The 56635-nt window shown below is 63.3% G+C and carries 58 protein-coding genes (2 of these 58 only partly in view); 30 read left to right on the plus strand and 28 right to left on the minus strand.

Annotated features, from left to right (window positions below):
* The 6 genes from AC56PL_RS24540 to AC56PL_RS24565 all read right to left on the minus strand — a co-directional run.
* Positions 1-487: the start of an MCE family protein gene (locus tag AC56PL_RS24540; RefSeq protein WP_495517478.1), read on the minus strand. The gene continues 809 nt to the left of window position 1, outside the view; 487 of the gene's 1296 nt are visible here — the first part of the coding sequence; the start codon lies at positions 485-487; the stop codon falls past the left edge of the window.
* Positions 488-498: 11 nt separating this feature from the next.
* Positions 499-1353 carry an ABC transporter permease gene (locus tag AC56PL_RS24545; protein ID WP_495517477.1) on the minus strand — a complete coding sequence of 285 codons (855 nt, stop codon included), beginning with the start codon at positions 1351-1353 and terminating at the stop codon, positions 499-501.
* Positions 1354-2229: an ABC transporter permease gene (locus AC56PL_RS24550; protein ID WP_495517683.1), complete on the minus strand. Its 876-nt coding sequence runs from the start codon at positions 2227-2229 to the stop codon at positions 1354-1356.
* Between the two features lie 259 nt (positions 2230-2488).
* Complete coding sequence (locus AC56PL_RS24555) at positions 2489-3259, minus strand: SDR family oxidoreductase (RefSeq protein ID WP_495517476.1); 771 nt, start codon at positions 3257-3259, stop codon at positions 2489-2491.
* Between the two features lie 7 nt (positions 3260-3266).
* Entirely contained in the window at positions 3267-4544 is a 1278-nt protein-coding gene (locus tag AC56PL_RS24560; protein ID WP_495517475.1) for a cytochrome P450, read from the minus strand.
* A 298-nt stretch (positions 4545-4842) separates the two neighbouring features.
* A complete protein-coding gene (locus tag AC56PL_RS24565; RefSeq protein WP_497155436.1) occupies positions 4843-5457 on the minus strand; it encodes a TetR/AcrR family transcriptional regulator in 615 nt (204 codons plus the stop codon).
* 126 nt (positions 5458-5583) lie between these two features.
* Between AC56PL_RS24565 and AC56PL_RS24570 the strand changes: the two genes are divergently transcribed.
* Positions 5584-7002, plus strand: a complete 1419-nt coding sequence (locus AC56PL_RS24570) for an MFS transporter (RefSeq protein ID WP_497155437.1) — start codon at positions 5584-5586, stop codon at positions 7000-7002.
* Positions 6999-7700, plus strand: coding sequence for an SGNH/GDSL hydrolase family protein (locus AC56PL_RS24575; RefSeq protein WP_497155438.1), 702 nt, complete (start codon positions 6999-7001; stop codon positions 7698-7700). Before AC56PL_RS24570 ends, AC56PL_RS24575 begins: the two co-directional genes overlap by 4 nt.
* 72 nt (positions 7701-7772) lie before the next feature.
* On the opposite strand, the gene AC56PL_RS24580 is transcribed toward AC56PL_RS24575, so the two are convergent.
* The 5 genes from AC56PL_RS24580 to AC56PL_RS24600 form a co-directional block, all read right to left on the minus strand.
* Positions 7773-8846, minus strand: coding sequence for a dioxygenase family protein (locus AC56PL_RS24580; protein ID WP_497155439.1), 1074 nt, complete (start codon positions 8844-8846; stop codon positions 7773-7775).
* Between the two features lie 126 nt (positions 8847-8972).
* Entirely contained in the window at positions 8973-9878 is a 906-nt protein-coding gene (locus AC56PL_RS24585) for a YhjD/YihY/BrkB family envelope integrity protein (protein WP_495517470.1), read from the minus strand.
* A 2-nt stretch (positions 9879-9880) separates the two neighbouring features.
* A complete protein-coding gene (locus tag AC56PL_RS24590; protein WP_497155440.1) occupies positions 9881-10543 on the minus strand; it encodes a helix-turn-helix domain-containing protein in 663 nt (220 codons plus the stop codon).
* Positions 10544-10822: 279 nt separating this feature from the next.
* Positions 10823-11188, minus strand: a complete 366-nt coding sequence (locus AC56PL_RS24595; protein WP_495517468.1) for a TraR/DksA C4-type zinc finger protein — start codon at positions 11186-11188, stop codon at positions 10823-10825.
* A 4-nt stretch (positions 11189-11192) separates the two neighbouring features.
* Positions 11193-12023 (minus strand): TIGR03619 family F420-dependent LLM class oxidoreductase, encoded by an 831-nt coding sequence (locus tag AC56PL_RS24600; protein ID WP_495517467.1) that lies wholly within the window; start codon positions 12021-12023, stop codon positions 11193-11195.
* A 69-nt stretch (positions 12024-12092) separates the two neighbouring features.
* Here AC56PL_RS24600 and AC56PL_RS24605 point away from each other — a divergent pair, with 69 nt between their 5' ends.
* Positions 12093-13277, plus strand: coding sequence for an alpha/beta fold hydrolase (locus tag AC56PL_RS24605; RefSeq protein ID WP_497155441.1), 1185 nt, complete (start codon positions 12093-12095; stop codon positions 13275-13277).
* Positions 13278-13287: 10 nt separating this feature from the next.
* Here the strand turns inward: AC56PL_RS24605 and AC56PL_RS24610 are convergent, their stop codons facing one another.
* From AC56PL_RS24610 to AC56PL_RS24620, 3 genes are all read right to left on the minus strand, one after another.
* Positions 13288-13989, minus strand: coding sequence for a VTT domain-containing protein (locus AC56PL_RS24610; protein WP_495517465.1), 702 nt, complete (start codon positions 13987-13989; stop codon positions 13288-13290).
* Positions 13990-14087: 98 nt separating this feature from the next.
* Positions 14088-15173 carry a pyrimidine utilization protein A gene (gene rutA, locus AC56PL_RS24615; RefSeq protein ID WP_497155442.1) on the minus strand — a complete coding sequence of 362 codons (1086 nt, stop codon included), beginning with the start codon at positions 15171-15173 and terminating at the stop codon, positions 14088-14090.
* A gap of 124 nt (positions 15174-15297) precedes the next feature.
* Positions 15298-16770, minus strand: coding sequence for a DHA2 family efflux MFS transporter permease subunit (locus tag AC56PL_RS24620; protein ID WP_495517682.1), 1473 nt, complete (start codon positions 16768-16770; stop codon positions 15298-15300).
* A 95-nt stretch (positions 16771-16865) separates the two neighbouring features.
* Between AC56PL_RS24620 and AC56PL_RS24625 the strand changes: the two genes are divergently transcribed.
* From AC56PL_RS24625 to AC56PL_RS24660, 8 genes are all read left to right on the plus strand, one after another.
* A complete protein-coding gene (locus tag AC56PL_RS24625; protein ID WP_497155443.1) occupies positions 16866-17501 on the plus strand; it encodes a TetR family transcriptional regulator in 636 nt (211 codons plus the stop codon).
* Positions 17502-17597: 96 nt separating this feature from the next.
* Positions 17598-17996 (plus strand): IclR family transcriptional regulator, encoded by a 399-nt coding sequence (locus tag AC56PL_RS24630; protein ID WP_497155444.1) that lies wholly within the window; start codon positions 17598-17600, stop codon positions 17994-17996.
* A 36-nt stretch (positions 17997-18032) separates the two neighbouring features.
* Positions 18033-18881 carry an SDR family oxidoreductase gene (locus tag AC56PL_RS24635; RefSeq protein WP_497155445.1) on the plus strand — a complete coding sequence of 283 codons (849 nt, stop codon included), beginning with the start codon at positions 18033-18035 and terminating at the stop codon, positions 18879-18881.
* A 46-nt stretch (positions 18882-18927) separates the two neighbouring features.
* Positions 18928-19362, plus strand: a complete 435-nt coding sequence (locus tag AC56PL_RS24640) for an SRPBCC family protein (RefSeq protein WP_495517460.1) — start codon at positions 18928-18930, stop codon at positions 19360-19362.
* A 6-nt stretch (positions 19363-19368) separates the two neighbouring features.
* Positions 19369-19878, plus strand: coding sequence for a CinA family protein (locus tag AC56PL_RS24645; RefSeq protein ID WP_497155446.1), 510 nt, complete (start codon positions 19369-19371; stop codon positions 19876-19878).
* Between the two features lie 31 nt (positions 19879-19909).
* Positions 19910-20755 carry an NAD(+) synthase gene (gene nadE / locus AC56PL_RS24650; protein ID WP_497155447.1) on the plus strand — a complete coding sequence of 282 codons (846 nt, stop codon included), beginning with the start codon at positions 19910-19912 and terminating at the stop codon, positions 20753-20755.
* 94 nt (positions 20756-20849) lie between these two features.
* Entirely contained in the window at positions 20850-21347 is a 498-nt protein-coding gene (locus AC56PL_RS24655) for an anti-sigma factor antagonist (RefSeq protein ID WP_495517457.1), read from the plus strand.
* A 25-nt stretch (positions 21348-21372) separates the two neighbouring features.
* Positions 21373-21852: a hypothetical protein gene (locus tag AC56PL_RS24660; RefSeq protein ID WP_495517456.1), complete on the plus strand. Its 480-nt coding sequence runs from the start codon at positions 21373-21375 to the stop codon at positions 21850-21852.
* Positions 21853-21854: 2 nt separating this feature from the next.
* Here the strand turns inward: AC56PL_RS24660 and fabG are convergent, their stop codons facing one another.
* From fabG to AC56PL_RS24675, 3 genes are read right to left on the minus strand one after another with little or no spacing between them, the layout of a single operon-like run.
* Complete coding sequence (fabG, locus tag AC56PL_RS24665) at positions 21855-22583, minus strand: 3-oxoacyl-ACP reductase FabG (RefSeq protein ID WP_495517455.1); 729 nt, start codon at positions 22581-22583, stop codon at positions 21855-21857.
* 42 nt (positions 22584-22625) lie between these two features.
* Positions 22626-23852 (minus strand): CaiB/BaiF CoA transferase family protein, encoded by a 1227-nt coding sequence (locus AC56PL_RS24670; protein ID WP_497155448.1) that lies wholly within the window; start codon positions 23850-23852, stop codon positions 22626-22628.
* Positions 23849-25027, minus strand: a complete 1179-nt coding sequence (locus tag AC56PL_RS24675; RefSeq protein WP_497155449.1) for an acyl-CoA dehydrogenase family protein — start codon at positions 25025-25027, stop codon at positions 23849-23851. The genes AC56PL_RS24670 and AC56PL_RS24675 overlap by 4 nt, the downstream gene beginning before the upstream one ends.
* A gap of 95 nt (positions 25028-25122) precedes the next feature.
* Here AC56PL_RS24675 and AC56PL_RS24680 point away from each other — a divergent pair, with 95 nt between their 5' ends.
* Positions 25123-26019 carry a LysR substrate-binding domain-containing protein gene (locus AC56PL_RS24680; protein WP_495517452.1) on the plus strand — a complete coding sequence of 299 codons (897 nt, stop codon included), beginning with the start codon at positions 25123-25125 and terminating at the stop codon, positions 26017-26019.
* Between the two features lie 21 nt (positions 26020-26040).
* Here the strand turns inward: AC56PL_RS24680 and AC56PL_RS24685 are convergent, their stop codons facing one another.
* Positions 26041-26598, minus strand: a complete 558-nt coding sequence (locus AC56PL_RS24685) for a TetR/AcrR family transcriptional regulator (RefSeq protein WP_497155643.1) — start codon at positions 26596-26598, stop codon at positions 26041-26043.
* A gap of 189 nt (positions 26599-26787) precedes the next feature.
* On the opposite strand from AC56PL_RS24685, the gene AC56PL_RS24690 reads away from it, so the two are divergent.
* The 4 genes from AC56PL_RS24690 to AC56PL_RS24705 all read left to right on the plus strand — a co-directional run bounded on the left by AC56PL_RS24690 (position 26788) and on the right by AC56PL_RS24705 (position 31796).
* The gene (locus AC56PL_RS24690) at positions 26788-27783 is read left to right on the plus strand and encodes a Rieske 2Fe-2S domain-containing protein (RefSeq protein WP_495517451.1); all 996 of its coding nucleotides are present in this window, start codon (positions 26788-26790) and stop codon (positions 27781-27783) included.
* Positions 27780-28871 carry an NAD(P)H-dependent amine dehydrogenase family protein gene (locus AC56PL_RS24695; protein ID WP_497155450.1) on the plus strand — a complete coding sequence of 364 codons (1092 nt, stop codon included), beginning with the start codon at positions 27780-27782 and terminating at the stop codon, positions 28869-28871. Before AC56PL_RS24690 ends, AC56PL_RS24695 begins: the two co-directional genes overlap by 4 nt.
* A gap of 168 nt (positions 28872-29039) precedes the next feature.
* Positions 29040-30479: a basic amino acid/polyamine antiporter gene (locus AC56PL_RS24700; RefSeq protein ID WP_495517449.1), complete on the plus strand. Its 1440-nt coding sequence runs from the start codon at positions 29040-29042 to the stop codon at positions 30477-30479.
* Positions 30480-30530: 51 nt separating this feature from the next.
* Positions 30531-31796 (plus strand): arginine deiminase, encoded by a 1266-nt coding sequence (locus tag AC56PL_RS24705; RefSeq protein ID WP_495517448.1) that lies wholly within the window; start codon positions 30531-30533, stop codon positions 31794-31796.
* A 27-nt stretch (positions 31797-31823) separates the two neighbouring features.
* Here AC56PL_RS24705 and AC56PL_RS24710 read toward each other — a convergent pair whose 3' ends face one another.
* The 3 genes from AC56PL_RS24710 to AC56PL_RS24720 all read right to left on the minus strand — a co-directional run bounded on the left by AC56PL_RS24710 (position 31824) and on the right by AC56PL_RS24720 (position 34906).
* On the minus strand, positions 31824-32717 hold the full coding sequence (locus AC56PL_RS24710; RefSeq protein WP_497155451.1) for a cyclase family protein: 894 nt from the start codon (positions 32715-32717) through the stop codon (positions 31824-31826).
* Between the two features lie 59 nt (positions 32718-32776).
* On the minus strand, positions 32777-34261 hold the full coding sequence (locus AC56PL_RS24715) for an aldehyde dehydrogenase family protein (protein ID WP_497155452.1): 1485 nt from the start codon (positions 34259-34261) through the stop codon (positions 32777-32779).
* Between the two features lie 78 nt (positions 34262-34339).
* Positions 34340-34906 (minus strand): nuclear transport factor 2 family protein, encoded by a 567-nt coding sequence (locus tag AC56PL_RS24720; protein ID WP_495517445.1) that lies wholly within the window; start codon positions 34904-34906, stop codon positions 34340-34342.
* A 153-nt stretch (positions 34907-35059) separates the two neighbouring features.
* Here AC56PL_RS24720 and AC56PL_RS24725 point away from each other — a divergent pair, with 153 nt between their 5' ends.
* The gene (locus tag AC56PL_RS24725; protein WP_495517444.1) at positions 35060-35692 is read left to right on the plus strand and encodes a TetR/AcrR family transcriptional regulator; all 633 of its coding nucleotides are present in this window, start codon (positions 35060-35062) and stop codon (positions 35690-35692) included.
* A gap of 43 nt (positions 35693-35735) precedes the next feature.
* On the opposite strand, the gene AC56PL_RS24730 is transcribed toward AC56PL_RS24725, so the two are convergent.
* The gene (locus tag AC56PL_RS24730) at positions 35736-36506 is read right to left on the minus strand and encodes an SDR family NAD(P)-dependent oxidoreductase (protein WP_495517443.1); all 771 of its coding nucleotides are present in this window, start codon (positions 36504-36506) and stop codon (positions 35736-35738) included.
* A gap of 177 nt (positions 36507-36683) precedes the next feature.
* Between AC56PL_RS24730 and AC56PL_RS24735 the strand changes: the two genes are divergently transcribed.
* Positions 36684-37871: a cytochrome P450 gene (locus AC56PL_RS24735; RefSeq protein WP_495517442.1), complete on the plus strand. Its 1188-nt coding sequence runs from the start codon at positions 36684-36686 to the stop codon at positions 37869-37871.
* A 148-nt stretch (positions 37872-38019) separates the two neighbouring features.
* On the opposite strand, the gene AC56PL_RS24740 is transcribed toward AC56PL_RS24735, so the two are convergent.
* Complete coding sequence (locus tag AC56PL_RS24740) at positions 38020-39687, minus strand: thiamine pyrophosphate-binding protein (RefSeq protein ID WP_497155453.1); 1668 nt, start codon at positions 39685-39687, stop codon at positions 38020-38022.
* Positions 39684-40496, minus strand: a complete 813-nt coding sequence (locus AC56PL_RS24745) for a cyclase family protein (protein WP_497155454.1) — start codon at positions 40494-40496, stop codon at positions 39684-39686. Before AC56PL_RS24745 ends, AC56PL_RS24740 begins: the two co-directional genes overlap by 4 nt.
* Positions 40497-40664: 168 nt before the next feature.
* Between AC56PL_RS24745 and AC56PL_RS24750 the strand changes: the two genes are divergently transcribed.
* The 3 genes from AC56PL_RS24750 to AC56PL_RS24760 all read left to right on the plus strand — a co-directional run bounded on the left by AC56PL_RS24750 (position 40665) and on the right by AC56PL_RS24760 (position 43786).
* Complete coding sequence (locus AC56PL_RS24750) at positions 40665-41444, plus strand: 3-oxoacyl-ACP reductase FabG (RefSeq protein ID WP_495517439.1); 780 nt, start codon at positions 40665-40667, stop codon at positions 41442-41444.
* 79 nt (positions 41445-41523) lie between these two features.
* On the plus strand, positions 41524-42384 hold the full coding sequence (locus AC56PL_RS24755; RefSeq protein ID WP_482140407.1) for a mycofactocin-coupled SDR family oxidoreductase: 861 nt from the start codon (positions 41524-41526) through the stop codon (positions 42382-42384).
* 40 nt (positions 42385-42424) lie between these two features.
* Positions 42425-43786 carry a cytochrome P450 gene (locus AC56PL_RS24760; protein WP_495517438.1) on the plus strand — a complete coding sequence of 454 codons (1362 nt, stop codon included), beginning with the start codon at positions 42425-42427 and terminating at the stop codon, positions 43784-43786.
* A gap of 17 nt (positions 43787-43803) precedes the next feature.
* Here the strand turns inward: AC56PL_RS24760 and AC56PL_RS24765 are convergent, their stop codons facing one another.
* On the minus strand, positions 43804-44622 hold the full coding sequence (locus AC56PL_RS24765) for an NAD(P)-dependent oxidoreductase (RefSeq protein ID WP_497155455.1): 819 nt from the start codon (positions 44620-44622) through the stop codon (positions 43804-43806).
* A gap of 263 nt (positions 44623-44885) precedes the next feature.
* Between AC56PL_RS24765 and AC56PL_RS24770 the strand changes: the two genes are divergently transcribed.
* From AC56PL_RS24770 to AC56PL_RS24805, 8 genes are all read left to right on the plus strand, one after another.
* On the plus strand, positions 44886-46178 hold the full coding sequence (locus tag AC56PL_RS24770; RefSeq protein WP_495517436.1) for an amidohydrolase family protein: 1293 nt from the start codon (positions 44886-44888) through the stop codon (positions 46176-46178).
* Positions 46179-46448: 270 nt separating this feature from the next.
* Positions 46449-47288 carry an SDR family NAD(P)-dependent oxidoreductase gene (locus tag AC56PL_RS24775; protein ID WP_497155644.1) on the plus strand — a complete coding sequence of 280 codons (840 nt, stop codon included), beginning with the start codon at positions 46449-46451 and terminating at the stop codon, positions 47286-47288.
* Between the two features lie 55 nt (positions 47289-47343).
* Positions 47344-48489 (plus strand): sulfotransferase, encoded by a 1146-nt coding sequence (locus AC56PL_RS24780; RefSeq protein WP_495517435.1) that lies wholly within the window; start codon positions 47344-47346, stop codon positions 48487-48489.
* 8 nt (positions 48490-48497) lie between these two features.
* Complete coding sequence (locus AC56PL_RS24785; RefSeq protein WP_495517434.1) at positions 48498-49568, plus strand: DUF7064 domain-containing protein; 1071 nt, start codon at positions 48498-48500, stop codon at positions 49566-49568.
* Between the two features lie 38 nt (positions 49569-49606).
* Positions 49607-50521 carry a sulfate adenylyltransferase subunit CysD gene (cysD, locus tag AC56PL_RS24790; RefSeq protein WP_497155456.1) on the plus strand — a complete coding sequence of 305 codons (915 nt, stop codon included), beginning with the start codon at positions 49607-49609 and terminating at the stop codon, positions 50519-50521.
* Complete coding sequence (gene cysC, locus AC56PL_RS24795; RefSeq protein WP_497155457.1) at positions 50521-52419, plus strand: adenylyl-sulfate kinase; 1899 nt, start codon at positions 50521-50523, stop codon at positions 52417-52419. The genes cysD and cysC overlap by 1 nt, the downstream gene beginning before the upstream one ends.
* Positions 52420-52422: 3 nt before the next feature.
* Entirely contained in the window at positions 52423-53244 is an 822-nt protein-coding gene (locus AC56PL_RS24800; protein ID WP_497155458.1) for a 3'(2'),5'-bisphosphate nucleotidase CysQ, read from the plus strand.
* A gap of 19 nt (positions 53245-53263) precedes the next feature.
* On the plus strand, positions 53264-54229 hold the full coding sequence (locus tag AC56PL_RS24805) for a LysR family transcriptional regulator (protein WP_497155459.1): 966 nt from the start codon (positions 53264-53266) through the stop codon (positions 54227-54229).
* Here AC56PL_RS24805 and AC56PL_RS24810 read toward each other — a convergent pair.
* The 3 genes from AC56PL_RS24810 to AC56PL_RS24820 are packed head-to-tail and all read right to left on the minus strand — an operon-like array spanning position 54226 to position 56365.
* The gene (locus tag AC56PL_RS24810; RefSeq protein ID WP_497155460.1) at positions 54226-54771 is read right to left on the minus strand and encodes a PaaI family thioesterase; all 546 of its coding nucleotides are present in this window, start codon (positions 54769-54771) and stop codon (positions 54226-54228) included. The genes AC56PL_RS24805 and AC56PL_RS24810 overlap by 4 nt on opposite strands.
* Positions 54761-55396, minus strand: coding sequence for a PaaI family thioesterase (locus AC56PL_RS24815; RefSeq protein WP_497155461.1), 636 nt, complete (start codon positions 55394-55396; stop codon positions 54761-54763). Before AC56PL_RS24815 ends, AC56PL_RS24810 begins: the two co-directional genes overlap by 11 nt.
* A 48-nt stretch (positions 55397-55444) precedes the next feature.
* Positions 55445-56365, minus strand: coding sequence for a TIGR03564 family F420-dependent LLM class oxidoreductase (locus tag AC56PL_RS24820; protein WP_495517679.1), 921 nt, complete (start codon positions 56363-56365; stop codon positions 55445-55447).
* 91 nt (positions 56366-56456) lie between these two features.
* Between AC56PL_RS24820 and AC56PL_RS24825 the strand changes: the two genes are divergently transcribed.
* Positions 56457-56635, plus strand: partial view of a TauD/TfdA family dioxygenase gene (locus AC56PL_RS24825; RefSeq protein ID WP_495517427.1) — the start only. Its footprint extends 655 nt past the window's final position; 179 of the gene's 834 nt are visible here — the first part of the coding sequence; its start codon is at positions 56457-56459; its stop codon lies beyond the right edge, outside the window.

A 56635-nucleotide genomic window follows, 5' to 3' on the forward strand; every position in this document is an offset into this window, starting at 1 on the left:
CCCGGGCCGAGGCGGCGATGATCTCGCGAAGCTTGGTCATCGCGGTCTGCAACTGGATGGTCGAGGCACTCTCATCCTGCTCGATGATCGCCCCTTCGGTCAGCGGCGGCGCCGCACCGTTGTCGATCAGCTGGATGGACGAGACGGCGAACACGTTGCTGGGCACCACTCTTGCGGTCACCGTTTGCGGAATGTCGCGGGCGTACGCGGGATCGAGGGACAAATCGACGTGGTTCATTCCACCGTCCTGTCCCGGTTCGAGCCCGGTGACGGTGCCGACCAGCACGCCGCGATACTTGACGTCTGAGTTGTTGGGCAGGCCATCACCGACATCGGCGAGTACGGCGGTGGCCTTCACGACGTCGTCGAACTTGCCGTTCACCTTGGCCATCAACGCCACCAGGAGTAGTGCGACCAACACCAGCGTGGCGATACCGAACAGGTACAGCCTCAGGTTGGAGTGACCCCGCGGGTCTGCATCGAACATGACCGGCATCGCTAACCACCGAGCCTTGCACCGGTGCCGACGCCCCAGAATGCCATCGTGAGCAATAGATTCAGGACGATCATCGCCGAGATACTCGCGCGCATCGCCCGCCCGGCCGCGGTACCCACACCCTGTGGTCCACCGGCTGCGTAGTAGCCGTAATAACACTGGATCGTCGAGGTGACGATCACGAAGACGACTGCCTTGGCCAACGAGTACAAGACGTCGGTGCCACCGAGCACCAGCCGGAAATAGTGCTCGTAGGTTCCGGCAGGCATGCCACTTGAGAAGCCCACGATCACCTGCACCGTCACATAATTCAGTGTCAGACAGGCCAGGTAGAGCGGGATGATGGCAACGATCGAGGCCAGTAGCCGGGTGGTCACCAGATACGGGATCGGCCGGATCGCCAGGGCCTCCATCGCGTCGATCTCCTCGGAGATCCGCATCGCACCGAGCTGTGCGGTGAACCGGCAACCCGCCTGCGCGGCAAAGGCCAAAGACGCCATGATCGGCGCCAGTTCGCGGGTGACGGCGGTCGATGCGACCATCCCGGTCGCCGGCTCCAAGCCGAGTAGATGCAGCGCCTGATATCCCTCGATCGCCACCAGCGCACCCGCCGCTGCCCCGAGGACGATGATCACGCCTGCGGTACCGCCGCCGACGACGATCGATCCGTTGCCCCAGGTCACATCGGACAGGATCCGCAGGAACTCTTTGCGGTAGTGGCGCAGCGTCAACGGGATCGACACGAGGGCCCGGGCCAGGAACGCCACCATGTGACCCAGCCGCATGACCAGAACGCCCTGCGCATTGGCTGCTTTGACGAAGGGGCGTGTGCCGGGGGGATAGTACTTGGACGCCATCTAGAAACCCGTCCGCGGGAACAGCAGTACGTACAGCTGCGTGAAGCCGACGTTGACCACCATCAGCAGGATGATCGACGCGACCACCGTCGCGTTGACCGCATTCGCGACGCCCGCAGGCCCACCCCGGGTGTTCAACCCCTTGTGGCAGGCCACAATCGCCACGATCGCACCGAACACCACGGCCTTGATCATCGTCAGGTAGAAGTCGCCGACCGTGGCGAACGAGGCGAAGGTGGAAACGAACGTACCGGGGGTTCCGTTCTGCACAAAGGTGTTGAACAGGTAACCCGAAAAGAACCCGACAAAGCAGACGACACCGGTGAGGCTCACGCCGACGAGGATGGCTGCCGCCAGGCGCGGCACCACCAGCCGCTGGATCACCGAAAGGCCCATCACCTCCATGGCGTCGATCTCGTCCCGGATCTTCCGGGATCCGAGATCGGCGCATATCGCGGACCCGGCGGCGGACGCCATCAGCAATGCGGCGACCATCGGTGCACCCTGCCGGATGACCGCAAGACCGCTTGCCGCGCCTGCCATCGACGTCGCACCCACCTGTCCCGCCAACAGTGCGAACTGGATGGACAACGTCATGCCGATCGGGACGGCCACGAACACCGTCGGCATGGCTGATGCCGATGCCATGAAGGCAGACTGCCGAACGAACTCCACAAACGGGAACCGCAAGCGCACGATGTCCATGACCAGGTACTGGATTGCCCGAATCCCCAATACGCATTGACCGCCAACGGTTTCCAGCGAGGCGACCGGATGTCGGCGGACATAGCCGCGCATCCATCCGGTGATCTCACCGACAGCGGACCGCCGCGGTGCCCGTTCCTCGGGTTCGGTATCCCGCGCCCGGCTCGCCATGTCCTTGGACCCGGCGACCGGCGGCTGATCGAGGATGGCCATCAACAACTCTTGGCTGCTGTGGTGTGGACCCGATTGTTCACGGCGGTTGACGTAGGTTCACTCAGCATGTTCGCTTCCCCCCTTGATCCCCCGGATCACAAGCGGTGGTGTGGCTTTCACCGATTGCGATCTCGAGGCGACAAGTATCGAGTATGGCTGTCTTCGATATCGATGTGTCACGATCGAGCGGATTCCCCCCGCCTGCGGACAACCGCGGTCAGATGTACCAACCGCCGTTGACGCCGATGCTCTGTCCGGTGATGAAACCGGCCTGCTCGCTGCACAGGAACGCCGCTGCCGCACCGACATCGTCCGGCAGACCCGCCCGACGGACCGGCGTCATCGCTGCAAGATCGCTGATCGCCGGGATGTACCCGTTCTGGACTCCCTGCTGAGCCATCGGGGTGTCGATGATCGACGGCGGAATTGTGTTGACCGTGATCCCCTCTGGCGAATACTCGTACGCCAGCGCCTTGGTCAGGGCGATCACGCCGCCCTTCGACGCAACATAGTGCGCCCGTTGTGGTGCGCCGCCCTGAGCGCTGGACGACGAGATCGTGACAATCCGTCCCCAGCCCGCTGCGGTCATATCCGGTATGACCGCCTGCGCCGCATTGAACGTGCCGGTGAGGTTCACCGCGAGCATGCGTTCCCACCCCTGCGCCGTGATGTCGGTGAAGGGCAACTGCGCTTCGATACCGGCACTGGTCACCAGGATCTGGACGGGACCGAATCCGTCCCGAACCCGACCGAGCGCGGTGTCGATCGCGGCGCGGTCTGTGACGTCGACCTCCGCCGACATCGCCTCGGTCCCAGCGGCCCTCAGGTCTTCGGCCGCCTTGTGGGCCTCGTCGCCATTGAGGTCGAAGATCGCGATGCGATGTCCGGCCGCGGCCAGATGCCGCGCCACCGACAGCCCGATACCGGAGGCCCCTCCGGTGATGACGGCGACACGGCTCACGGTGCCGTCGTTCTTGAGATCGGTCATCGCCGACTCAGGCGATCGGGGTGAAGTCGAGGTGCAACTCGGTCAGACCACGCAGGATATAGGTCGGTTCGTAGTTGAAGACACGCGCGCCGACGGGGCCGTGCTTCTCCTCGTTGATCCTGATGTCACCCATCCGGTCGAAGAACCTGTTGAACGACACCACGCCTTCGACCTTTGCCAGCGGGCCGCCCGGGCAGGAATGGATGCCACGGCCAAATGCCATCTGCTCCTTGACGTTATGGCGCTCGAGGTCCAGCGCGTGTGGGTCGTCGAAACGGGACGGGTCACGGTTGATCGCACCGACACAGAGCATCACGGTGGTACCGGCCTTGACGTCCAGCTCGCCGACCTTGGTGGTCTTCTTGGCTAGTCGGAACGTCGACTTGACCGGGCCTTCCAACCGGAGGGTTTCTTCGATGAAATTCGGGATGAGCTCTCGGTCATCCCTGATGCGCTGCTGCAACTCGGGATCTTCGGCGAGGAATCGCAGTCCGGCACTGAGCAACTTGACAGTGGTCTCTTGGCCGGCCGCGAACACGAACGTCGCCGAACGCACCACGTCGATGACCTCGGGGGTCGATCCGTCCGGATACTTGGCCTCGGCGAGCGCGGTCAGCACGTCGCCACGGGGCTCTTTCCGCCGATCCTCGATGTACTTGCTGAACTTCGAGTCGAGCCATTCGAGCGGATTCTGCTCGAGCACATCATTGTCGAGCGCTCCGACCACAGCACCCGGACGCGGCGAACCCAGCCGGTTACGGAACTCATCGTGATCCTCCGCCGGCACACCGAGGAGATCAGCAATGACCAACAGCGCGAAGGGTTTTGCATAGTCCTTCAAGATCTCGGTACTGCCGGACTTGACGAACTCGTCGAGCTGGGTGTCGGCAAGCCGCCACATGAACTCTTCGTTTTCCTTGATGCGGCGCGGTGTGAACAAGCGGTTCAGTAGTCCGCGGGACAGCTTGTGCTCCGGATTGTCCATCGTGACCATGTGCTCGTGCATGATCATCTCGGGGCGATGCGCTGCGATGAGATCGCTGATGTCGTCGCCCTCGGGGGTGAACGGCAGGTCTGGGAAGGGTCCGCCGACCGCGATGCACGACGAGAAGTTCTCGGTGTCACGGAACACGGCGAGCGCCTCGTCGTGACCGGTCACCGCCACGACGCCGTGATGGGGTTCGACCAGCACCGGACACTTCGACCGTAGGTGGTCCAAGTATGGATTCGGGTCAGGAATTATCGACTGGTCCGTAAAAAAGTCGATCGAATCGAAGTCACTCACGAAATACGCCTCCCTCGTAGTGCATGACTGGCCGGTGCCATTCACGTTCGCGGCCGAGTCCGGACCCCCTGGGCTGTGTCCGCCTCTCGCGAATTGCTGAGCACTCGCCTTGCAGTGCTGAGCACTTGAATAGCATGCCTGATCAAATGAGGTCAAGATCACTATTCCGGAAAATCGGCGCGCCGGATCACGGAAAGAGCTTGACGATCAAACCATCACCCGGTGCGTCGAGTCGACCGTACCGCACCCTTTACCGCAAAGCCGACGGTATCGGTTGGGCGTCCACCCGGTCCTCGCGCTATACGCTCGGCGCGAGCAGGCCTTCGGTGATCGATCGCGCGGTCGGCATCGCCGTCTCGTCACCCATGCGGGCCCCGACGTTGGCGGCGGCCACCATGGCGTCCAGCTGGAAGGCCAGAGCGTGTGCGTCGCGTCCGGCGAGATGGCCTTGCGCCTGGGCGCGTCGGATCTCCTTTTCCAGCAAAGCGAACCAGTCAAGGCGGTCGGCGTCGATCGCGTCGCGGACCGGACCGGTACGGCTGTCGAATTCCACGGTGGTGGCGACGCGGAAACAACCGCCCGGCAGGACCGGCTCACCGACGTAGTCGAACCAATTGTCGATGAGCGCCCGCAGCCGCGGCATCCCGCCCGGCTCGACGAACGCCGGTTTCACGACGTGCTCGATGAACACCTCACGAGCCGCCTGCACCGCGGCGACCTGCAGGTTCTCCTTGGTACCGAACAGGGTGGCGACACCACTTTTGCTCAGCCCCAGATCGCCGGCCAGCTTGCCAAGGCTCAGCCCCGTGAGGCCTTCGACAGAGGCGACATCGGCGGCGTGCCGCGCGATCGTCGCACGGGCCCGCGCGCCCTTGATCAGGCGCTGGTCGGAAGTTTGCGTCAACTCAGCCACCCCTCCATGGTCACATCCGGGGCTTGCAAAGTCGAACGATCGGTCGTACTTTCTAAAAGTACGCACGATCGTCCGTGTTGTTTCTTGTTCCAGATCCCGTCCTCCACTACGCCGAGAGGGAATCCCATGACCGAGGTTTCCGAGCCGGGTACCGCCCCGCCACCCTCCAGATCCGCCACCCGATCGGCCCGGCTGTCGTTGCTCGTCGCCTGTGGCGCGGCCTTCATCGCATTCCTCGACCTTTCGGTCGTCAACATCGCCTTTCCCGCCATCGCCCGCGACTTCGCCGCCACGCCCACGACCACACTCACCTGGGTGGTCAGCGGTTATGCGGTGGCATTCGCGGCGTTGCTCACCCCGGCGGGCCGATTCGCCGACGTCCTCGGCCGACGTCGCGTGTTCCTGTACGCATTGGGCGGTTTCGCGCTCACCTCGCTGCTGTGCGCACTCGCACCCACTGCCGAGTGGCTCATCGCCGGTCGGTTCCTGCAGGGCGCGACCGCATCGCTGATGATCCCCGCCGGGCTCGGACTGGTGCTAGGTGTCACCGCCCCGCAGCGGATGGCAGTCGCGATCGCGGCATGGACCGCCTCCGGCGGATTCGCCGCAGCGGTGGGACCCGCAATCGGCGGCGCCCTGGTCGAATGGTTCGGGTGGCGTTCGGTTTTCATCGTCAACGTCCCGATCGCCGCGATCCTCATCGGTCTCGGCCTGTCTTTCATCGCCGCCGACATGCCCGGACGCCTACACGGGTTGCCGGACTGGCTCGGTACGGCCGCGACGGCATCGGGGATTGCCGCCGTCATCGCGGCAGTCACCGAAGGCGGGCGGTGGGAATGGGATTCGTGGCGAACGCTTTTGTGCGCCGGAATCGGAGCCGCGCTGCTGGTGGTGGCACTCCTGCGGTCGCGCCGCCACCGGAGCCCCGCCATCGCCGTGGAGTTGTGGCGCAGCCGCCGCTATGCGCTCACCAACATGACCTCGTTCATGTTCGGTGCCACGATGTTCGCGTGGCTACTGGCCGGGCCCCTGTGGCTCGACGCGGTCTGGCAATACTCAGTGCTGGAGTCGGCAGGGGCGATGACCATCGGGGCGATTGCCTCCATGGTCACCGCAGTGGCCGCCGGCCGGGCACCCACGAATCGTCTACGCGCACTGGGTGTTACGGGCGCGCTCATGTTCGCGGCATCCGCCCTGTACATGTCCACCGACGTATGGGGCACCGAACCCGCTTTCTGGCAGGCATGGGTGCCAGCCGGGATCCTCGGGGGTGGCGGTATCGGACTGATCCTCACGACGCTCGGGACCGCTGCCGTGAGCTCGGTTCCGCCGCAACAGTTTGCAACGGGCATCGGAATGAACCTGACCGCGCGACAAACCGGCGGAGCGCTGGGGGTCGCGATCCTCGCCGCCGTCTTCGCCGCCAACCCCGGCGGACAGCTGTCCGCCTTCCACACCATGTTCGCAGTGTGCGCCGGAATCGCTCTGGCGGCCGCCGCCTGCGCGGCAGCAATTCCCGCCCAGTCACCAGGAGAGACACGATGAGCGACAGTGACATTCGAGACAATGACATCCACGACATCGACATCCACGCAGAGGTGGAGGATCCGATGTTGCTGAACCCCGATGCCGCCCACGAAATGCTCGCGGGCACGCCGTGGCGCCGGTTCGCGGTCATCGGCGATTCGATCGCCGCGGGCACCGGTGATCCGTGGCCCGGGTACGCCGATGTGCCGTGGGCGGACCGGCTGGCGGCGACCATGACGTCGGTACAACCAGATCTCGCCTACCTCAACTCCGGGAAGATCGGCGCCACCATCGGTCAGGTCCATGCCGAACAGGTGCGGCCCGTCCTCGAATTCCAACCGGATCTGGTGCACGTTTCCTGCGGCGGCAACGATCTGTTCGCCCGCGACGCCGACCTGCTCGCAGTGGAACGCGACCTCGACGATCTCTGCGCCGCCGCGGCCTCGGGCGGGGCCAGGTTGTCGATGTTCACCCTTGCCGACGCCTTCACCGGTCGCCTACTCGTGCTGCGCCCCACCTTCAGGGCTTTCGCCGACATCGTGCGCCGAGTGGCCGCACAGCACGATGCGATCCTCACCGAGTTTTGGGACCATCCGGCCAGAACCCGGCGAAATTGGCTGAGTCAGGACAACATTCACCTCACGATGGCCGGACACGCGGTCGTCGCGACCGAGGTCACCAAGTCGCTGGCACGGTTCCATCGCGGCACCCTGTGAGAGCCCAGAAAAGGTGAGAGCACCCGAACGCCGTTCGGCGTATCGGGTGCTCTCCCTCGGTGCGATCAAGCCCTACGTGCTGGTGGCCTCAGTGCTGCCGGCGGCGGGCATATCCGGCATCCCCTCAGGCCGTGTCATGCCGTCAGGTGGTGTCATGCCGTCTGGTGGTGTCATGCCTTCCGGGGGCGTTCCGCCCGGTCCGCCGGGTCCACCTTGACCCCCTGGGCCTCCACCACCTCCGGGAGGCGCCGCCTGTGTATTCGCCGATTTCTCGGCGACACCGACGGTGATCGAGATCTTGTAGCCGTCCGCGACGCTGCCGTCGGCGGTGGCCAGCTCGGCATCCCAGCCGTCACCGAAGACGTTGTCCTTCTCCAGGCTGATCGCCGCGAGATTGGTGACGCTCTTCTCGTATCCGGCAGTGGCGAAGACCGTCTTGCTCACGTCTTCCGGAAGCGCGATCTGCGAGGTCAAGCGGGGATCACTGCCTGCAACGGCCACTTCGAGGGAGTCGTAGACCTCGAAATGGATGTGCGGCCAGCGTCCCGAGTAACACGCGGGATAGATCGACGTGAACGACACCGTTCCGTCCGCACCGGCCACCTGCACACCGCGCAGGTAGTTCTGATCGGCAACCTTGGACCCGTACAGCGAGTACTCGCCGTCCCGGTCGCAATGCCAGATGTACACCGCCATGCCCTCTCCCGGGTTGCAGTCCTTGGTCAGGTCCTGCAGTGCAATGGTGATCGTGACCGGCACACCCTCGGCTGTGCCCGACATGCTGCCGAAGCTGGTCGTGATGTCCTCGCGCACGATGCCGGACTCGATCAGGACGTTGGGACCGTTCGATCCGTCACCCGGGTACGGTCCGGCGGTCTCCTGCGGCGCCGCGTCCACACACTCGCCGATTGCATTGGCCACCCCGGTGGTCGAAGTACCACCGGCAGACGACGACCCCGCTGCAGTGGAGGTCTTCGAATCCGACGACGACGTGCCACAGGCCACCAGCGTTGCCGCCCCGGCCGCACCGAAAAGTGCCAGCGCACCTCGCCTCGACATCATCTTCTGCATGTCGTGTGCCAGGCCCAAGTCGTGCTCATGGACCTCATCATCTGATCCTTGTCCGAAAAACCGGCGCTTACCCATCACTTCTCCCTTGCAAAAACCGAGCCAGATCAAATCTTCTGTATCCAGTAGACCCACTGCACATGGCGGGAGCCTGCACTCAACCTGTGAGTTTGCTGGACACCGTGACCTGGCCCGATACGTGCCTCAGGCAGCCGAACGGTCCCCGACCTGGGTCTCGAGCGCCTCCGGGGTTCGCAAAAACTGGCCGATCCGCCCCGAATCCGAGGCCAGCGCGTGCACGATGACCGTCGCGGCAACCAGGATCGCCGAGAACACGAACAACCAGCTGATGATCGTGAAGATGACACCCAGGATGCCGAATTGTCCCGTCGCGCTGTCGATGATCGGTCCCAGTGCCACCCGGGAGCCGAAAGACAGCGCCGTCAATCCGATCGCCGAGATCATCCCGGTCAGAAGGCTGCACCGGATGTTCACTCGCCCCTCGGTGAGCATGCGACAGACCCAGAACCAGAGCAGCGTCCAAAATGCCAGGTCGGCAAAGATTTCCAGGCCCAGACCGATCAGGCCGAAGATCCAGCCGATGTCGCCGAGATTCGAGATCAAGCCCTGGACCGCCACCCCCAAGCTGATGGCAAGGACGACAACAACCCATCGCCACCACTTGCTGAACGTCAGCTTCGGAGTTCCCCACACACGGGCATACATCCGATCGAGGGCACGCGAGAAGGATGTCGCACTGATCACCGTCATCAGCGTGCCGATGACACCGAAGGTCACCGCGGATTCACCCGTGTCACCCGACGTCAAGGCGAGGTCTGCGGCCGAAAGTCCGTAACCGTCGAGTGCGTGGTCGATGTATCCGTTGCTGCGCAATGTCGACAGCACGATCATCACCGGGAGGATCGACGTGAACGCCTGGCCCGCAAGGGTCATCGACCGATCCGCGATCTCGCTGCGAGCCAGATCGGCCACCAACCGCAGCACCAGAGAACCACCGGGCATCCGCCGGACGCGGTCCACAACCGCTTCCGGCGCCGACTTCAGCTTCGCCGCGACCGAACTCCGGCGATCCCCTCGACCGTCGCCCACGGTCAGTCTTCGTGGTTGTCGGGATAAGCCGTCACCGCGAGGAATCGGATCGGCAAACGCACCAGGTCATTTGGCCCGTGGATCCCCTCGCCGTCCAGCAGCAGCGAATCCCCCGGCCGCAAGGTGTAGTCGGCATCCCCGTGTCCGTAGACCATGACACCTTCGAGCATGTAGAGCAGTTCGGTCCCGGCATGTTGAAAGCGAGGAAACACCTCACTCGCATCGGTCAGGGTCACCAGCACCGGCTCGAGACGTTTGTGCTGGCCTCGGAGTGCACCGAGCAGTTCGTAGTGATGCCCCACCCGGGTCCCGCGCCCGACGATGACCGCACCGTGGCCGGATTCGACGAACACGGCTTCCCGTTTGGTGTCGGCACCCCGGAACAGTGAGGTCACCGGGACATCCAGGCCCGCGGCCAAACGTGCCAAAGTCGATAAACTGCACGATGTTTGAGCGTTCTCGATCTTCGAGAGCATCGCTTTGGAGATACCGACCCGGTCGGCCATGTCACCAACGGACAGGCCGGTGGCCTTCCGGAGGGTTCGCACCTGGGCGGCGATGGCCGCTTCCAGGTCGTTCCCGGTGGGTGCGTCGACGGCAACCTCGCGTTGCACTGGAACCGGATCGCCGGTGTCACGGACGACATGTGCACTTTGCCCTGCCATGGGAACCCATCCTAGCCGACGGTGTTTCCTGAAATGAAACCTTTTGTGTGTGTCTCTCCCACGAACAAACCCCTTTCCGACGGTTGCCGAAAGGGGGTTCGATCAATGGTCGTCGAAGGCGAAATGGTCTACGCCGCGCGCGGGGCCACCGCGGTGCACGATGCGGGAGGCAACCCTCGGCAAGGTACGGGTATTCGCAAACGCTCCACTTCTACGAGGATGCTCCACATATTTGTGGAGCATCCTCGTAGAAGTGGAGCGTCTATGGAAGCCGGGTTCTCACCATTGCCGCGATTGATCCCTCGACGTCGCGCAATTGATACACAGGCGCGTCGCCGGCAGCACCTCGAGCCGCGCCGCGCCGATCTGGGCACCACAGCGTTCGCAGAGGCCATACGTACCCTGCGCAATCCGTTCGAGGGCGATGTCGATTTCTGCCACTCTGATCTCGGATCGCTCGATCTGGGCGACGAGTTGTCCCCGTTCGAACGCCAATGTCGATCCCTCCGGGTCGTGCTCATCGTCAGCGGTTCCCTCGGTTGCCGCATCAACAACGGACGCGAGCCTGGCCGACATCTGTTTGATCAGGTCGGTGGTCTCGGACCGGTCTGCTTCGAGAGCGCCTCGCGCGACATCGGGATCCATCAGATCAGCGATACGGTTCGGCCGCGGCAGCCAACTCGTCGAGTTGACGCAGCGTCTGCGCCTGCGGGGCCGTTTTCAGCAAGAACGTCACGCGTTCGACGTCGGAACGCGCGTAGCCGTCGAGTTCTTCGGTCGAGGATCCGGCCGCGAAAATCGTGAACGGGATGTCCGGACGCCCGCGCTCGGCCAGGAGCTCCCGCACCCGGACGAGCTCGTCCGCACTGGTGTGGGCGCGAGGAAGCCACGCGTCTCCGTACTCGATCAGCCGAGACAGCGCTGCGGGACTCTCACCACCGATGTAGATGGGCGGATGCGGCGATTGGACCGGCTTCGGCCAGCAGTAGATCGGATCGAAATCGACGTGTTCCCCGTGAAACTCTGCCTCGTCCTGTGTCCAGATGGCCTTCATTGCGGCAAGTTGCTCATTGATCAATGCGCCACGGGTCCGCGGGTCTGTTCCGTGATTCCGCATCTCCTCCCGGTTCCAGCCGACACCGACACCGAATGCGGCCCGTCCTCCGGAGAGCAGGTCAAGAGTCGCAACCTCTTTCGCGGTGTGGATCAGGTCGCGTTGTGGAAGCAGCGCAATGCCGGTACCCAGCAGCAAGCGTGTGGTGACGCCGGCTGCAGCGGTCAGCGCCAGGAACGTATCCAGTGTCCGGTAGTACACCCGTGGCAGGTCGCCGCCGCCCGGATAGGGTGACTCGCGGCTCACCGGGATATGCGAGTGTTCGGCCAGGAACAACGAATCGAATCCGCGTTCTTCGAGAGCCTTGCCCAGCACATCGGGCCGAATTCCCTCGTCGGTGACAAATGTCGAGATTCCGAATTCCATGTACTCCATGGAATCACACACCGGTCCGCGACCGGTTCGGAGTGGGGAAACCTCGCTACGCTGGGGAGGATGACACGAGGTCTCGGCGGGTCACATCATCCGGTCACCGACTGGAGCGATGAGCGGCGCAAAGAAGCACTTCGATCAACCCGACTGGGCCACAATTGGATTCATTTCGGCGGACTCCGGCGTTTCTTGATGCGAGGCGGATTTGTCCTGTTGGCGCTGTTGATCCTGTGTTCTCAATACTGGGCTCTCGACGTCGCCCCTGAACGGCAGCGCCTGGCGCAGACGCAACCTCAGATCCATTTCATCTACGACGCGGCAGATCCTGCCAACGATGACACCGCGGTGGTCGACATGGTCGGCCTGGGAAACCTCGATGCCAGTGGCACCGCGAGCGCACTCCCGGCCCTGGCCGATATCGGACAGGTGTGGGCGGTGCAGTACGACAACGAAGGCCTGGACACCGCCGTCATCAGTCGCATCGTCACCGCTTACGCGCAGTCGATGGGCATCGACAAGATCGTGCTGGTCGGGCACAGCATGGGTGGCATCATCGCAATCGAGGTGGGCACGCACATCTTCCACGACACCGAGGTCACGTTGCTCGCGCTCATACTCGACTGCACACCGGTGAATCTCCACGCGGTCCGACCGCGTAGCCGTGACGCAGGTGAAGACCTGCTCCGTTGGATGGGCTGGCTGCCCGGCGCCAGGGAAAGCCGCGGCCTGCGTCTTGTTGTCGAGACGGTGGCACGCAAGGATCAATACCTGCTGACGGACTCCGCACGGTACCCACTCCTCGACCCGGTGGCTTTGGTCTCCACCATCCGCGACGTGCTCAGAACCAAGATCTTCAACACCGACGCCGCCAGCAACGGGCTGATCCAATCCCAATTTCTTGCCATCGCCGCGTCCGGCGCCTCGGACGACCTTGCCACCATCAGCAAGGAAGCCGGTGATCGCCTGTTCCCGGCGATCATCTTCCTGCGTCCGGATTTTGGCACCGACGATCCCGTGGTCGACGTCGACTACTCCCAGAAGGCTCTCTTCGATACGACCGGCGGACCTTCCGGGCGATTGTTTGTGGTGCGAATGCCCAGTACCGGGCACGCCAACCCGAAGCAGCAACCGGAGGATTACAACGCCGCGATCCGCGACGAGGTCATCCCCTATCTCCGACAACTCGAAGATGAAGCCAGCAGCACGGCAGCGGCGGGCGCGGCAATTCGGGCCGACGGGCAACGCTGACCAGGCCCACTCATCGGGCATCGTCGGAGAGGGTCGGCCCGGGCGTGGCCGCGGCCTGCGGAACACCCAGTCGCGCATCGACGACCAGACCGACGATGCCCAGCGAGAACAACCCCGCCGACAGTGCGATCATCCCTGCGCTCCCATCACCGGCCAGCGCATCGCCGACGATGACCACTGCGGCCGTGGCGGGCATGACCCCGACAATGGTGGCCACCAGGTAGGGAACGAACCTGATCGACGACAGTGCCGCGATGTAGTTGGTGGCGGTGAACGGAAACGGCACGATCATCCGGAGCGACCCGACGGCAAGCCACCCGCGGCGCTCCATCCGCAGTTCTATCGAACGGGCCACCGGAGAGCGAAGATAGGGCTTGATCCGTTCGCGTCCATAGCGGCGGACGAGGACAAAGGCCACGATGGCTGCGAACGTTGTCGCCAGCATCGAACCGACAAATCCGGTCACCGGACCGAACAGGAGCCCGGCGGACACACTGAATGCCGACCTCGGCGCAGGGAAGACCGTGATGACCCCGTAGCCGAGGAAAAACAGTGCGGTGAATGCGATTCCGAAGGAGTCGGCCCAATCACGAAGACTTTCTATCGACGGGATCGGAACCAGAAACGCGGCAATCGCCAGCGCTGTGAGGACGATCGTGGCGACAACAGCCCGAAACACCACGGACTGATTCATCCGCCCGCGTGAGATCACTGGTCCCAGGGTAACGAGACATGTTCGTACTCAATGTGATCGAGAGGTATGTTCACCGAATATTCTGCGACGATTCATCTGCGCCCATCGCCATCAGCTCAGGACGCAACGACGACGACGTCCTTGCGGCACTGGAGCAGCGGCTGGATCCTGCTTCCGAAGTTCTCGACACCTGCGACGAAATCGTCGAATACCAGCATGATGCCCTTGACTCCATTGATCGCGGCAACCTCATCGAGCATCTTCGCGCAGGTCTCGAACGATCCGACAATCGTCCCCATGTTGAGATTCACGGCGCCCTCGGGCAACGAGATCGTCTTTGCCGTCGAACCTTCGCCTGCGGTCTTGTCGGTCTCGGTCTGTTCGACCATGAAGCTCAGCGCATCGGCGTCGGCGTTCGCGTTGTAGTCATCCCACTTCGCCTGCGCTGCTTCGTCCGTCTCATCGGCGATCACCATGAACAGCGCCAGCGCCCCCACGTCGCGACCCGATTCCGTCGCGGCCGCCACCATCGCCGAAACGGTGGGTTCGAAGGCGGACGGGGTGTTGACGCCGGAGCCGAGAACGAAGTTGTAATCGGCATGCTCAGCGGCGAACTTCATACCTCGTGCGGACTGCCCGGCGGCAACGATCGGAACCGTCCCGCCCGCCGGTCGCGGCGAGAGCCGGCAATCTTCCATCTGATAGAACTCACCGACGTGATTGCTGACGCCGCTGTCCTGTAGCTCCCGGATGACCTGCACGTATTCGGTGGCGCGGTCGTAGCGGTTGCCGAAGTGCTCGTCGCCCGGCCACAGACCCATCTGGGTGTACTCGGCCGGAGCCCAGCCCGAGACGATGTTGATCCCGAAGCGTCCAGGGGCAATCGAATCGATGGTCGAAGCCATCCGCGCAACCAGTGCGGGTGGCAGGGCCAGGATGCCGGTCGACGCATAGAGTTTGATCTTCTCGGTGACGGCGGCCAGACCGGCCATCAGGGTGAACGACTCGAGATTGTGGTCCCAGAACTCGGTCTTGCCACCGAATCCCCTGAACTTGATCATCGACAGCGCGAAGTCGAATCCGGCCGCCTCGGCCTTCTGCACGATCTCCTTGTTCAGTTCGAAACTCGGTTTGTACTGCGGTGCAGCCTCACTGATGAGCCAGCCGTTGTTTCCGATGGGGATGAAGACGCCAAAGTCCATGGGAGCAAGGCTGCACTTGCCGTGTTTCGCACATATTGCGACACCGGATCGGGGTTGAAACGAATCCCTGGCAGCGTTGTTCTACGGCGGCAGCACGTCTCGATCCGTACGCCCGCGCGAGCATTTAGGTTGCGGTGACCCCGGCATCGGCCGGCTTGACGCTCGATCGCACCAGTGTGGCCGCGAGAACGAGGACAACCGAGATGACGCCGCCGACGACGAAGGCGAGGTGTGTTCCGTCGGAGTTCGCGATGACCGAGGAGTTACCGTCGTCGGTCGACGCCGTGATTCCCCGTGTCATCAAGGTGATGAACAGGGCGGTGCCTGCCGCACCGGCAACCTGCTGGATCGTGCTGATCGTTGCACTGCCGTGTGAATACAACTCGCGTGGCAGCGAACCCAGCGCGGACGTCATCAACGGTGTGAGGGCGAATGCGATGCCGGCACTCAAGATCACGTGCGCGATGATGACCGTGTAGAGCTCGGAATCGGCGTCGAGCGTGGCGAGTAGCCACGTGCCGACGCTCATGGCGATCGTGCCGGGCAGCACCAATGGCCTTGCACCCCAACGATCGAAGAGCGCGCCAACACCTGGCCCCAGCAGTCCCATCACCAGGCCACCGGGCAGCAGGACCAATCCTGTTGTCAGGACGCTCTTGTCGAGGACGTTCTGCAAGTACAGCGGCAGTAGGATCAGTGCGCCGAACAGCGTGAGCATCAGCCCACCCATCAGCAACGCCGCGAGCCTGAACTGCGCGATCTTGAAGGTCCGCAGATCCAGCAGAGCCCGGCCGCGTTCGACCAGCTTCATCTGGCGGACCACGAACAGGCCCAGCGAGACGACACCGATCACCAGCGGAATCCATGGCGGCACCGGAGTGTGCCCGGACGACGACTCACCGATACTGCTGAGTCCGTACACGATTCCGCCGAAGCCAAGGGCAGAGAGCGGGATCGAGATGACGTCGAGGTGCGACGGCTGCCGCTCGGCGACGTCGCGCACGAGGATGCCGCCCAAGATCAGCACAACGGCCGCTACCGGCAACACGATCCAGAACATCGCACGCCAACTGAGCGATTCGAGGATCAGACCGGACACGGTGGGCCCGATGGCCGGGGCCACCGAGATCACGACAGAGACCAGTCCCATCATGCGGCCCCGTGAATGCTCCGGAACCACATTGAGGATGGTGGTCATCAGCAGCGGGATCATCAATGCCGTACCCACGGCCTGGATCACCCGGGCAACCATCAAGATCTCGAAGCCGGGAGCCAACGCGGCGAGGAGCGTTCCCAGCGTGAACGACGACATCGCCGCGACGTAGACCCAGCGGATGCTGAACCGCTGCAGGATGAAACCCGTGGTGGGGATCAGGATCGCCATCGTCAACAGGAAGCCGCTTGTCAGCCACTGCGCGGTGGCCGCGGTGATGTCGAGATCCCTCATCAGCGTCGGCAATGCGACACCCAGGATGGTCTCGTTGAGGATCACCACAAATGCCGCGACAAGAAGCAAAGCGATCAGAAGAACACTGCCGGCCGGACTTTCGTCACGACTGCCGGCTCTGACGCCGACTTTCACACTCTCGGTCACGATCACATCCACTCGGGTAGCCGCTGCAGAACCTTCGCAGCATATAGTCATGTGTCAGTGACTGTCACTTTGACATCAGGTGACATAGAGTGGAGGTCATGTCAACCTCTTTTCCGGGCGCAACGCTCGATCTGCGGACCCGGCGCCGCAACGAGACGCGGATCGAGATCCAGAAGGCAGCGCTCGATCTGTTCGAGCGCCACGGTTTCGATGAGACGACGGTGGACGAGATCGCACGCGTTGCCGGCATCTCCCCCCGGACCTATTTTCGATATTTCGCGACCAAAGAGGATTGCATCCTCGGTGACATCCACGGTTTCGACGTCGCGCTCCGGACCTGTATCGAGGCGGCCAAAGCCACCGACGAGTCGCTGTCCACCCTCTCGCTGGCCGACCTGGAAAATGCGTTCCGCGGCGCCATCACGGGCTTTCGTCACGAGCAGAGCGAGGTCGCCGCGACGTCCCTGCGCATTCGGAAGCTGGTTTGCGCCAACCCGACGTTGAGCACGCTCTGCATCGGCCGCTGCGCGGAGAACACCCGGCGCTGGTTGTCCTTGCTGGACGAACAATGCCCCGCGACCACACGTTCGCGCATCCGGATGATCCTCGAAATCGCACAGCTGTCCGTGCAGTGCGCTTTCGACGAGTGGGTGAACGCCTGCGGACCAGATCAACCCGACGCCGATCTACTGACGATCTACGACGAAGTCTGCGTCCGGGTACGCAATCTCTGATCTATTGCCGGTGTGAGAATCAAAAAAACCGGCCGTTCGCAACGGTATGCGAACGGCCGGTTTTGTTTGTCCGGTGGAACGACAGGGTGGTCACGGGTGGCCATGGTGATGACCAGTCCGGCGACCGCAACGACCAGCGTCCCCCTGGTTGTCGTCGAACCCACCTGGACCGACCTGCATGTCGGGTATCGGGTCGGAGCCCGCCATCCCCTGACCCAGGGAGCGGCGGGCAAGGCGATCCTGCTCGGCAGGAGCGAGTCCACCGAGGCCTACGTCGTCACCAGTGGTGAATTGCAGTCGGGTGCGATCGGTCTGGCAGCGCCGGTCCTGGGTGTCGACGGCCTGGAGGCCAACGTCGGCATCATCACGGTCCGAGAACTCGATGCCGACCAGGCGGGCCCCCGTGTCACCACCGCCGCAGCGGGACTGGCCAGGAGACTGACCGGCGTCCGGGAAGAGCCGGCGGCCGCGGCCGCGGAGGCCATGCGCCGCTGATGTTTTAGCCATCGTTCGCGGGGTATTCCGCAGCCTATGAGCGAGCATCCACGCCAGACGATTGCCTATCCCGGTAGCACCGGCGATATGCAGGACAAGCCACACGATGAAATGGCGTCCTATGTCGGTCGCGGCCTCCTGGAGGGCAAGAAGGCGCTGATCACCGGCGGTGACTCCGGCATCGGTCGGGCGGTGGCCATCGCCTTCGCCAAAGAAGGCGCCGACGTTGCCATTGCCTACCTCTCCGAAACGCAGGACGCCGAATACACGCGGGCCAAGGTCGAGGAGGCCGGCCGCAGTTGTCACCTCTTTTCCGGCGACCTTGCCGACCCCGGGCATTGCAAGGATGTGGTCGACCGTGCGGCCGCCGAACTCGGAACCCTCGACATCGTTGTCAACAACGTCGCCTTCCAAGCGGTTGTCGACGATTTCACCGAGCTCACCTCCGAGCAGTGGCAGCGCACGTTCGACGTCAACATCCACAGCTTCTTCCATGTGACACAGGCGGCACTGCAGTACCTCGGCCCGGGATCCTCCATCATCAACACCGGTTCCATCAACGGACTGCGCGGCAACAAGACGCTGATCGACTACTCCGCAACCAAGGGCGCCGTCATCGCCCTGACCTATTCGCTGGCACAGAGCCTTCTCGACCGCGGGATCCGGGTGAACTGTGTTGCGCCGGGACCGGTGTGGACTCCCCTGATACCGGCAACGATGCCCGCCGACAAAGTCGAAGACTTCGGAAAGCAGACACCGTACGGCCGGGCCGCGCAACCAGACGAGATCGCGCCGTCGTATGTGTTCTTCGCATCGGAGACCATGTCGTCCTACTACAGCGGCGAGGTGCTGGCGCCGATCGGCGGCGAGACCCTCCCCGGCTGAAAGTCCTTGTTCCGCACGACGTACACAGGAAAGAAGGTCCGTATCCATGATTCAGGTCGAACGTACGACGTCCGCAACACCCGCGCAGGTCTGGTCGATATTGTCGAATGGCTGGTTGTACAGCTCGTGGGTGGTCGGCACCTCGCGGATCCGCAATGTGGATCCGCAGTGGCCGCAGGCCGGATCGACGATCCAGCACTCGGTCGGCCTGTGGCCGGCCCTGATCGATGACAAGACGGAATCGGTGGAGTCATCCGCCGGGCTCCTCGTATTGAACGCACGCGCATTGCCGATCGGTTCGGCCGAAGTGCGGATCCACGTCGAGAAGGACGGCGACGGCTCCCGGGTCACGATGGACGAGACCGTCAACTCCGGACCCTTTCAGGTGATTCCGGACAGCATCCAACGACTCGCGGTCGCCCCGCGGCTCGAAGAATGTCTGCGCCGCCTGACGTTGCTGGCCGAAAACGGCGCCTCCTGATCTGCCATGTCAGTCAATCCGAACGACAGGCAGGACTCCGACGACAAGGTGCGCGCCCGGGCCGAGGAACTCGCGGGTCTGGCATCTCGCCACGGTTTGAAGATCGCAACCGCCGAATCGCTGACGGCAGGCAACATCGCGGCGACTCTGGGTCAGGCACCCTCGGCGGGGGACTGGTACCTCGGCGGCATCGTGGCCTACCACAAACGGGTGAAGCACTCGCTGCTCAAGGTTCCTCCCGGCCCCGTGGTGAGCAAGACCTCGGCCATCACGATGGCGGAGACCACCGCGAATCTGATGAGAGCCGACCTGGCACTGGCAGTCACCGGCGAGGCGGGACCGGAGACACAGGAGGACGTTCCCCCGGGCACTGTCTGGTTCGGCATCGCCGAACCGGGCCTGACCACCGCAACTCAGGAGATTTTCGACGGCTCGCCATCCGAGATTCTCGCCGCCGTGGTCGAGCGTTCCCTCGAGCTGTTGCTGCGGCACGCGTACTCGGTCGCCGCCATCTGAACTGCGAGTCGTCCAGAAACGAGGAGCGCGCGTGAGCGAACTGGCCGCGAGAATACGCACCGAGTTGCACGTGACCCCGCACATCGATGCGTCGGCAGAAATCGAACGTCGAGTCGATTTTCTCGCCGAGTATGCGCGTGAGGCGAATAGTGCCGGGTTCGTCCTCGGCATCAGTGGCGGGCAGGACAGCACGCTCGCCGGCCGACTCAGCCAACTCGCCGTGGACCGGTTGGCGTCCGTCGGTCACAACGCGGAGTTCGTCGGGGTCCGGTTGCCCTACGGACTCCAGGCCGACGAGTCCGACGTGGACCTGGCACTGGACTTCATCAAGCCGTCTCGGACGGTGGCCCTGAACATCGCCGAAAGCACCGACGCCGCCGCGACGGCCGCGGCGCATGCGCTCGGAATCGACCGCCTCACCGACTTCGTCCGGGGCAACATCAAAGCCCGCGAGCGCATGGTCGCCCAATATGCGATAGCCGGTGAGCTCGGACTCCTGGTGGTCGGTACCGATCACGCTGCCGAAGCCGTCACCGGGTTCTTCACCAAATACGGCGACGGTGGAAGTGACGTCAATCCACTCACCGGTCTCACCAAAGGCCAAGGAGCGCAGCTCCTTCAAGAACTCGGCGCGCCGGAGCGGACCTGGGAGAAGATCCCGACCGCGGACCTCGAGGACGACCGCCCGGCTCTCGCCGACGAAGAGGCCCTCGGTGTCACGTACGCAGACATCGACCGCTATCTGCAAGGGCAGCACGTGTCCGACGAAGCTGCCGGGGTCATCGAGTCCGCGTACCTCCGGACGCGACATAAAAGACATCTCGCCGTCACCCCGTATGACCGGTGGTGGCGCGGGCAGGGTTGCGAACCGGTGTGATGACTGCCACGATGTAGGAAGGTTAAGGACTAGCCACGTATCGCGTAGGCAGTCTTTCGGTTGCTTGCGCTCCCATCCATGGCGAGGGGCGATCTTGTCCATATACGACCACACCACATTCGCGACGACTCCGAAAACAGCGTCTCCACCCCTGACGATCTCCTCATCGCGCCAGGGGAACATCACCATCCTGGCTGTGTGCGGCGACATCGACCTGTTGACGATCGATCTGGTCCGACAGGCCATCGAGGGCGCCTTCCGTGAGCGAGCGACCAACCTTCTCGTCGATCTGACTCAGACCACGTTCCTGGCGTCTGCAGGTTTGAAGGCCCTCGAGCAGGCCCGGGAGCGCGCGGAGACAGCCGGGGCGATGTTCGCTGTGGTGACAGCGCGGCCCTCGACATCCCGCCCGATCATCGCCCTGCAACTCGAACAGGTACTCGATCTACACACCACCGTTGACGAGGTGGTGGAGCTGTGGAGTCGACCGGACGTCCACTGGCCCGAGCCGAGCCCGCTCGATTCGTGGTGGGTCGAGGTGATGTCCCACAAGACGCAGAACCGCCATTCTCGCCTCACCGACCATCGGTGATCGTCGGCCGCAAATCACAGGATTGATGTCGGTGGGTGCGGGGTACTCGGCAGCGGTGCCCGAAGCCAGTGGAAAACCGGCGCCGACCCACCAACGGCCGGAAGATGTCGACGACGCCACCATCGCCGCTGTCGGGAAAGTCTCCGAGGCATTGGAATGCCTCGAACGCGCCCGTGGTCATCTGTACTCGTTCCACCAGTTGATGGGTCATACCGACCTGCTACTCGGCGACGCCACCGTCGATCTCCGCGCTGCCGGACACGGTGATATCGCTGACCGGCTCGACGAAGATCTGGTCGGCCGGAATGTCGTCGAGGGCCGGTGGACGTTCCAGATCGTCGAAGACTTCGACGACACGTACTGGTCGGTGTTCCGGGACCATGAACGCCGGGTTCGGGAAGAGCTGCAGGCTGGTCGTCGCCATGTCTACGAGGCCGAGATGAAGGAACGTCGCCGAACCCATGGCCGCCGTCACCACGAATCGAGACCCGGCGCCTCGGACTGAACTCAGATGTGGCGTCCGCCGGTCACTTCGGCAACGGTCCCGGTCATATAGGACGACATCGACGAGGCGTAGAACAGTGCCACCGAAGCGATCTCGTCCGGCTCACCGGCTCGTCCCATCGGGATCTCCGTCATCTTCGAATCCCATGCCTTCTGCGGCATGGCCTCGGTCATGGCGGTGCGGATGAGTCCGGGCGCTATGACGTTGATTCGAACACCCAGGTGGGCAACTTCTTTGGCGGCCGCCTTGCTCAGGCCCACGATCCCGGCCTTGGCCGCCGAATAGTTCGTCTGTCCGAACATCCCGACCTTGCCCGAGATCGACGACATGTTGATGATCGATCCGCCGCCGTTTTCCCGCATGATGCCGGAGGCGAGTCGGGTGCCGATCCAGCAACCCTTGAGGTGGACGTCGATGACGTCGTCGAACTGCTGCTCGGTCATCTTGCGCATGGTGGCATCGCGGGTGATGCCGGCGTTGTTGACCATCACATCCAGGGAGCCGAAGGTGTCCGTCGCAGCCGCGAGCAAGGCTGCCACGTCATCGGCGGACGTCACGTTGGCGCGCACGCCGATCGCGTCGGCCGACAATGAGGCGGCAGCTTCCTTGGCCTTGGCCTCATCGAGATCGCCGATCACGATCCGGGCGCCGTTGTCGGCGAACGTCCGGGCGATGGCCAGCCCTATCCCCTGGGCTCCTCCGGTGATGACGGCAGTGCGGTTGTCCAGCATGATGTCCTTTCGGCGTTGAACGATTCTGCGTGAGATATGGCGCTACTGCGTCTTTTCGGGGTGATTCTCAGCGGGGTGATACTCGGGTGGTTGGACCGCGGCACCGCCGGCGATCAGAGCGTCAGCGGCCTCGCCGGAAAGACCTGATTCCAGAAGCAGGCGACGGGTGTGTTGCCCGAGTGCAGGCACATCGCCCATCGGCGCTTCGAAGTCGGCGAATGTGACCGGCGGTAGCAACGCCTGCACTCGGGCGTGTTCGGTCCCGATGGTGCGCCACCGATTCCGGGCGGCAAGTTGCGGGTGGTCGACCACCTGGTCGAGTTCTTTGATCTGTGCTGCCGGGATACCGGCAGCCCCCAGCGCGGCGTCGAGGTCGGCGGTGCTGCGAAGCCTCGTGCGCGCACTCACCTCCGCATCGCAGCCGGCTCGATTCTCGACCCGCGCCACATTCGTGGCATAGCGCGGATCGTCGGCCAACTCCGGCGCGTCGAGTACCTCGGTCACCAGCGCTCGCCAACCACGATCGGATTGCACCCCGATCAGGATCTGTCCGTCGCTGGTCTCGAACGCATCGTAGGGAGCAATCGAGATGTGGCTCAACCCCATTCGCGGCGGTGGCGTGCCCGTGTACATCTGCGTGTACATGGCATGGCCCATCCATTCGACCGTCGATTCGAGCATCGACACATCTATCACCGCCCCATCACCGGTGGTTGCCCGACGCAGCAGCGCGGCCAGAACCGCTTGCGCGCAATACATTCCGGATGCAATGTCGGCGGTCGGTATCCCGGTTTTCACCGCGGTCTCCGGCGTGCCGGTGACGGAGATGAGACCGGCCTCGGCCTGGATGAGCATGTCGTAGGATTTGCGCTGCTCCAGCAGACCACCCGCACCGAACCCGGACAGATTCACCACCACCAGTTCGGGGTGGTTTTCGCGGAGATCGTCAGCACCGAGTCCCAGTCGCTGCGCTGCGCCGGGTGCGAGATTCTGGACGAAGACGTCGGCGCGGGCGATCAGCCTGCGCACGGCGTCGAGGCCGTCGCTGCTCTTCAGGTCGACGGCGATGGATTCTTTGCCGCGATTGAGCCAGACGAAGTGTGCGCCCGTGCCCTCGACGAGGTGGTCGTAGCTACGTGCCAGATCGCCGTCGGGCCGTTCGACCTTGATCACCCTGGCACCGAGATCAGCGAGATTGCGGGTGGCGAGCGGGGCAGCCACCGCCTGCTCGACAGACACCACGGTGAACCCCTCGAGCGGCAATGTCATGACAGCTTCTTCTTCTCGGCACGGATCAGGCCGCCGCCGATGACGAGGCGCTGGATCTCGCTGGTGCCCTCATACAACCGAAGCACCCGGACGTCCCGGTAGATCCGTTCCACCGGCACGTCCCGCATGTAGCCGGCGCCGCCGTGAACCTGGACCGCGAGATCGGCCACCTTGCCGACCATCTCGGTGCAGAACAGCTTCGCCGCCGAGGGCGCGATCCGCCGGTCGGTGCCTTCGACCCAGGCCCTGGCCGCATCACGCACCATGGCGCGTCCAGCCATCACGCCGGTGTACTGGTCGGCCAGCATCGCCTGCACCAGCTGGAAATCCCCGATCGCCGTGCCGCCCTGAGTTGCGGTCGCCGCGTACGCAACCGACTCGTCGAGCGCCCGCTGGGCCTGACCGACCGCCAGGGCCGCGATGTGCACCCGGCCACGTGCGAGCGATGTCATCGCAGCGCGGTACCCGACCTCGGCGTCTGATCCGACCAGGGTTTCCGGCCCGACCCGAACTCCGTTGAAACCCACCTCGGCGGTGGCCGCACCTTCTTGTCCCATCTTCGCGTCTTTCGGACCGATCTCGACACCCTCCGCGGCAGCCGGGACAAGGAAGACCGCGATGCCGTTGCCGGTCTCCGGCGCCGGCGAGATGCGCGCGAAGACAACGAACAGATGCGCGTTCGGCGCGTTGGTGATGAACCGCTTGCCCCCGTCGATGATCCATCCGTCACCATCGACCCGTGCGGTTGTCTTCAGGCCGGCCGGATTGGAACCCGCACCGGGTTCGGTGAGCGCAAAGGACGCGACCACGTCCCCAGAAGCTATGCCCGGCAACCACTGTGCGCGTTGCTCATCCGTGCCGAATCCGACCAGCACCTGACCGGCGATCCCGTTGTTGGTCCCGAACATCGATCGGAGGGACAACGAGGTGTAGCCCAATTCCATTGCCAGCTCGACGTCCTGGATCAGGTTGAGCCCGAGGCCGCCCCACTCCTGGGGTATCGCGTAACCGAACAGGCCCATCTGCGCCACCTGGGTGCGCAGGTCGTCGGGGATCGTGTCGGTCTTCATGATCTCGAGCTCACGCGGCACCACGCGGGTCCGCACGAACTGGTTGACCTGCTTGAGGATGTCAGCGAAGACGTCGTCGGGTACGTCCGGATTGAGCGTGTCCATTCCAACACTATTGCCCCATTATTATGATCGGTCCAATACCCAATCCGGGCTTCTGTAATACGAATATCGCAATAGTCGACGAGAGGGACCCTCAGATGGACGTCGCACAACTGCGCGCGTTCCTCGCTGTTGCGGACGAGCTCCACTTCGGACGGGCCGCCGCCCGTCTCGACATGGCGCAGCCACCGCTGAGCCGGATCATCAAGCAACTCGAGCGTGACCTCGGAACCACCCTGTTCGAACGCAACACCCGCTCGGTGAAGCTGACCGTCAGCGGGCGGGCACTGATCGAGCCGGCGACCGAGGTCCTCGACGCGGTTCGGCGCGCGGGCGAGCAGGTGCGCGGCGCCGACAACGGAGACGTCGGCCTGGTCCGCATCGCCTTCGCCGGCGTCTCGACCCATCGACTCGTCGCCCGGCTGGCCCGGGAGGTGCGCTCCCGTCGTCCCGGTATCGCGCTGGAGCTTTCCAGCCAGAACTTCGCGCAACCATCGATGACCAAGCTGCTCACCGGCGAGACCGACATCAACTTCGGGCGGTGGGATGTCATCCCCGCCGAGGTGTCCGTGCGGGTGGTCATGACCGACTCCCTGGTGGTGGCGGTACCCGACACGCACCGACTGGCAACAGCTCGCCGGGTCCCGATCGCCGCGCTGGAGCAGGACAACTTCATCTCGTTGCCGCCACACGAGGGATCGGTCCTACCCGATCGGCTGCGCCGCCTGGCCCGCGAAGGCGGCTTTGTCGTCACCATCGCGCAGATCGCCCCCGACACGCAGACCGCCCTGGCGCTGGTCAGTGCCGAGGTCGGCGTCCATCTGACGCTGGCATCGGTGGCCAGGAATGTCAGCGACCCACAGGTCGTCTTCATCCCCGTCACCGATTCCGTACCCGATGTCGATCTGCGTGCCGCCTGGCGCACCGCCGATCCCAATCCGGCACTGCAGACGGTTCTCGACGAACTGATCAACATCGAACGAGCGGTCGTTTGAGTCGATCACCGCAGAATCAGATCAGTGGGGCTGCAGATAGGCGACGATCGCGTTGGTGATCCCGCGTCGCGCAAGATCGAGGTCGGTGTATGTGCCGAGTTGTTTCTCCGAGACGATCCCGCGCATCGCGCCGGGGATGAACGCGGCCACCTCGGCAACCCGGTCTGGATCCACATCCAGGCCGGCGAAGGCCCGACGGCACGTGTCCAGCCAGGCCCTACCCCACGATTCGAACTCTGCGGCGGTGCGCGGAAACAGGCGTTCGAGCTCGGCGCGCTCACGCGGCAGCGCGGCCCGCAGGTTCTCGATCGCCCGGGAATCGCCGACGGTCAGACCCTCGTACATGTTGTCGACGATGGCGCCGACCCGCACCTGCAATGACGCGTCGGCCGGCGCACTGACCGGCAGATCACCCCGACGTCCCGCGATACGTTGCAGAACCGCTGCCCACAGCCCGTCGATGTCGCCGAACTGATATTTGACCGCACCCCAGGTCGCACCGATTTCCTTGGCGATCCGGTTACCTGACACCGCCGCCGGGTCGCCGGTGGCCAGCGTCCGTAATGCGGTGTCCAACATCGATTCTCGGGTGGCCAGGCCGCGTTTGTTGCTACGCCTGCCGACCACGCCCGATTCGCTCACCTGGGCAACTCTATCTGCTGCACGCACCGAAACCGGGTTTCACCGAACCCTCTGTTCTTTTTTCACAGACCCCACTACGATTCTGGACAGATCGAGTCGGGACTCTGCCGGACGAAGGGATGCCAGATGGCCAGAACGCCCCTGTCGATGAAACCCACCGGCTGGTTTCAGGTGGCATGGGCCGCCGAGATCGGGGTCGGCGACGTCCACCGGATGAAGTACTTCGACACCGAGATGGTCGCGTGGCGATCCGCCACCGGCGAGGTGTCCGTGATGGACGCCTACTGTGAGCATCTCGGCGCGCACCTCGGCTACGGCGGACATGTCGAAGGCGATCGCATCGTCTGTCCATTCCATGGGTGGGAGTGGAACAGCCAGGGCCGCAACGTCTGCATCCCCTACGAGAAGCACCCGAACAAGGGCCGACGCATCCGGACCTATCCGGTGGCCGAACTCAACGAATCGATCTTCATCTGGCATGACGTCGATCGCGCCGAACCTTATTTCGACGTCCCCGACGTCCTCGCCGGATTCGACGACAACTGCACTGCCGCTGATTATTACCCGTCCTATCCCCAGGCAACGCTGTTCCGGCCCGATCTGGAGTTGCATCCGCAATACGTCATGGAAAACGGTGTGGACTTCGCGCATTTCAAGTTCGTCCACAAGGTCCCGTTCATGCCCGACATCACCAGGCACGATTTCACCGAACCCACCTCATACGTCGACTTCACGATCGCCTTCGACGAGAACACCAAGGCCGACGAGGTCAACAGCGGCGTACAGGCGATCAACGCCGGCCTCGGGGTCGCGGCCACCAAGAGCTGGGGCATGATCGACAACCGAACGCTCACCGCCGTGACACCCGTCGACGATCTCACCTCCGACATCCGCTTCAGCGTCTGGATCGGCCGGAAACCAAACGACCAACGTACCGAAATCCCGCGCGGGGCGAAGTTTCTCGCCGATGCGGTCATCGAGCAGTTTGTCGCCGACATCAACATCTGGTCGCATCAGCGCTACTCCGACCCCCCAGCCCTGTCACGGGGCGAATACGAGGGCTTCACGCAATTGCGGCAATGGGCCACGCAGTTCTACCCGACGAAAGGACTTCACCGATGAGCAACACAGAGGCTGACCGCATTCGCGTATTCCAGGTGGCGACGGGCAACGTAGGCACCGAGATGATCAAGCGTATCGGCAACCACCCGGATCTCGACCTGGTCGGATTGCACTGCTACACACCGGAGAAGATCGGACGCGACGCCGGCGAGCTCGCAGGGCTCGATCCCAACGGCGTGATTGCCACCGGGACCATCGAGGAGATCATCTCGGCCCGGCCCGACGTACTGACCTTCCACGGGGTCTTCCCCGACGAAGCGCTGTACGAAAAGGTCCTCGACGCCGGCATCAACATCGTCACGACCGCAGACTGGATCACCGGACACCATCGCAACCAGAACCACCCACACCCGTCGGGCCGAAAGGTATCCGAGGTCCTGCAGGACGCCTGCCTGCGTGGGGGTTCGACGTTCTATGGCACCGGCATGAATCCCGGTCTCAACCAGATCCTCGCGGTGGCGCACAGCGCCGACGTGTCGGAGATCGAGAACGTCACCGTGATCGAATCGGTGGACGTCTCCTGTCACCACTCGGTCGATACCTGGAAAGAAGTCGGCTACGGCGTATCGGTCGACGACCCCAGCATCCCCGGCTCCCTCGAGAAATACACGCGCGTATTCGCCGACAGCGTCTATCTGATGGCCGACTGTTTCGGCCTCGAACTCGACGAGGTCACGTTCTCCTATGAACTCGGCGCCTGCACCAAGGACATCGATCTCGGCTGGTATCAGCTACCCAAGGGTTCATTGGGCGCCAACTACATCAAATACCAGGGCCTGGTCGACGGGATACCCCGCATCGAATCGCACCTCGAATGGCAGATGACCCCGTACACCAGTCCGTCCTGGGACATCAAGGGCTGCTACATCACCCAGATCTCGGGCGACCCGAACATCTACAGCAAGCACATGATCTTCCCCAAACCCGGTGTCAAACTGGATAATCCAGAGGATTTTGCATCAATCGGCATGACCGTCACCGGACTTCCGGCACTCAACGCGATCAGAAGTGTCGTCGATGCCAAGCCCGGCATTCTCACCAGCGCCGACATGCCGTTGCGAGGCTTTGCCGGCCGCTTCAAGGTCTGATCCTTTCCCCCACCTTCTGTAAACGAGAGGTTAAGGGTCAGAGCCCTAATCGCAGCATAAAGGTGGACTCGCTTAGTTGCGCTTCACATTCACGCCGGAACGGCTATCGTCTATTTTCAAGGACGGCGTTCAACAAATGGCACATGCCGGGGCATGGGAAATGGGCGTATGGCCACCACCAGTGAAGAAGTTGCCACCAGTTCATCCCGAATGAGTGTTCCCACCCTGACCGCAATGGTCGTGGGATCGATGATCGGCGCCGGGGTGTTCTCGCTGCCCGCCCGGTTCGGTGGTTCCGCCGGAGCGTTGGCCGCGATCATCGCATGGATCATCGCCGGTGCCGGAATGTTGACCCTGGCACTGGTTTTCCAGCATCTCGCGGTTCGTAAACCGCACCTCAATGCGGGTGTGTTCTCCTACGCCAAAGCCGGATTCGGTGACTACGTGGGATTCAATTCCGGCTTCGGCTACTGGGCGAGTGCCTGTGCAGGCAACGCCTTCTACTGGGTGTTCATCATGACCACGATCGGCCAGGCCTGGCCGGCGCTGGGTAAAGGCGACACCGTCCTTGCCGCAGTGCTGTCGACCATCGGGATCTGGGTGTTTGCGGCGCTGATTGCGCGTGGGGTGAAGGATGCAGCGGTCATCAACCGCATCGTCACCGTCGCAAAAATCGTGCCGATCCTGGTGTTCATCGTGCTGGCCGCCCTCGCCCTGGACACCGGGGTCTTCTACGACAACTTCTGGGGTACTGACGACTTCTCGGTGTCCGCGGTGTTCGAACAGGTCAAGGACACCATGGTGATCACGGTGTTCGTTTTCCTCGGTATCGAGGGCGCGAGCGTCTATTCCCGATACGCCCGCCGACGCGAAGACGTCGGCCGGGCAACGGTGTTGGGATTTGTCAGCGTTCTGTGTGTCTTCGCATCAGTGACACTGTTGTCGTACGGCGTGTTGCCCCGCGAGGAAATCGCCGACCTGCGCCAGCCCTCGATGGCACCACTACTCGCAGACATCGTCGGTGACTGGGGCAGCGTATTCATCAGCGTCGGTGTGGTGGTCTCCGTTCTCGGCGCCTATCTCGCGTGGACCCTGATGGCTGCCGAGGTGCTGTTCATACCCGCTGAAGATCAGGATATGCCGCGCTTTCTGCGCCGCAAGAATGGTGCCGGAGCACCGATCGCAGCGTTGTTGCTCACGTCTGTGATGGTGCAGGCACTAATTGTTGTGGTGCTGTTCTCCGACGACGCACTGAACTTCCTACTCGACCTTTGTACAAGCTTGTCGCTGATCCCTTATTTCCTCGCGGCGGCCTACGCACTCAAGATCGCGATCGACCGAAAGCCCGGCGCCACGATCGAAAAGCGGCCGCTGATCATCGCGGCCCTGGCGACCATCTACACCCTGTTCCTCATCGTCGCCGCCGGCCCCGAGTTCTTGCTGCTCTCATGCATCGTCTACGCGCCGGGCACAGCTCTCTACATCAAGTCCCGCCGCGAGGCCGGTGAGCGCACCTTCACACCCCCAGAGATGGTTCTCTGCGGCGTGCTCTTCACCGGAGCCGTCGCCGGAATCATCGGCCTGGCAATGGGATACATCACCATCTGACCTGTATCCGGCCAGTGATCAGTTTGCTCGACCCAGCGCGAAAGGACAACAATGACCAGCAGTTCAGGCTCCTCGCCCGCTACCACCTACGGGGTTCATTCCGAAGTCGGCCGCCTTCGCAAGGTGATGGTGTGCGCCCCAGGCCTCGCACACCGCCGCCTGACTCCCACGAACAGCGACGACCTGTTGTTCGACGACGTGATGTGGGTGGAAAACGCGCAGCGTGATCACGCCGACTTCGTCAACAAACTCACCGGTCGCGGTGTCGATGTGGTCGAGTTGCACGACGCGCTGGCCGAGACGTTGCGCACTCCGGGCGCCCGAGATTGGTTGCTGGACAGAAAGATTGTTCCCAACCGCGTCGGGCTCGGTTTGGTCGACGACACCCGCGGATACCTGGAAACCCTTGAGCCCCGACACCTTGCCGAAGTGCTGATCGGCGGCCTGTCGACCGCGGACCTACCCGACGACTTCCGCTCCGGGTACGTCAGTCTGGCCCGCGAATCGGCCGGTCCCCGTGACTATTTGATGCCACCGTTACCAAACACTCTGTACACGAGGGATACCACCTGCTGGTTGTACGGCGGGGTGACCCTCAATCCCCTCTACTGGCCGGCCCGCAAAGACGAAACACTCATCTACAAGGCGATCTACGACTTCCATCCCGACTTCGTCGGCTCCACCGTGTGGTGGGGTGATCCTGACAGCGAGTGGGGACAGGCAACATTCGAGGGCGGCGACATCATGCCGGTCGGTAACGGTGTCGTTCTGATGGGGATGAGTGAACGCACGTCACGGCAGGCGATCACGCAGGTCGCCGCGGCGTTGTTCGCCCAGGGCGCCGCCGAGCGGATCATCGTGGCAGGTATGCCCAAACTGCGGGCGGCCATGCATCTCGACACCGTCTTCACCTTCGCCGACCGCGATATCGTAACGCTCTATCCTACGATCATGGATGCGGTACACACCTTCACCCTCGTGCCCTCAGATACCGCACCGGGCGTTGACGTCATCGACAACGAGGGTGCGGCGTTTGTCGACGTCGTCGCGAAAGCTCTCAATCTGAAGTCTTTGCACGTCATCGAAACCGGCGGCGACGTCTACCAATCCGAACGACAGCAATGGGACAGCGGCAACAATGCGGTCGCCCTGGAACCCGGTGTGGTCTTCACATACGACCGCAACACGTTGACCAACACACTGCTCCGTAAAGCCGGTGTCGAGGTCATCACGATCGTCGGAGCCGAACTCGGCCGGGGTCGCGGTGGTGGGCACTGCATGACCTGTCCCATCATTCGAGACGCCGTGGACTACTGAACGCTGCCGATCCCAGCCGCCTTCGGATTACCCGACTGCGATGGGCGTGACGGGACTGCCCGTCGCCCCTGGGATGTTCAGTGGCGCGATGGTGAGCAGGAATTCGTAGCACCGGTCCCGCGAGAGATCTTGCAGCGCAAGATGCTCCACCAGATGAATTCCGTGCGACACCAGCAGGACAATATGCGACCCCAGGTAGACGCCCTGATCGAACGGCAATGCCTCGACCGCAGAATTGTCCGCCCCGACCACTGAAACATCCGACGCGGCAAGATGCTTCGCCAATTCGAGGCCGATACCAGGTTGGGGATGAATATCGAATCCATCATCTGGGTTCATATACCCCTCGAGCCACCCGGTGCGAATCAACACGATGTCGCCCGAACGGAGTACGACGGACTCACTTGACAACGCCTGTTCGAACTCGGCAACGGTGATCACATGCCCGGGTTCGAGCGCACTGACACCAAGGGCTGCAGCGACATCCACGAGTACACCGCGACCGACAATCGCACCGATCTTGTCGATACCGCATCGCGGTGCTCCACGCATCGAAGAGACGTCCTCTGCTGGGAAGCCGTTGTACAACTTTCGGCCCTCGTACACATGGCCGAGGGCGTCAAGATGGGTAGCGGTATGTGCCGCCATCACGAGCATGTCCTCGTTGGCGCCCACACCCTCCGCTCCGCCAACCGAACGATGAAACGCCTCATCTCCCTGTCCCGCGAGCGTCAGACGCTGTGGTGCGCCGCGGAACTCGAAGTTCGGGGTCCCGGATCGCTGGATCGGGATACTCAGCGAGTAGACCTTGCCCGTTTTCGGGGCGTTCAGCGCGGCCTTGACCACATCCGGAGTGAGCAGGTTGAGCGCTCCCCGTTCGTCATCGGCGCCCCAGCGACCCCAGTTGTTCGTCGTTCCCATCGCGCTCCCTGTTTCCCGTGATCGCCGAACCCCCGAACGAGCCGAGTGGTGTTCTTGTTCTACACGGGCTGGCCGATGGTCTTGACCTCGAGGTACTCCTTGAAACCGAAGTCGCCGTTGCGTCGGCCCAGACCGCTCTGTTTGGTGCCACCGAACGGGCTGGTGATCCCGAAGAACGACTTGCTGTTGACGGTGACACTGCCGGTTCGCAATCGCTGGGCTATACGCAGTGCCCTGTCGTTGTCGGCACTGCTGACCTCGCCCGACAGTCCGTAGATCGAGTTGTTGGCGATGGCAATCGCCTCGTCGTCGGTGTCATACGGGATCACGGTTAGAACGGGGCCGAAGATCTCCTCCTGCGCCACTTGCGAATCGGGGTCGACGTCGGCGAGCAGTGTCGGCTCGACGTAGTAGCCGGTCGGTAGGTTCTCCGGGATGCCGCCGCCGGTGATCACCCTGGCTCCGGAATCGATACCCGACCGGATCAAACCGAGGACTTTGTTCCGTTGGGTTTCGCTGATCTGCGGGCCTTGCATGATGCCCTCTTGCCACGGATCGCCCATCGGTATGTTCTGCATCGTTGCCGCCAGAATCGCCAGTCCCTCCTCGTAACGGCTACGCGGCAACAGGATTCGGCTGGGCAGGATGCAACTCTGTCCCGACATCGCGCATGCCATCATCGCCGCCATCGGCAGACAGGCGGTGAGATCGGCGTCATCGCAGACGATATGAGCGGACTTGCCACCCAGTTCCATCAGTGATTTCTTCACCGTCGCGGCTCCGGCCGCCAGAATCGCCCGCCCGGTGGCCGTGGACCCGGTGAACGTGATCATGTCGACCCTCGGATCGGCCGACAGCGCCGCACCCACCTCATTGGCGTTCGAGACCACCACGTTGAACACTCCGGCCGGGATGTCGGTTTCCTCGGCGACGATCCGGCCCAGCTCGCTGCCGGACCACGGTGTCCACTGAGCGGGCTTGAGCACCACGGTGTTCCCCGCCATCAGCGGTGCCACGGTCTCGGCGATGTTCAGGTAGAACGGCACATTCCACGGCGTGATCGCACCGACAACACCCACGGGGTCATAGTGGATCAGGTGCCGCGCCTGCCCCATCACCGTCTCGTGGACACCGGTGTCTTCGAGGTAGTCGAACGCTCGGCCGTACTCGGCCCAATGCTTGACCTCCGCGATCGGGGCATCGACCTGACTGCTGGTCATGCTGATCGGGCAACCCACCTCGGTCACCACGATCCGCCGGATTCGTTCTTTGTTGCGTTCCAGCGCCTCATGCAGCTGCGTCAGGCAGTGGTACCGGAACTCGACATCGCGGGACCAGTCGGTCTCGTCGAATGCCCGGCGTGCAGCACCGACGGCCCGTTCCATGTCCGCGACGGTGCCGTCCGTCGCCTGGCCGGCCACCAGCTCGGACCCCGGGTGGATCACGTCGAAGAGTGCGCCACTTGCGGTGTACTGCAGCTTCCCATCGATCAGCATCCGTTGATCACCGGCGAGCAAACCGGTCTCGACCTGAACGTCAGTCATCGCTATCTCCTTGCAACAGAGCGTGTCCGGATTCCGCCATGCGACAGAGCACGCAGTTGTGTCGGTACGGTACTCCGATCACCACCGCGCAGGGGCAGGAATGTCCAATTCCAGTGGCCGTTCATAAGATAGGTCGCTTCGGTCACGCGTACCGACGAGGTAGCCCTTCTCGGTGAAGAAGGACGAGGCGAGCACCCGCGCATCACCCAGGAACATCGCCTCCACGGTTGAGCGCCGAAGCGCGATGCGCCACTGCCCTTCTCGGCGCTCCAGCCGATCGAGGTAACGACCACTGATGAACTGCGCGGTCTTTCCGTCGCCACCGACGAGAACGACGAGCACATAACTTTCGGCATGCGCGGTATCACCGTCGATCTCGCACGAATGCGTTGTGATGTTGTGGGTGTGCACCTTCGACGTCTCGGCATGTACTTTGTTGGCCCAATCCCCGTAATCAGGGCCCTGGTTGGTCGCATAACCGTGCTCGTCGACGGCATCTTCGTGATACGCAGCGGTTATCAGGTCGACATCGTGACGATCGCACCCGCGTGCGTGCCGCGCGATGCAATCCAGAATTGCGGCCCGATCCTTGAGGTACAGAACATCTGCCTGCAACTGCTCCAGAGTGGTTTCGAGCGTCGACATATTTCTCCGTTTCGCGATACTTCTCCGCCGGAGCGGACCGGCCGGCGGTACTCGGCCCAATCGACTGCGACCAAGCCCACAGCCACTATACAGTCGTACAGCGAACGAGGGGTGCGAAAATGAACAAGACTCAACAAAGTGAGGAACGTGGACATGCCACCATCGGCTCGGCGCGTAGGCGCAGAAACGTCGAAGACCAGGGACGTAATACTCGACACCGTCGAAAAGATCATGGTCGCCGACGGTTATCCGAGCGTCACGTACCGCGTGCTGGCAACGAAGGCCGGCGTGACACCGAGCCTCGTCCAGTACTACTTCCCCACCCTCGACGACATCTTCCTCGCCGCCCTGCGCCGGCGCACCGAGGAGAACGCCCAGCGCCTCACCGCAGCACTGAAGGCCCGCCCCGACGAGCCGTTGCACGTCATGTGGGAGTTCAGTTGGGCCGAAGCCAAGGGGGCACTGGTCACCGAGTTCATGGCGCTCGGCAACCATCGCCCGAAAATCGGTGCCGAGATCGCCAAGGTCACCGCGCAGATACGGCAGATCCAGCTCGACACCTTGGCTGCAGACGCCGCCACCACCGGCACTGCCGACTTGCCGCTTTCCCCCGGAGGACTCACGGTCCTCATCTCCGGCATTCCGAAATTGCTGAACCTCGAAAAGGGTGCAGGCATCACCGACGCCCACGAAGATGTGGTGGCGTCCTTCGAGTCATTCATCGACTCGATCGAACCGCCGAAGTCGCCGCGCCCCCGGAAACGGGCGACTCGTACCCGTAGCTGACCCGCGGCCCCGACTCCCGCGAGGCCATAGACCCTCTGCAGGCCTAGACGCCCGCCGGCCCGGGCGCACCATGCATGTACAACGTTTGACCGGAACAGAAGCTTGCCGCGTCGGAGGCGAAGAACAAGACGCCATAGCCGATTTCATCTGGTTCCCCCAACCTGCCGAGCCCGTTGGTCCCCGCCACCGAGTCCGGATCGAGGTTGTATTTCGCGAGCTCGTCGGTCAGCGTCGGCGCTCGGACCGCACCGACCGCGATGGCGTTGACGCGAATTCCCTTGCCTGCCCATGCCGCTGCCATCGAACCGGTCAGGTTGTTGACCGCAGCCTTAGCCGCCGCATACGGCGCTGCCTGCGGCATCGACAGCAGACTTGCCCCCGACGAGATGTTGACGATCGCCCCTTTGCCCTGCTCAATCATGTGAACAGAGGCCGCCCGCGACAGATTCCAGACGCTGCCCATGTTGAGGGCAAAGACGTCAGCGAACTCGTCCTCGGTCCACCTCTTGATCGACTTCGTCTCGGCGCCACCGGCACTGTTGACCAGGATGTCCACCCGACCGAACTCGGCCACCGTCCGATCCACGAGCTCCTGGCATCCGGCCGCGGTACTGACATCCGCCGGTACCGCCAGCGCGCGACGTCCCAGCGCGTCGATCTCCTTCGCGGTGGACTCCAGCGGATCAGGGCGACGGCCGGCGAGCACGACATCCGCGCCATGCTCTGCGAGGACCAGCGCCGCGCCGCGCCCGATACCGGTGCCACCACCGGTCACCAGCGCGACGCGCCCTTCGAGGGAGAATCGATCACTCATTTCACTGCTCCTTTGTTCGATGTGCCGGCAATCCATGAAGCCGACGGCCGAAACCGCACGTGCTCCAGTCGGATTCGACGATGCACCAGCGGTAACGACGAAGTACGACCATTTGCTGTACGAGCGTATAGCAGTTGATCTATGCTCGTCCACGAAACCCGAATCAAGGAGTTTTTCGTGAGCGATGTGTATTACGACCCGTGGGACGTCGAGATCGATATCGACCCGTATCCGACCTACCGACGACTGCGCGACGAGGCGCCGCTCTACTACAACAAACGACACGACTTCTGGGGCTTGAGCCGCTACGCCGACATCGACGCGGCGTTGCGGGATCCGCAGCGGTTCAGTTCCGCAAAGGGCGACATCCTCGAAGTGGTCAAGGCCGATCCGGTGATGCCGCCAGGTGTGTTCATCAACGAAGACCCACCCCTGCACACCATCCATCGCAAGATCGTGGGTCGGGCTTTCACCCCGCGGAAGATGAAAATGATCGAAGACAAGGTCCGTGCATTCTGCAACGCCTGCCTCGATCCCCTGGTCGGCTCCGATCGCTTCGATTTTGTACTCGACCTGGGCGCGGAGCTCCCGATGCGGACCATCGGCATGCTCGTCGGTATCCCCGACGCCGACCAGCCGAGTGTGCGAGCCGAGGCAAATCGCGTGTTGCGCAACAAACCCGGTGAGCCGCTACCGGTGAAGAAAGACCACTACTTCGACGGTGACATGTTCACCGACTACGTCGACTGGCGGATCAAGAACCCTTCCGACGACCTCATCACCGAACTGCTGAACGTGGAGTTCGAAGACGACACCGGCACCACCAGGAACCTCCGCAAGGATGAGCTCCTCATCTTCCTGGCCGTCATCGCGGGGGCCGGGGTCGAGACCACCGGCCGACTGTTCGGCTGGATGGGCAAGGTGCTGGCCGAAAATCCTGATCAGCGTAAAGAACTGACACAGGACCACTCACTCATCCCGGGCGCCATCGATGAACTCCTGCGGTTCGAGCCGCCGGGACCTCACGTCGCCCGGTATGTGACCGAAGATGTTGAACTGCACGGACAGACGGTTCCAGCCGGCAGCGCGTTACTGCTCATGCTGGCCTCGGCAAACCGCGACGAACGCACCTTCGACAATCCGGACCGATTCGACATCCACCGGCAACCCGGTTCACTCCTGAGCTTCGCCAAAGGCGCGCACTTCTGCCTCGGCGCCCCACTGGCCCGCCTCGAAGGCCGGGTTGCACTCGAAGAGGTCCTGAACCGGTTCCCGGAGTGGGACATCGACCTGACCCAAGCCCGCCGAGCCCGCAGTTCCACCGTGCGCGGCTGGGATTCGATGCCGGCGATCATCGGCCGATGAACATCTGGAAATTCATGTGGCGCACCGTACTCTCGCCGCCACAGTCGCTCACCGCAACCGGCTCGGCCATCACCATTCTCACGTGCCCGGCATTCTCCCTATGCCACGTACACATCGATGCGGCACCGGTGAACAGCACCGGGCCGGATCAATGGCCCGCGAACGCCTCGGCCAGCCACCAGGACCCGCCGTCATTGGTGACCTTCGCGTCGATCACGAGCGGCCGGGCGGCGCCGGCCGCGCGATAGCCCTCCACCCAGGTGCGCACTTCATCCAGATCATCGAGTGTGCGCACGGTGACCCCGGCAGCACCGAAACCTCGTGCGATGGACGCGATATCGGTTTCCGGAAAGGTCACCGTATCGTGGTCGGCGTCATCGAAGTGGTGCACCTCTGCACCGTAGGCGGAGTCGTTGTAGACGATCGCGACCAACGGCAGGCGCAGGCGTACCGCGGTGTCGATTTCGGAGATACCCATGAGGAATCCACCGTCGCCCGCGCCGAGGACACCGAGCCGGTCGGGCTGTGCGATCCCCGCTCCGATCGCGGTGTAGAGCCCGAGTCCGATCGATTGGTATGCCTGGGTGAAGCAAAAGCCATGATGGTCGGGGACCGAGAGATGAGTGGACGGGTAACCCATGAAGTTCCCGGAATCAATGGACACGATCCGCTCCGTGGGCAGGATCTCGTCGAGTGCGATGGTCAGCGCACGTGAGTCGATGCGATCGCCGCCCGACGAGTCATCGACCGGGACATCCTGCCAGCGAGCCGATTCCGCGATTTTCGCCCGTACGACAGCAGTCCGGTAGCGCGTTGCCCCTTCCGGCTCCACATCCGACAATTCCGCGAGAACGTCGGTGGCGGTCAGCGCACAATCGCCGATGATCCCGAGATCGACGGGACGGTGCGCGCCGATCGCGTCGACGTCGTCGTCGACCTGGACGACGGTTGCCTCCGGTCCGATCAATCGGCCGTGTCGCATCGTCCACATGTTGAGGGCGCATCCCCAGCCGACAATGAGGTCGGCGTCCGAGATCAATTCCGCGGAGGTGGGCGACGAGAACCCGCCGGAGATGCCGAGGGAGAACGCATCGTCGGCGAAGAGTCCGTTGGCGACCGCCGACGTCGCGACCAAAGCCCCGCTCGCCAAAGCGAGTTCGGCGATCTGCCGGCCGGCGTCGCGGCCGCCCCGCCCGGCGACGAACACCGGCCGCTGCGAGCCACGTATGGCATCGACGAGCCGGGTGACCGCATCGGTGTTGGGCCGCACCCGCGGCTCTTCGACCGTGATCCCGATGGGCCTCTGCACACTGGCACGCTGTGCCGCGACGTCGATGGAGACGTTGAGGACGACGGTGCGCCGTTGGGTTACGGCGTTCCGGTAGGCACGGGTGACATCCGCGACGACGGTCTGCGCCGAATACACGCGATCACTGATCGCGCCGACGCTGGTGACGAGCGTGTCCTGATCGATGCGAAAATTGGAGCGCAGGGCCGCCGCGGGACTGTCGGCGGTCAGGACGATCATCGGGGTCCGGCTCTTGGCGGCCTCGGTGATACCGGTCATCGCGTTGGTGAGACCGCAACCCTGGTGCAGCGACACGACTCCCACCCGCGACGACATCCGCGAGTACGCGTCGGCCATCGTCGCCGCCCCACCTTCGTGGCGGGCCGCGGTGAACGGCACACCCCCGGCACGCAGTGCATTGGTCATCACGAAATTGCCGCTACCGACCACCCCGAACACGTGGCCGGCACCGAGGTCGGCCAGGACTCGTCCGACAACGTCGGCAACGGTGGGTCCGTACGTGCTCACGCACGCGCTCCGGTTACACCTGCTCCGACTACGACGGCCAGGACGCGAGACGGGCTACCGGTCCCGCCGACGATGGGCAGCGGGCTCACCACCAGCAGGGCACCGGTGACGGGGAGTTGACCGAGGTTTCGCAGTGAAGTGATGCCGTATTTGTCGTTGCCGAGGAAGTAGTTGTGCACCGGGAAGGCGGGGTCGAAACCGCCTGCGAGACCGGCGTCCACCCCGACGGTCTCCACGCCGAGGCCGGTGATCTCGCGCTCGGTGGCCAGCCAGCGCGCGCAATCGGCCGCCACGCCCGGTGTGTGCGAGCCGGTCTCGTCGGCGTTGAGGAATTCCGCCTCGGATCCGCCCCGCGACTCCCAGCCGGTGCGCAGCAGCAACCACGCGCCCGCTGCGAGCGGCCCGTTGGCCGCTTCCCACTCCTCGACGTCGGCGATGCTCAGGAGGTAGTCGGGGTCGTCGGCGACCTTCGTGGTCAGGTCGATGACAGCAGCCGGTCCGATGAGTCGCTGCACCGGGATCTGCGATACGTCGTCACCGTCGCGACCGGTGATCCAATGCACCGGCGCATCGAGATGGGTCCCGATGTGCTCACCCGTATGGATGTTGTTGTGACGCCAGAACGGGCCGGGTTCGTTGTAGGCGCTGACCTCTTCGAGGCTGAAGTCGATGAGGTTCGCGAACGGCTCGGGCAGGCGCAACGCCGGGGTCGAACTGCTCAGCGGCGTGGTCAGGTCGATCACCTCGAGGCTGCCGGTGAGGATGCCGTCGAGAAAGTTCGACAGGACGGTGGTATCGGGGACGGTCATGTCAGCACCTCGGTTCTTCCGTGTTGGCTATGCACGTCACGGTAGTCCGACACAGCGGGCAGCCACGCACGGTCCCAGGAGAGTCACCATTTCCACCTGCAGCCCATTCCCCCTGTGCTATACACATACCGATGCTGTACGTACGTATAGCAGACAGCGGGAGGTTCGATGAATTCAGAAGCCGCGCACAATGATCCGTCCGGACGCGTAGCCGTCGTCACCGGCGGTGGATCGGGCTTGGGCGAATCGATCTGCCACCATCTGGGGCGGCAGGGTCACCAGGTGGCAGTACTCGACACCGACACCGGCGCCGCAGAGCGGGTGGCCGCCGACGTCCGGGCAGCGGGGTCCAAGGCGTTGGCGGTGGCCGTGGACGTCGCAGACCAGACATCCGTCAACGCCGCATTCGATATCGCCCGGAGCCAACTCGGCCCTGTCGAGATCCTGGTGACCAGCGCGGGTGTCTCCGGATTCACCCCGTTCGAAGACATCACCCTCGACGAATGGAATCGGTACATCGCCGTCAATCTCACCGGCACCTTTCTCTGCGCGCAGGCGGCGATACGCGACATGGTGGACGCCGGTTGGGGCCGGATCGTGACGATCTCGTCGGCGGCCGGGCAAACCGGTGCGCTTCGCCAAGGCCACTATTCGGCCACCAAAGGTGGTGTCATCGCGTTCACCAAGACGTTGGCCCTGGAATACGCCGCCAAAGGAATCACCGTCAACACGGTTCCCCCCTTCACCATCGACACCCCGATGTTGCGGGCCGCACAGGATGCCAAGCATCTCCCCGAGGCCAAGTACATCTCCCGGGTGATCCCGTCCGGGCGGGTCGGGAGCGGCGACGACATCGGCGCAACATGCGCTTTCCTGTGCTCCGACGCCGCCGGCTACATCACGGGGCAGGTCATCGCGGTCAACGGAGGCGCGGTGATGTCGGGATAGAACTCCGAGGCGTTACAACACAACAGTTTTCGAGTATTCGATATTGATCGTCGATCAGAAACCTTTGGAAGGAACAACTATGGGACGTGTTCAAGGCAAGGTCGCATTCATCACCGGAGCCGCACGCGGCCAAGGCCGCAGCCACGCGGTGCGGCTTGCCGAAGAAGGTGCCGACATCATCGCGGTCGACCTGTGCGAAAACCTCAGCACCGTCAACTATCCCCTTGCCACACCAGAAGATCTCGCCGAGACCGCCCGGCTGGTCGAAAAGCATGATCGACGTATCGTCACGGTCCAGGCCGATGTTCGAGAGCGTGCCCAGATGGTCGCGGCGCTGGACCAAGGTCTCGCCGAGTTCGGCAAGGTCGACGTGGTGATCGCCAATGCCGGAATCGCCGCAATGACCGGTGAACCCGGCATCAACGCATGGATCGACACCATCGACACCAATCTGCTCGGCGTGATCAACGCCGTGCAGGCGGCACTGCCACATCTGCAAGCGGGCGCATCACTCATCGCCACCGGTTCGACTGCCGCCCTGATGGATGTGAGCAAAACCGATGCCCCCGGGCAGGAACTCGGCGGCGCCGCATACGCATTGGCCAAACGCCAGCTGACGCATTTCATGCACATGGTCGCCCTGCACATGGCCCCCCGCAACATTCGTGCCAATGTCGTGCACCCCACCAACTGCAACACCGACATGCTCCAGAGCGAACCGATGTACAAGGCTTTCCGTCCCGATCTCGAACATCCCACGCGCGCCGATGCCGAGCCCGGATTTGCGGTGATGCAGGCAATGCCGATCCCCTACGTCGAGCCCGAGGACATCACCAACGCCGTGTTGTTCCTGGCCTCCGACGAATCGAGGTACATGACCGGCATGCAGCTGCGAATCGACGGCGGCGGGTACCTCAAGTGGTACGACTTCAAACTCTGAGGGATCGGTTCACAACCGGCTGACGGCTAGGAGATGAGTCATGAGCGTTGACCACGGCAGCGACAACGACCGGAAGTCGCCCCGCTTCCACTTCGATCGACACACAACGGAATACCGCGAACGGTTCACCGACATCACCGAGGAGATGCAGAGCAAGTGCCCCCTCGCGTGGAGCGATACCTACAACGGGCATTGGGTCGCTGCCGACAACCGGGCGGTCTTCGAACTCGCCCGCAGCGCGGATGTCTCTGCCGATCACGACGTGAACGGTGAACGTCGTGGCTACCAAGGTGTTTCGATCCCCAAGCTGATGGAGGTCAGCATCCGGGGCGGCCTGTTGGAGATGGACGATCCCGAGCACAAGATCTATCGCGGCGCACTCAATCCCTATCTCTCGCCCGCCGCGATCAAACGGTGGGAACCGTTCATCGACGACGTGGTGCGCGCCTGCCTGGACGAGAAGATCGAATCCGGCCACATCGACTTCGTCGAGGATCTGGCCAACATCGTCCCTGCCGTGGTCACACTGGCAATGCTGGGTATTCCGTTGCAGAAGTGGGAAATCTACAACGAACCGGCCCACGCGTCGGTCTACACCGCACCCGAGTCACCGGACGCCCCGCGGGTACTGGATCTGTATATGGCCATGGGCATGGATCTGTTCTCCAACCTGGCCGAGATCCGCGAGAGCCCGCGTCCCGGGATCATCAACGCGTTGGCCGGGCTCCGGATCGATGGCGAGCCTGCGGCCGACATGGAGCTGCTCGGGATGTTGAACCTTCTCATCGGCGGCGGGTTCGACACCACCACAGCGTTGACGGCGCACGCGCTGGAGTGGTTGTCGGAGAATCCCGATGAGCGCGACGTACTCAGCCGTGAACGAGACGAACTACTCGATCCGGCAACCGAGGAGTTCTTGCGCTTCTTTACGCCCGCCCCCGGCGACGGACGAACCATCGCTGCAGACATGGAACTCGACGGCAGGCAGCTCAAAGAGGGAGACCGACTCTGGTTGTCGTGGGCCATGGCCAACCGCGACCCGGACATCTTCGACGACCCGAACGACATCGTTCTGGACCGAAGCGGCAATCGCCATTTCAGCTTCGGCATCGGCATGCACCGGTGCATCGGTTCTAACCTCGCGCGCACCGTGTTCAAATCGATGGTGACCGCGGTGCTCGACCGGATACCGGACTATCGCTGCGTTCCCGAAGGGACTGTCCACTACGAAACCATCGGGGTCATCCAGGGCATGCGGTACCTGCCTGCGACATTCACTCCGGGCCCTCGAGTCGGCGCGGGCTTGGACGAGACACTGGAGAAATTGCAGCGGATCTGCGTCGACCAAGAGTTGGCCAGACCGGTGACCGAACGCAAAGAACCCGCGCTCATCCACGATTGATGCGCGTCGACGCGCGATCAGCGTGGGTGGCCCATTGCTTCCAGCGTCGAGTCGGCGGCGGCCAGCACTGCTGCCGACTTGGCCCCGGCGTCGTCGGCCAGGCTCGATATCAGTCGTGCATCCTTCTGCAATAGCGTCCCCGCGATGGAGGCGATCGCGTCGATCGTTCCGCCGGACGCCGCAATGGCGCCAAGTGCATAGCTGTTCGCCGACCCCTTGGAGATCACCTCGCCGAGACGATCCGGATTCACTCCCAAGGACCCACCCAGGGCCAACGCATCGACGACGATGCCGAGGTTGGCGGCAAAGACAACGTTGTTGAGGAGTTTGGTCACCTGGCCCGACCCCAGTGCACCGAGGTGGACAACCGGTTCACCGTATGTGGAGAACACGGGCCGGCACCGTTCGACGGCCTCCGCTTGACCACCGACCATGACCAGCAGGTTGCCCGCCACTGCCGCAGGGCCACCACCACTGACCGGCGCATCGATGACCACGACCCCTTGCGCCGCTGCCTTTCCGGCCAGATCGCGACAGGTGTCGGGGTGGATGGTGCTGTGGATTGCGATCACACCTCCCGGTGCCAGGCCGGCGAGTACGCCGAGTTCACCGGTCACGATCTGCCGAACATCTGCATCGTCGACCACGCAGATGCAGACCAGATCGCTGGCCGCCGCCAGTTCGGCCGGTGAGTCCGCCACTCTCGCTTCGGTGTCGGCAAAGGACTCCAGCGACGCCGATCGGCGGGCCCACAGCGTGGTGTCGTAGCCCGCTTCCACGATCCGGCGGGCCATCGGCGCGCCCTGACTCCCGAGACCTATGAACCCAATACGCATCGTGTTCCTCCAACTTCGCGAAATACTCTCGTATATAACGCTTCTCGGAATCCGGGCGCGGATCGTTCCGATGTCGGCCGATCGACTTCAGCCTGGCTGGGCGTTGGCGCAGAGCGCTTTTCGGACTGCGCCCACAAAGAATACCCACCCACCTACTCCCGTCGGCCAATTCGAAAAATTCACCCACATAGAGCCCCGGCCTGCCATACATTCGTACAATATGCGCCGGCTGTCGACGGCCGGCCCCAGCGAAAGGCGTGGCTGTGAACAAAGACGACATGATCCTGATCAGTATCGACGACCACATCATCGAGCCCCCCGACATGTTCGACAATCATCTGCCCGCCAAATACAAGGCAGAGGCACCCCGTCTCGTCCACAACCCCGATGGCAGCGACACCTGGCAGTTCCGCGACACCGTCATCCCCAACGTCGCGCTCAATGCGGTGGCCGGAAGGCCGAAAGAAGAGTACGGATTGGAACCGCAGGGTCTCGACGAGATCCGGCCCGGTTGTTACGACGCGGCCGAGCGGGTGAAGGACATGAATGCCGGCGGTGTTCTCGCCACCATGAACTTCCCGTCGTTCCCCGGTTTCGCGGCCCGACTGTTCGCCACCGACGACGCCGACTTCTCCCTGGCCCTTGTGCAGGCCTACAACGATTGGCACATCGACGAATGGTGCGGCGCCCATCCGGGGCGATTCATCCCGATGGCCTTGCCGCCGATCTGGGATGCCGAGCTCTGCGCCCAGGAAGTACGTCGAGTCTCCGAAAAGGGCGTGCACTCGCTGACCTTTACCGAAAACCCTTCGGCGCTGGGCTATCCCAGCTTTCACAGCGATTACTGGAACCCCCTGTGGAAGGCGCTCGTCGACACCGACACCGTGATGAATGTGCACATCGGCTCGTCCGGCCGGCTGTCGATCCCCTCGCCCGACAGCCCGATGGACGTGCTGATCACGCTGCAACCGATGAACATCGTGCAGGCCGCGGCCGACCTACTGTGGTCCGCACCGATCAAGGAATACCCCGACCTGAAGATCGCTCTGTCCGAGGGCGGCACCGGGTGGATCCCATACTTCCTCGAGCGGATTGATCGCACCTACGAGATGCACTCGACGTGGACGAACCAGGACTTCAAGGGCAAACTCCCCTCGGAAGTGTTCAGGGACCACTTCCTGACCTGCTTCATCTCCGATCCCGTCGGCGTGCAGCTACGAAACGAAATCGGTATCGACAACATCTGCTGGGAGATGGACTATCCGCACAGCGATTCGATGTGGCCGAACGCGCCGGAAGAGCTCGAGGGCGTGTTCGACAAGTACAACGTCACCGACGATGAGATCAACAAGATGACCTACGTGAACGCGATGAAGTGGTACTCATTCGATCCATTCAAGGACGTTCCCAAGGAGCAGGCCACGGTCGGTGCGCTACGCAAAGCCGCCGAAGGGCATGACGTGCAGACCCGTGCGTGGAGCACGCGTGAGAAGTCCGGCACCAGCTTCGCGGATTTCGCCGAGAAGGCAAAAGAGATTTCGGGTGTTCAGGATTGATCGAATAGCAATTACCCGCTCGTCAACTACGGCCAGGTGCTCCCCAGGAGCCCTGGCCGCTTTTTTGTCGAACCGATCTTCCACCGCCGAACCCACGTCGGAGCCATAACGAATTGTTATGGCTCGGCGCCGAAATCGGTATTGGAAACTGCAGTTGCCGCACCCATAGTCTCGAAGCATCCGAACAGACGGTGTGCTGCGCACCATAATCTTGCGCAAATGTGACGGGAGTTTTCAGTGAGTGTTGAAGACAAGAACTGGACAGAAGCGATGGGCTTTGATCGCATGCCCAACCACATCGTTGGTATGCGCGTCACTGAACAGATGGACCTGACCGGCCAAAAGGCCGTCGTTGTCGGTGCCGGGGGTGACGGTCTGGGTCAGGCGATCGCCAACCGCCTCGCCGGCCTCGGCGCTGACATCGCACTGATTGGACGGACCTTCGAGAAGGTCGAACGGCGCGCCAAAGAGATCGAGGAACGCTGGGGCGTGACGGCGATACCGGTCCTCGCCGATATGTCGGATTGGGATCAGGTCCACCAGGCGGTCAAAGAAAGTCATGACCGGCTCGGCGGCCTCGACATCATGGTGAACAACCCCGTCATGGTGGTGGCCGGACCGTTCGAAAAGCACACGAAGGAAGACATCGACAAAACGATGCTGGGCAGCCTGACCATGATGATGTACGGCGCGCACGCTGCGCTCGAGTATCTCCTTCCCCAGGGTTCGGGCAAGATCATCAACATCGGCGCCGTCGGTGGACGCATGCAGCACCGCGGGCTTGTCGTCTACAACTCGGCCAAAGCCGGTGTCATCGGATTCACCCGCAACCTTGCTCATGAGATGGCGCCGCGCGGTGTCAACGTGCTGGCAGTCGCCCCCGGAATCATGATCAAACCTGATCTGGTCGAGCGCTTCCTCAATCCGCAAAGCGATCAGGACTACGCCGCCCGCGACGCCATCGCCGAAGCACTCGAGACCTACGTCCAGCTCGGTCGCGGCGCACTGCCGGAGGAGGTGGCCAACATGGTTGCGTACCTCGCCACCGACGCCGCCAACTACATGTGCGGCCAGACCATCGACGTCGCAGGCGGACAGTTCATGAATTGACGGGAGATCGACCACTTCCTGTTCTACTCAACTGATTTCAACCCCGGAGGTCACGATGTCTCCCATCGACGACGTAATGGACGCGGCAACCAAGAGCACCGGACTCACCGACTTCGGTGATGACTCTTTCCGCGAGGGTCTCGAAATACTGTTGGCGTCGGTACGCGACGAAGCCAACCTGAACGCGACGGGCGAAGTGTTCATGCGCGACCGCATCGTCGGATATCTCGGCCAGCGGTTGCAGGTTGAGAACTGGTATCGCCGTCACCCCGAGATCGACGAGATCTCCATCGTCACCCCGCTGATCGGGATCGGCCTGCCACGCACCGGATCGTCGGCACTGTCGAGTTTGCTCTCGCAGGACCCAGACGTGCGGTACATCAGGCGCTGGGAGTCGTCGCAGCCCTGCCCACCGACATCGACTGTTGTCGGGGTTGATCCGCGCATCCCGCCGGGCATCGGCGAGATGCTCGGGTCACGGCATCACGTCCCGAGCGACACCCACGGTCCCATGGAATGCCACGACCTGATGGCGTTGGACTTCAAAACCCACTTCTTCCAGTCGCTGGCCCAGATTCCGACGTACTCGGAATGGTTTGTGAACAAAGCAGATCTCACGTCCACGTTCGAGTACCAGCGCAGAGTGATGAAGCTGATGCAATGGGGTGAGCCCACACGGGAGTGGCGACTCAAGTGCCCGTCGCACATCTTGGTCCTGGACGCCCTGGACAAGGCCTTTCCCGATGCCCGCTACGTCATGACACATCGGGATCCCACCGACGTCATCTTGTCGGTTGCCGACCTTTATGCCGACATCATCACCAGGTTCACAGACACCATCGACAAGCCATACATCGGCAAGCTCAATGTGGATCATTGGTCGCTGGGTATCCAACGTGCCATGCAGTTCCGCCGTGATGGCGCCGACGATCGTTTCTACGACATCGACTTCCGCGCGATGCAAAGCGATCCCGTCGGCGAGGTCAAGGGACTGTACAGCTGGCTCGGAACCCCGGTCAGCGCACAGTTCGAGTCGCAGATGCGAAGTTGGTGGGAAAAAGCGGCCGACCAACGTGAACCGAGTTCACACGCCGACCCGGCCGAGTTCGGCATCGACCTCGCCGAGGTCCGCCCACTGTTCAACGAGTACGTGGCAAGTGCCCAGCACTGGACCAACCATTCCAACCTAAATGTGAAGTGAGAGAAACGATGTCGATTGATCTGACCGGAGGCCTTGATTCAACTCGCGAACACGTCTTCGCCGAGCGGCCCGAAAATCCGGAAATGCGGGATTCGGTGAGTTTCTGGGTGGTCGATGACCGCGGCGAGGTGGGACTGCCGCGCATCGGCGTGGAAGCCGTGTCCTCCAACTGGGATACCCACGACCTGCAGGTGAATGTCACCTTTCCGGATGGCCGGGTGTACCGACTGCGATCCACCGAACCCGCGGCCTCGCCCATCGGACCCGAAGGCAAACCCACCGTGCTGGGCGCCGGCGGACTGAAGTTCCGTTGCGTCGACGAGTTCGACACCTGGACAATGACATACGACGGAAAGGCCGTACAGACCACGTCCGCCGGACTCATCAAGGGTGACACCGATGGTCCGGTCGTCAACGTCAGCTTCCATGTCGAAGCGAAGATGGCCGTTCCACCATGGATCCAGGGCACCATGGGCAAAGACGCCCAGGAAAAGCTCAAGGACGACGCCATCTCGGGCATGATGGGTGGACCTCGCTATGAGCAGCTGTTCCGGGCCACCGGCCGGGTCAGCATCGACGGAGCCGAAGACCACACCTTCACCGGCTGCGGACTGAGGATTCGACGTCAGGGCGTCCGCAACCTTGCCGGATTCTGGGGTCATTGCTGGCAGTCCGCTGTCTTCCCGAGCGGCAAGGCCTTTGGCTACATCGCCTATCCTCCGCGCGACGACGGACAAGACACCTTTGCCGAGGGCTTCATCTACAAGGGCAACGGAGATCTCATCCCGGCACGAATCGTGAAGGCTCCCTGGCTGACCCGTCTTGTTCCCAAGGGGGACGACGCAACACTGGTCCTCGAGACCGACACCGAGACCGTGACCATCGAAGGTGAAGTCCTGTTCGGCGCCCACGATGTCTTCCACAAAGACAACGCCTATTCGACAAATGCGCTCAAGGCCGAGATGCCCGCCTTCCCCGCTGTGCACCAATCCGGTGTGCGTTATCGGTGGGACGGCGAGGAAACGGTGGGAATGATGGAGCGCTCGAACCCGCTCGACAAGATCGAGCAGGACTCGTGACCACGTCATCGCCAACTGTCTCCTGAAAGGCCACAGCAATGCTGAACACACGCTACGAGCTCTCACACCTGGCCGCGCTCGAAGCGGAATCGGTCTACATCTTCCGCGAGGTGGCCGCCACTGCACAACGCCCGGTGCTGCTGTTCTCTGCAGGCAAGGACTCGGTGGTGATGTTTCACCTGGCACGCAAGGCTTTCTGGCCGGCACCGATCCCCTTCCCGCTCATGCATGTCGACACCGGACACAACTTCGACGAAGTCATCGAGTACCGCGATCGCGTCGTCGAGAAAACCGGTGTCCGACTGATCGTTTCGAGTGTCCAGGACGACATCGATGCGGGACGGGTGGTTGAGCAGACCGGACCGGGAGCCAGTCGCAATCGACTCCAAACCGCCGCGCTGCTCCGCGGCATCGGAGAAAACAAGTTCGACACCGTCTTCGGTGGCGCCCGACGCGATGAGGAAAAGGCCCGCGCCAAGGAACGGGTGTTCAGCTTCCGCGACGAGTTCGGCGCATGGGATCCGCGGGCGCAGCGCCCGGAACTGTGGAATCTCTACAACGGACGCCACCACAAGGGTGAGCACATCCGGATCTTCCCGCTCAGCAACTGGACCGAACTCGACATCTGGCAGTACATCGCCTCCGAGGAGATCGAACTGCCAAGCATCTATTACTCGCACCGGCGAGAGGTCGTTCCTCGCGACGGAATGCTGCTGGCCAAAACCCGTTTCGTGGACTTGGCACCCGGCGAGGAAGTGATCACCGAGACGGTTCGATTCCGGACAGTGGGCGATGCCACCTGCACCGGATGTGTGCTCAGCGACGCCGTCACCGTGCATCAGGTGATCGACGAGGTCTCCTCGACCCGGATCACCGAGCGCGGCGCCACCCGCGCCGACGACCGGATCTCCGAGTCGGGGATGGAAGACCGCAAGAAGGAAGGCTACTTCTGATGACTCTTGCACGTCCCGCCACCGAATCCACCACGACCGAGAGCAATCACCCCATGCAGACCGGCAAGCAGATGTTGCGCCTGGCGACCGCGGGCAGCGTCGACGACGGCAAGTCGACACTCATCGGAAGGCTGCTCTACGACTCCAAGAGCATCTTCACCGACCAGATGGAGTCCATCGAACGCACCAGCGTCGAGCGCGGAGACGAGTACGCCAACCTCGCGCTGCTCACCGATGGACTCCGTGCCGAGCGCGAACAGGGCATCACGATCGACGTCGCCTACCGCTACTTCGCAACGCCCAAGCGGAAGTTCATCATCGCCGACACACCGGGACACGTTCAATACACCCGAAACATGGTGACCGGCGCCTCCACTGCGGATGTCGCCCTGATCCTCGTCGACGCCCGCAAGGGCGTCCTCGAGCAGACCCGCCGCCACGCGTTTCTGTCATCCCTGTTGGGCATCGCCCATCTGGTGCTGTGTGTGAACAAGATGGACCTGGTCGACTGGTCCGAAGAACGCTTTATCGAGATCCGTGACGAGTTCAGCGCTTTCGCCGGCAAGCTGAACGTCCACGACCTCAGCTTCATACCGGTGTCAGCTCTCCTCGGCGACAACGTGGTGGATGCCTCGCAGCACATGCCCTGGTACACCGGCACCTCGCTTCTCGGGCACCTCGAAGACGTCCACATCTCGTCGGACAAAAACCTGATCGACGCGCGCATGCCCGTGCAGTACGTCATCCGCCCGCAGGTCTCCGATGGCTCCGACCACCGCAGTTACGCCGGGACCATCGCCAGTGGAACGTTCAAGCCCGGTGACGAAGTTGTTGTGCTGCCCAGCGGTTTCACCACCACGGTGTCAGAGATCTGGGGTCCCGGCGGGGCCAAGGTCGACGAGGCGTTCACATCGATGGCCGTCTCGCTCTCATTGGCCGACGACATCGACATCACTCGCGGTGAGATGCTGGCCCGGCCGGGCAACCGCCCACACGTCGGCCGCGACATCGACGCCATGGTCTGCTGGTTCTCCGACGACACCACCCTGGCACCCGGGAACCGCTATACGATCCAGAGCTCGACCCGTGAGTCCAAAGCGGTCATCAGCGCACTGACCTACCGGCTCGACGTGAACTCCCTGCACCGCGACGAGGCCTCGGAAGCGTTACAGCTCAACGAGATCGGCCGAATCACGCTCCGGACCCAGCAACCGCTGATGTTCGATGCCTATCAGCAGCACCGTCACACCGGCAGCTTCATCCTGATCGACGAGGCCACCAACAAAACTGTGGGCGCCGGGATGATCAACGGCCCGGTCAGCAAAGACTCGCACGTTGTCTGGCACAGCTCATCGGTCACCCGCGAGCAGCGCGCCACCACGGGTGCCACCATCTGGATGACGGGACTTTCCGGCTCCGGAAAGTCCTCTATTGCAGCAGAACTCGAGCGGTCCCTGGTCGCGGAGGGACGCCCCGCCTATCTGATGGACGGCGACAATCTACGGCACGGCCTCAACTCCGACCTGGGCTTCGGCGACGACGACCGCCGCGAGAACATACGCCGCACCGCAGAGATTGCCGCGCTCTTCGCCGATTCCGGTTCGGTGGCGATCGTCTCTTTGATCAGTCCCTTTGCGGCAGAACGACAGCGGGCCAGAGAGATCCACGCACAGCGCGGAATCCCCTTCTACGAGATCTTTGTCGACACGCCACTCGAGGTCTGCGAGGAGCGTGACCCCAAAGGCCTCTACGCCAAGGCCCGCACGGGTGAGATTCCCCAGTTCACCGGGATCAGCTCACCGTACGAGCCTCCAACCGCGGCCGATATCGTCATCACGCCCAGCGACAGTCCCCTGCCGCGCGTCGCCGAAGCAATCCGCCGCGACCTGGGAATCTGAGCCGTGAGCTTCGATGATGCGGACACCGCGCTTGCCGCCGAGTTGGCCACTGCCGCCGGAGAGTTCCTGCTCGAACTGCGGGCCACATCCGGTCTGGCAGGCAAGGATCTCGGCAAGGCAGGCGACCTGGGCTCGAACGAGTTCCTGCTGAAGGAACTCGCTCGCCTGCGGCCCGACGATGCGGTCTTGTCCGAGGAATCCTCCGACGACCCGGCCCGACTCGACGCTCCTCGGGTCTGGATCATCGACCCGGTGGACGGCACCAAGGAATATGGACTCGGTCGCAGCGACTGGGCAGTTCACGTGGCACTGTGGGAGCGCAACCGGCGAGGTGATGGAGGCGGCCTGACGGTCGGCGCGGTTGCGTTGCCCGGGCTGTCGGCCACCTACGTCAGCGACGGTGCCGCGGTTGAACCCGCGACCGGACTGGTCGCAACACCACGTGGCTCTAACGCACGCGTTGTGGTCAGCGGCTCGCGGCCACCGGCATTCTCGGAGGCGGTGGCCTCGGCGCTCGGCGGAGAGTTGTTGCCGATGGGATCGGCCGGTGCGAAAGCGATGGCGGTGGTCCGCGGCGAGGCCGATGCATATGTGCACGCCGGTGGTCAGTACGAGTGGGATTCGGCCGCCCCGGTGGCCGTGGCCAGATCACAGGGATTGTGGTGCAGCAGGATTCATGGCGATGCCCTGCGCTACAACCAACGCGATGTCTACCTTCCGGACCTTGTCATCTGCCGACCCGAACTCGCTCCGACAATTCTGGCGGTCATCTCAGATGCCGACCGCGCCGCCGAACCACCGAACAGCCGTACCGTCTTGAGCTAGGTGGCAGACTGGGACCGTTATGGATACCCATCGCCTCAAGTACTTCCTGCGCATCGCCGACGAGGGGTCGATGACGCGTGCGGCAACTGTCCTTGGGATCGCCCAGCCTGCCCTGAGTCGTCAAATCCACCGTCTGGAGGAAGAACTCGGCGTAACGCTGTTTCGCCGCACGTCACGCGGCATGGAGTTGACGGAGGAAGGCGAACAGCTCCGAGCAAGTACGGCCGCGCCACTGCGCCAGCTCGAGCTCGCCGTCCAGTATGCCGGCTCGCCACTTGCACGACTCGAGCGGGGATTTCGCCTCGGTCTCCTGGAGACGACCGTGGACTTGTTGGCCAAACCACTACTCGGCAGCCTCGCGTCGGCGTTCCCGAAAATGAGTTTCGACATCACAGCCGCGAATACCGACCTTCTCATCGAGAGCCTACTGAAGGGAACACTCGACACCGCCATCATCAATCCGATACCTGATGATCGCTTGTTCTCCAGCGACTTACTGATCGAGGACCTTGTTGTCATGGGTGGGGCGACAAGCGATCTCACTCCAGATCGGCCAATGCGTTTCATCGACATAGCCGAGCTTCCGCTGGTGATGCCCAGTACCCCTACCGGCCTCGCCAGCACCATCGAGAACGCAGCACTGCGACTCCAGATCCACTTGCAGTCCCGGTTTGCCACCGACTCACTGCAAGTCGCGAAAAGTCTCATCCGGGCCGGAACCGCCTACGGCATCCTGCCGATGTCCGCGTGCACCGCAGAGATCGAATCAGGACGGATTCGTTGGGCTCCATTGACAGAGCCCACCGTCAGTCAAAAGCTGATCATGGCGTCCACCGGCCGGCTCGAGTTGCCCCGCGGATTGGCCATCCGAATCGGCAACATCATCCACGACGAAATTGCCCAGCTGATCAACTCCGGCAGCTGGCCGGCGCAGATCCTCCACTCGCGCCACACGCATGAGTCCAAAGGCCGGTCGGGCGTCTAGTGCGGCGGCGACGCGAGCCGCGCTTCCGCCGACACGGTGGTGACGCCATCGGCAACGATCGCCCCCTGCACCTGCCGCCCGGACAGGTCGCTTCGCTCCGCCGAGATGTGTAACTCCGTGAGCAATGGGGTCGGCCGGTGATAGCGCACCGACAATTCCTGCACCACAGCCGGTTCTCCCTCCACCGCGCCGGCCGCTGCCAGGACATGACTGAGCATCAGCGCCGACATACCGCCATGCACCAACGCTTTCGGTCCCTGATACTGCAGCCCGAGAAGACCAGTCGCCGAGACGTTTCCGTCGTCGTCGACGTCCACGTCAAGTGGCGGCGCGAGTGCATTGCCGGTACCCGACACCGGATCCCGATCGCCGGTCACCCCGGCGCAGTCGTCCATCACCTGCGCGATCCGGTCGAGTTCTTCGGTGACCGCGCGCAGCCCCGGGTCCTCAGCTTCGACCCGAAGGAGCAGATCGGTGAGCCGGCGCAACCCCGCGGCAGCCGACTCGATGCCATCGGACTGTTCAACACCGTCAGTTCGCATGCGGCATCCGCTTTCTCGAGGCGATGAACAACCCGTCGGCGCTCACGCACAGTTCGTCATTCAGCCAGATCTCTGCGCTCGAGTAGGCCTTCCGGCCGTCGACGCGATCGTGTCGCGATCTGATCGTCAGCTCCCGCCCGGACGGCACCGGCCGGTGGAACCGAATGTTGAGTTGCGCCGTCATCCCCGCCGCTCCGGCCACCGCGTTTGCGTTGGCCAGCGCCACGTCGAGGATCATCGCCACGGCGCCCTCATGAACCACACCGGGAGCGCGCTCGTAGGCGACCGAAAACGTCACCACGCCATTCGCACCATCGTCGGTCGCCCCCAAGTCGACGGGTGGAGCGATCGCGTTGTGCGCACCCACCACCGGACTGTAGAGCGACCCCCTACCCTCACGCTCCATCGCTTGTATCCGATCGCGTGGCGACGGCGCGCGCGTCTCGAGATCATCGGCGAGGGCGTGGATCCGGCGGGCGATTTCCGAGAGATCCGCCGCACCGCGAGCAGCGCCCGTCAGCGCCACCGTGGCCCGGCGCACGGCCGCGACCGCCTGCGCAGTCAGATCGCCGCCCTCGCCATCACCGTGGTCGAGGTGGCGTTCCGCATCAGCGGTGTAAGTCACGTTTGATCCCCTCCTCGACACACGTCTGCGGGCCGTTGAAGTGAAACGCTACCCGGCAGCGGCCAGGTCGCGGAGCAGGTCTCGGCTGCGCCGCATCGACCCACGAGGGTCGGGACCCACCGGGGTGATCGCCGCCCAGACATCGGTTGCGCCCGCATCGATGAGGTTCTGCAGCTGCAGGCGTACCGATTCTTCGTTGCCGACGATAGCGATATCAGCCGCATCGGTGGCACCACCGGCACTGATGACGCGCTGGTAGTTGGGCATTCCGGCATACATGCCCGACGTTGCGGCAACCGCGGCGCGCGCCTCGTCGACGTCGTCGTGCACTGCCACCGGCAACCCCGCCACGATCCGGGGAGTCGGACGGCCCGCCTGCGCGGCCGCGGCGTGAATGGCTGGGGCGATCTGTGATTCGATGACCTTCGCCGAAGCCATCCACAGCACGGTTCCGTCGGCGAATTGTCCTGCCACCCGCAGCATCCGGGGCGACATGGCGGAAAGAAGCACTGGCACCTGGTGTTTGACCGCTGTCATCCGGCCTGCACTCTTGGTGGTCCAGTCCTGTCCGTGGAAATCGACGTCCTCGCCGTGCAGCAGCGCCGTGATGATCTGGATGTACTCCTCGGTGTTGCGGCCGGGCCGCTCGTACGAAAGCCCATATACATCTTCGATGAGGGGCCCGTGGGAAGGACCCAAACCGAGCGTGAAGCCGGGCCGTCCCATCGCCTCTGCGACTGCGGCGGCCCTATTGGCCTGCAGCAGCGGATGAACGGGATAGGTCTGCAGGACGGCAGTTCCCAGCTCGATCGTTGAGGTGGCCCGGCCCGCCACCGCAAGTGCGGCAAGCGGGTCACCCGCGACCGTGCTGGCGTACCAGAGCGAGGTGAATCCGTCGGCCTCGGCGCGCTCGGCCTGCTGGACGATCTTGTCGGTCGACGAAGCGCCGCCGGTCAATCCGATTCGCATGTTGCAGTTCGCCCTGTCTTCGTATGTATGGTTGTTCATGCAGCCTATACGACTGTATGGCAATACGGATCAGCGTAATGAGGGAGCGACCATGTTCGACACCGCCACACCGATCACACCGTCGATCGGCATCGAAGTCACCGGCGTCTCCGGCAGCCGCCTCGCGGAAGCGGACGCGGCGACATGGTGCCGAACCGCACTCGAACGACACGGTGTGGTCCTGTTCCGGGAATGCCATATCAGCGACAGCGACCTGGTGGCGTTGAGCCG

It is taken from the genome of Williamsia sp. Y721, assembly GCF_059683565.1.

Bases quoted from the DNA above. Each gene is read 5' to 3' on its own strand.
- AC56PL_RS24775 (WP_497155644.1), top strand. From the start codon at position 46,449: ATGGGCTTTGATCGCATGCCCAACCACATCGTTGGTATGCGCGTCACT.
- AC56PL_RS24755 (WP_482140407.1), top strand. From the start codon at position 41,524: ATGGGACGTGTTCAAGGCAAGGTCGCATTCATCACCGGAGCCGCACGC.
- cysC (WP_497155457.1), top strand. From the start codon at position 50,521: ATGACTCTTGCACGTCCCGCCACCGAATCCACCACGACCGAGAGCAAT.
- AC56PL_RS24590 (WP_497155440.1), bottom strand. From the start codon at position 10,543: ATGGCAGGGCAAAGTGCACATGTCGTCCGTGACACCGGCGATCCGGTT.
- AC56PL_RS24705 (WP_495517448.1), top strand. From the start codon at position 30,531: ATGACCAGCAGTTCAGGCTCCTCGCCCGCTACCACCTACGGGGTTCAT.
- AC56PL_RS24685 (WP_497155643.1), bottom strand. From the start codon at position 26,598: ATGTTGGACACCGCATTACGGACGCTGGCCACCGGCGACCCGGCGGCG.
- AC56PL_RS24580 (WP_497155439.1), bottom strand. From the start codon at position 8,846: ATGGGTAAGCGCCGGTTTTTCGGACAAGGATCAGATGATGAGGTCCAT.
- AC56PL_RS24600 (WP_495517467.1), bottom strand. From the start codon at position 12,023: ATGGAATTCGGAATCTCGACATTTGTCACCGACGAGGGAATTCGGCCC.
- rutA (WP_497155442.1), bottom strand. From the start codon at position 15,173: ATGGACTTTGGCGTCTTCATCCCCATCGGAAACAACGGCTGGCTCATC.
- AC56PL_RS24805 (WP_497155459.1), top strand. From the start codon at position 53,264: ATGGATACCCATCGCCTCAAGTACTTCCTGCGCATCGCCGACGAGGGG.
- AC56PL_RS24820 (WP_495517679.1), bottom strand. From the start codon at position 56,365: ATGCGAATCGGATTGACCGGCGGCGCTTCGTCGACCGACAAGATCGTC.
- AC56PL_RS24780 (WP_495517435.1), top strand. From the start codon at position 47,344: ATGTCTCCCATCGACGACGTAATGGACGCGGCAACCAAGAGCACCGGA.
- AC56PL_RS24710 (WP_497155451.1), bottom strand. From the start codon at position 32,717: ATGGGAACGACGAACAACTGGGGTCGCTGGGGCGCCGATGACGAACGG.
- AC56PL_RS24695 (WP_497155450.1), top strand. From the start codon at position 27,780: ATGAGCAACACAGAGGCTGACCGCATTCGCGTATTCCAGGTGGCGACG.
- AC56PL_RS24725 (WP_495517444.1), top strand. From the start codon at position 35,060: ATGCCACCATCGGCTCGGCGCGTAGGCGCAGAAACGTCGAAGACCAGG.
- fabG (WP_495517455.1), bottom strand. From the start codon at position 22,583: ATGCTGGACAACCGCACTGCCGTCATCACCGGAGGAGCCCAGGGGATA.
- AC56PL_RS24550 (WP_495517683.1), bottom strand. From the start codon at position 2,229: ATGGCGAGCCGGGCGCGGGATACCGAACCCGAGGAACGGGCACCGCGG.
- AC56PL_RS24690 (WP_495517451.1), top strand. From the start codon at position 26,788: ATGGCCAGAACGCCCCTGTCGATGAAACCCACCGGCTGGTTTCAGGTG.
- AC56PL_RS24745 (WP_497155454.1), bottom strand. From the start codon at position 40,496: ATGACCGTCCCCGATACCACCGTCCTGTCGAACTTTCTCGACGGCATC.
- cysD (WP_497155456.1), top strand. From the start codon at position 49,607: ATGCTGAACACACGCTACGAGCTCTCACACCTGGCCGCGCTCGAAGCG.
- AC56PL_RS24760 (WP_495517438.1), top strand. From the start codon at position 42,425: ATGAGCGTTGACCACGGCAGCGACAACGACCGGAAGTCGCCCCGCTTC.
- AC56PL_RS24785 (WP_495517434.1), top strand. From the start codon at position 48,498: ATGTCGATTGATCTGACCGGAGGCCTTGATTCAACTCGCGAACACGTC.
- AC56PL_RS24765 (WP_497155455.1), bottom strand. From the start codon at position 44,622: ATGCGTATTGGGTTCATAGGTCTCGGGAGTCAGGGCGCGCCGATGGCC.
- AC56PL_RS24675 (WP_497155449.1), bottom strand. From the start codon at position 25,027: ATGGACACGCTCAATCCGGACGTACCCGACGACGTCTTCGCTGACATC.
- AC56PL_RS24625 (WP_497155443.1), top strand. From the start codon at position 16,866: ATGTCAACCTCTTTTCCGGGCGCAACGCTCGATCTGCGGACCCGGCGC.
- AC56PL_RS24570 (WP_497155437.1), top strand. From the start codon at position 5,584: ATGACCGAGGTTTCCGAGCCGGGTACCGCCCCGCCACCCTCCAGATCC.
- AC56PL_RS24640 (WP_495517460.1), top strand. From the start codon at position 18,928: ATGATTCAGGTCGAACGTACGACGTCCGCAACACCCGCGCAGGTCTGG.
- AC56PL_RS24670 (WP_497155448.1), bottom strand. From the start codon at position 23,852: ATGACATTGCCGCTCGAGGGGTTCACCGTGGTGTCTGTCGAGCAGGCG.
- AC56PL_RS24595 (WP_495517468.1), bottom strand. From the start codon at position 11,188: ATGGATCCCGATGTCGCGCGAGGCGCTCTCGAAGCAGACCGGTCCGAG.
- AC56PL_RS24750 (WP_495517439.1), top strand. From the start codon at position 40,665: ATGAATTCAGAAGCCGCGCACAATGATCCGTCCGGACGCGTAGCCGTC.
- AC56PL_RS24545 (WP_495517477.1), bottom strand. From the start codon at position 1,353: ATGGCGTCCAAGTACTATCCCCCCGGCACACGCCCCTTCGTCAAAGCA.
- AC56PL_RS24720 (WP_495517445.1), bottom strand. From the start codon at position 34,906: ATGTCGACGCTCGAAACCACTCTGGAGCAGTTGCAGGCAGATGTTCTG.
- AC56PL_RS24660 (WP_495517456.1), top strand. From the start codon at position 21,373: ATGTCGGTGGGTGCGGGGTACTCGGCAGCGGTGCCCGAAGCCAGTGGA.
- AC56PL_RS24810 (WP_497155460.1), bottom strand. From the start codon at position 54,771: ATGCGAACTGACGGTGTTGAACAGTCCGATGGCATCGAGTCGGCTGCC.
- AC56PL_RS24605 (WP_497155441.1), top strand. From the start codon at position 12,093: ATGACACGAGGTCTCGGCGGGTCACATCATCCGGTCACCGACTGGAGC.
- AC56PL_RS24635 (WP_497155445.1), top strand. From the start codon at position 18,033: ATGAGCGAGCATCCACGCCAGACGATTGCCTATCCCGGTAGCACCGGC.
- AC56PL_RS24730 (WP_495517443.1), bottom strand. From the start codon at position 36,506: ATGAGTGATCGATTCTCCCTCGAAGGGCGCGTCGCGCTGGTGACCGGT.
- AC56PL_RS24645 (WP_497155446.1), top strand. From the start codon at position 19,369: ATGTCAGTCAATCCGAACGACAGGCAGGACTCCGACGACAAGGTGCGC.
- AC56PL_RS24555 (WP_495517476.1), bottom strand. From the start codon at position 3,259: ATGACCGATCTCAAGAACGACGGCACCGTGAGCCGTGTCGCCGTCATC.
- AC56PL_RS24715 (WP_497155452.1), bottom strand. From the start codon at position 34,261: ATGACTGACGTTCAGGTCGAGACCGGTTTGCTCGCCGGTGATCAACGG.
- AC56PL_RS24700 (WP_495517449.1), top strand. From the start codon at position 29,040: ATGGCCACCACCAGTGAAGAAGTTGCCACCAGTTCATCCCGAATGAGT.
- AC56PL_RS24575 (WP_497155438.1), top strand. From the start codon at position 6,999: ATGAGCGACAGTGACATTCGAGACAATGACATCCACGACATCGACATC.
- AC56PL_RS24680 (WP_495517452.1), top strand. From the start codon at position 25,123: ATGGACGTCGCACAACTGCGCGCGTTCCTCGCTGTTGCGGACGAGCTC.